General features: G+C 70.8%; 35 protein-coding genes and 1 pseudogene. 14 read left to right on the forward strand and 22 right to left on the reverse strand.

Annotation, left to right across the window (positions count from 1 at the left end; translation table 11 throughout):
- Positions 1–313: 313 nt before the first annotated feature.
- Positions 314–1,057: pseudogene (locus ABZX90_RS41135) on the forward strand (lysylphosphatidylglycerol synthase transmembrane domain-containing protein); the annotation flags it as partial.
- 137 nt (positions 1,058–1,194) lie between these two features.
- Here the strand turns inward: ABZX90_RS41135 and ABZX90_RS41140 are convergent.
- Positions 1,195–1,956, reverse strand: coding sequence for a creatininase family protein (locus ABZX90_RS41140; RefSeq protein WP_355213410.1), 762 nt, complete (start codon positions 1,954–1,956; stop codon positions 1,195–1,197).
- A 40-nt stretch (positions 1,957–1,996) separates the two neighbouring features.
- On the opposite strand from ABZX90_RS41140, the gene ribA reads away from it, so the two are divergent.
- The 3 genes from ribA to ABZX90_RS41155 all read left to right on the forward strand — a co-directional run bounded on the left by ribA (position 1,997) and on the right by ABZX90_RS41155 (position 4,056).
- Positions 1,997–2,704 (forward strand): GTP cyclohydrolase II, encoded by a 708-nt coding sequence (gene ribA / locus ABZX90_RS41145; RefSeq protein ID WP_351119095.1) that lies wholly within the window; start codon positions 1,997–1,999, stop codon positions 2,702–2,704.
- Positions 2,701–3,687 carry an ornithine cyclodeaminase family protein gene (locus ABZX90_RS41150; protein ID WP_351119096.1) on the forward strand — a complete coding sequence of 329 codons (987 nt, stop codon included), beginning with the start codon at positions 2,701–2,703 and terminating at the stop codon, positions 3,685–3,687. The genes ribA and ABZX90_RS41150 overlap by 4 nt, the downstream gene beginning before the upstream one ends.
- 201 nt (positions 3,688–3,888) lie before the next feature.
- Positions 3,889–4,056 carry a hypothetical protein gene (locus tag ABZX90_RS41155; RefSeq protein WP_355213411.1) on the forward strand — a complete coding sequence of 56 codons (168 nt, stop codon included), beginning with the start codon at positions 3,889–3,891 and terminating at the stop codon, positions 4,054–4,056.
- 12 nt (positions 4,057–4,068) lie between these two features.
- Here the strand turns inward: ABZX90_RS41155 and ABZX90_RS41160 are convergent, their stop codons facing one another.
- The 3 genes from ABZX90_RS41160 to ABZX90_RS41170 are packed head-to-tail and all read right to left on the reverse strand — an operon-like array spanning position 4,069 to position 7,361.
- Positions 4,069–5,295 (reverse strand): serine hydrolase domain-containing protein, encoded by a 1,227-nt coding sequence (locus tag ABZX90_RS41160; protein ID WP_351119099.1) that lies wholly within the window; start codon positions 5,293–5,295, stop codon positions 4,069–4,071.
- A 30-nt stretch (positions 5,296–5,325) separates the two neighbouring features.
- Positions 5,326–6,777, reverse strand: coding sequence for an MFS transporter (locus tag ABZX90_RS41165; RefSeq protein WP_351119101.1), 1,452 nt, complete (start codon positions 6,775–6,777; stop codon positions 5,326–5,328).
- Positions 6,778–6,779: 2 nt separating this feature from the next.
- Complete coding sequence (locus ABZX90_RS41170; RefSeq protein ID WP_351119103.1) at positions 6,780–7,361, reverse strand: TetR/AcrR family transcriptional regulator; 582 nt, start codon at positions 7,359–7,361, stop codon at positions 6,780–6,782.
- A gap of 115 nt (positions 7,362–7,476) precedes the next feature.
- Between ABZX90_RS41170 and ABZX90_RS41175 the strand changes: the two genes are divergently transcribed.
- Positions 7,477–7,914: a PPOX class F420-dependent oxidoreductase gene (locus ABZX90_RS41175; RefSeq protein WP_326784535.1), complete on the forward strand. Its 438-nt coding sequence runs from the start codon at positions 7,477–7,479 to the stop codon at positions 7,912–7,914.
- 64 nt (positions 7,915–7,978) lie between these two features.
- Here the strand turns inward: ABZX90_RS41175 and ABZX90_RS41180 are convergent, their stop codons facing one another.
- The gene (locus ABZX90_RS41180; RefSeq protein WP_355213412.1) at positions 7,979–10,249 is read right to left on the reverse strand and encodes a Dyp-type peroxidase; all 2,271 of its coding nucleotides are present in this window, start codon (positions 10,247–10,249) and stop codon (positions 7,979–7,981) included.
- Between the two features lie 329 nt (positions 10,250–10,578).
- Here ABZX90_RS41180 and ABZX90_RS41185 point away from each other — a divergent pair, with 329 nt between their 5' ends.
- A complete protein-coding gene (locus ABZX90_RS41185) occupies positions 10,579–12,480 on the forward strand; it encodes a galactose oxidase early set domain-containing protein (RefSeq protein ID WP_355213413.1) in 1,902 nt (633 codons plus the stop codon).
- Positions 12,481–12,616: 136 nt separating this feature from the next.
- Here ABZX90_RS41185 and ABZX90_RS41190 read toward each other — a convergent pair whose 3' ends face one another.
- Complete coding sequence (locus ABZX90_RS41190; protein WP_351119380.1) at positions 12,617–13,912, reverse strand: MFS transporter; 1,296 nt, start codon at positions 13,910–13,912, stop codon at positions 12,617–12,619.
- 279 nt (positions 13,913–14,191) lie between these two features.
- Positions 14,192–14,857, reverse strand: a complete 666-nt coding sequence (locus tag ABZX90_RS41195) for a TetR family transcriptional regulator (RefSeq protein ID WP_351119110.1) — start codon at positions 14,855–14,857, stop codon at positions 14,192–14,194.
- A gap of 201 nt (positions 14,858–15,058) precedes the next feature.
- Here ABZX90_RS41195 and ABZX90_RS41200 point away from each other — a divergent pair, with 201 nt between their 5' ends.
- A complete protein-coding gene (locus ABZX90_RS41200; protein WP_351119111.1) occupies positions 15,059–15,934 on the forward strand; it encodes a shikimate dehydrogenase in 876 nt (291 codons plus the stop codon).
- A 183-nt stretch (positions 15,935–16,117) separates the two neighbouring features.
- Entirely contained in the window at positions 16,118–18,046 is a 1,929-nt protein-coding gene (locus ABZX90_RS41205) for a TIM barrel protein (protein ID WP_355213414.1), read from the forward strand.
- 177 nt (positions 18,047–18,223) lie between these two features.
- Here the strand turns inward: ABZX90_RS41205 and ABZX90_RS41210 are convergent, their stop codons facing one another.
- The 8 genes from ABZX90_RS41210 to tkt all read right to left on the reverse strand — a co-directional run bounded on the left by ABZX90_RS41210 (position 18,224) and on the right by tkt (position 27,752).
- Complete coding sequence (locus ABZX90_RS41210; RefSeq protein WP_351119115.1) at positions 18,224–18,679, reverse strand: TerB family tellurite resistance protein; 456 nt, start codon at positions 18,677–18,679, stop codon at positions 18,224–18,226.
- Positions 18,680–18,762: 83 nt separating this feature from the next.
- Entirely contained in the window at positions 18,763–19,374 is a 612-nt protein-coding gene (locus tag ABZX90_RS41215) for a histidine phosphatase family protein (protein ID WP_351119116.1), read from the reverse strand.
- Between the two features lie 7 nt (positions 19,375–19,381).
- Complete coding sequence (gene gnd, locus ABZX90_RS41220; protein ID WP_351119117.1) at positions 19,382–20,260, reverse strand: phosphogluconate dehydrogenase (NAD(+)-dependent, decarboxylating); 879 nt, start codon at positions 20,258–20,260, stop codon at positions 19,382–19,384.
- Positions 20,261–20,267: 7 nt separating this feature from the next.
- The gene (pgi, locus tag ABZX90_RS41225; protein WP_355213415.1) at positions 20,268–21,914 is read right to left on the reverse strand and encodes a glucose-6-phosphate isomerase; all 1,647 of its coding nucleotides are present in this window, start codon (positions 21,912–21,914) and stop codon (positions 20,268–20,270) included.
- The gene (gene opcA / locus ABZX90_RS41230; protein ID WP_355213416.1) at positions 21,907–22,842 is read right to left on the reverse strand and encodes a glucose-6-phosphate dehydrogenase assembly protein OpcA; all 936 of its coding nucleotides are present in this window, start codon (positions 22,840–22,842) and stop codon (positions 21,907–21,909) included. The genes pgi and opcA overlap by 8 nt, the downstream gene beginning before the upstream one ends.
- On the reverse strand, positions 22,839–24,404 hold the full coding sequence (gene zwf / locus ABZX90_RS41235) for a glucose-6-phosphate dehydrogenase (RefSeq protein ID WP_355213427.1): 1,566 nt from the start codon (positions 24,402–24,404) through the stop codon (positions 22,839–22,841). The genes opcA and zwf overlap by 4 nt, the downstream gene beginning before the upstream one ends.
- An 89-nt stretch (positions 24,405–24,493) precedes the next feature.
- Positions 24,494–25,639 carry a transaldolase gene (tal, locus tag ABZX90_RS41240; RefSeq protein ID WP_355213417.1) on the reverse strand — a complete coding sequence of 382 codons (1,146 nt, stop codon included), beginning with the start codon at positions 25,637–25,639 and terminating at the stop codon, positions 24,494–24,496.
- 19 nt (positions 25,640–25,658) lie between these two features.
- Entirely contained in the window at positions 25,659–27,752 is a 2,094-nt protein-coding gene (tkt, locus tag ABZX90_RS41245) for a transketolase (protein WP_355213418.1), read from the reverse strand.
- Between the two features lie 146 nt (positions 27,753–27,898).
- Here tkt and ABZX90_RS41250 point away from each other — a divergent pair, with 146 nt between their 5' ends.
- Positions 27,899–28,807: an AraC family transcriptional regulator gene (locus tag ABZX90_RS41250; RefSeq protein ID WP_351119122.1), complete on the forward strand. Its 909-nt coding sequence runs from the start codon at positions 27,899–27,901 to the stop codon at positions 28,805–28,807.
- Positions 28,808–28,858: 51 nt separating this feature from the next.
- Here the strand turns inward: ABZX90_RS41250 and ABZX90_RS41255 are convergent, their stop codons facing one another.
- The 3 genes from ABZX90_RS41255 to ABZX90_RS41265 all read right to left on the reverse strand — a co-directional run bounded on the left by ABZX90_RS41255 (position 28,859) and on the right by ABZX90_RS41265 (position 33,248).
- A complete protein-coding gene (locus ABZX90_RS41255; protein ID WP_355213419.1) occupies positions 28,859–30,388 on the reverse strand; it encodes a glycoside hydrolase family 64 protein in 1,530 nt (509 codons plus the stop codon).
- Between the two features lie 15 nt (positions 30,389–30,403).
- Positions 30,404–31,807 (reverse strand): glycoside hydrolase family 16 protein, encoded by a 1,404-nt coding sequence (locus ABZX90_RS41260; protein WP_351119124.1) that lies wholly within the window; start codon positions 31,805–31,807, stop codon positions 30,404–30,406.
- A 244-nt stretch (positions 31,808–32,051) separates the two neighbouring features.
- On the reverse strand, positions 32,052–33,248 hold the full coding sequence (locus ABZX90_RS41265; protein WP_355213428.1) for an Ig-like domain-containing protein: 1,197 nt from the start codon (positions 33,246–33,248) through the stop codon (positions 32,052–32,054).
- A gap of 401 nt (positions 33,249–33,649) precedes the next feature.
- Here ABZX90_RS41265 and ABZX90_RS41270 point away from each other — a divergent pair, with 401 nt between their 5' ends.
- Complete coding sequence (locus ABZX90_RS41270) at positions 33,650–36,358, forward strand: FAD/NAD(P)-binding protein (RefSeq protein WP_355213420.1); 2,709 nt, start codon at positions 33,650–33,652, stop codon at positions 36,356–36,358.
- Between the two features lie 175 nt (positions 36,359–36,533).
- Here ABZX90_RS41270 and ABZX90_RS41275 read toward each other — a convergent pair whose 3' ends face one another.
- The 3 genes from ABZX90_RS41275 to ABZX90_RS41285 all read right to left on the reverse strand — a co-directional run bounded on the left by ABZX90_RS41275 (position 36,534) and on the right by ABZX90_RS41285 (position 40,119).
- On the reverse strand, positions 36,534–37,301 hold the full coding sequence (locus tag ABZX90_RS41275) for an IclR family transcriptional regulator (protein ID WP_355213421.1): 768 nt from the start codon (positions 37,299–37,301) through the stop codon (positions 36,534–36,536).
- A gap of 302 nt (positions 37,302–37,603) precedes the next feature.
- Positions 37,604–38,452: a hypothetical protein gene (locus ABZX90_RS41280; RefSeq protein WP_355213422.1), complete on the reverse strand. Its 849-nt coding sequence runs from the start codon at positions 38,450–38,452 to the stop codon at positions 37,604–37,606.
- Positions 38,452–40,119, reverse strand: a complete 1,668-nt coding sequence (locus ABZX90_RS41285; RefSeq protein WP_355213423.1) for a histidinol-phosphatase — start codon at positions 40,117–40,119, stop codon at positions 38,452–38,454. The genes ABZX90_RS41280 and ABZX90_RS41285 overlap by 1 nt, the downstream gene beginning before the upstream one ends.
- A 469-nt stretch (positions 40,120–40,588) precedes the next feature.
- On the opposite strand from ABZX90_RS41285, the gene ABZX90_RS41290 reads away from it, so the two are divergent.
- The 4 genes from ABZX90_RS41290 (at position 40,589) to ABZX90_RS41305 (ending at position 47,221) form a co-directional block, all read left to right on the forward strand.
- The gene (locus ABZX90_RS41290) at positions 40,589–41,926 is read left to right on the forward strand and encodes a 6-phospho-beta-glucosidase (RefSeq protein WP_351119129.1); all 1,338 of its coding nucleotides are present in this window, start codon (positions 40,589–40,591) and stop codon (positions 41,924–41,926) included.
- 207 nt (positions 41,927–42,133) lie between these two features.
- A complete protein-coding gene (locus tag ABZX90_RS41295; protein ID WP_355213424.1) occupies positions 42,134–43,075 on the forward strand; it encodes an ABC transporter ATP-binding protein in 942 nt (313 codons plus the stop codon).
- Complete coding sequence (locus tag ABZX90_RS41300) at positions 43,072–44,457, forward strand: ABC transporter permease (RefSeq protein WP_351119131.1); 1,386 nt, start codon at positions 43,072–43,074, stop codon at positions 44,455–44,457. The genes ABZX90_RS41295 and ABZX90_RS41300 overlap by 4 nt, the downstream gene beginning before the upstream one ends.
- Positions 44,458–44,461: 4 nt before the next feature.
- Positions 44,462–47,221, forward strand: a complete 2,760-nt coding sequence (locus ABZX90_RS41305; RefSeq protein WP_355213425.1) for a bifunctional YncE family protein/alkaline phosphatase family protein — start codon at positions 44,462–44,464, stop codon at positions 47,219–47,221.
- 113 nt (positions 47,222–47,334) lie between these two features.
- On the opposite strand, the gene ABZX90_RS41310 is transcribed toward ABZX90_RS41305, so the two are convergent.
- Complete coding sequence (locus tag ABZX90_RS41310) at positions 47,335–49,026, reverse strand: carbohydrate binding domain-containing protein (protein ID WP_355213426.1); 1,692 nt, start codon at positions 49,024–49,026, stop codon at positions 47,335–47,337.
- Between the last annotated feature and the right edge of the window lie 229 nt (positions 49,027–49,255).

The following is a 49,255-nucleotide window of genomic DNA, read 5'->3' on the forward strand; positions in this document are numbered from 1 at the left end:
CTCCCGGACCCGCGCCTTGCTGATCACGTCGAGCCCGATCGTCGGCTCGTCGAGGTAGAGCACCGCCCCGGCGGCCACGACCCCGGACCTCGACGGCCCGCCCCTGAACACTCCCGCCGAGCCCGGTGCGGACACCTCGCGGGCGTCGGGCCCCGTGGACGCCGAGCCGGGGTCCGGCCCGGCCGCGGACTCCGGGAGCCCCGCGCCCGACGGAACCGCGAAGGGCCCCCGGGCCCGGCTCGCGTTCCGTCGTGTCCGCACCCACCTCGGCACCGTCGCCGGTGTCCTCATTCTCGGCGTGCTGCTCTGGCGGATGGGCACGGGGGTGTTCCTGGACGGCCTGCGGCGGATCGACGGCACGACACTGTGGGCGGCGATCGGGATCGGCCTGCTCACCACGGTGTTCAGCGCCTGGCGGTGGTGCATCGTCGCGCGCGAGCTGCGCATCCGGCTGCCGCTGGGCGCGGCCGTCGCGGACTACTACCGCGCGCTGTTCCTGAACGCCGCCCTGCCCGGCGGAGTCCTCGGCGATGTGCACCGGGCCGTGCGGCACGGGCAGAGCGCCGGTGACATCGGCAGGGGCGTACGCGCGGTGGTGCTCGAACGCACCGCGGGACAAGCCGTGTTGGTGGCCGTCGGCGCGGTGGTGCTGCTCACCCAGCCGTCACCGGTGCTCGCGCAGTCCCGCGAGTTCGCACTGATCCTCGCGATCGTCTCGGTGTGCGGCGTCGTCACCGTGGGCGCCGTGCGCAGAGGCCGGGCCCCCGCGGTCACCGGCCGGTACGGCGCCGTCCGCGGCACGCTCGTCGAGGCGCGCGGCGCCCTGCTGGCCCGGGGCAGCTGGCCCGGCGTGACGCTCTCGTCGGTGCTGGTGCTCGCCGGCCACCTGGCGATGTTCGTGCTCGCCGCGCGGAGCGCCGGATCCACCGCGTCCGTCGCCCAGTTGATGCCACTGGCGCTGCTCGCCCTGCTGGCCATGGGGCTTCCGCTGAACATCGGCGGCTGGGGGCCCCGCGAGGGCGTCACCGCCTGGGCGTTCGGCGCCGCCGGGCTCGGCGCCGGCATGGGCCTCACCGTCGCGGTGATCTACGGAGTGCTCAGCTTCGCGGCGAGCCTGCCCGGCGCCGTGGTCCTGGTCGTCCGGTGGGGTGGCGCGCTGCGGCGCCCCCGCGAGGAGAGCGCGGGAGGGCCTGATCAGTGCAGCGTCTCGGACGTCACCAGGGCGAAATACGCCCCGAACGCCTCGGTCAGCCCGGCGAGGAGCTCCTTCCCCTTCTCCGCGCCGGCCATCGAGGGACGGCCGATGACCCCGGACTCGGTATAGGCCGACATGCCGAGGGTGAGCAGATGCCGACGGTCGTCGGCGACGAAATCGGAGGCCTCATAACCGTCTTTGACGCATTCCGGATGGGCATGCAGGAGAATGGACGTCTCGATTTCTCCCGCGTGCATATCGGTGAGCAACGACGTCTGCACACCGGCCCGTTCACACGCGCCTTCCCAGTCCTCCATGGCCGGGAAAAGCGCCATACGAGTACCGGTGCCCGCGGATTCCTGGACTACATTGCCCAATACGTAATTCCCGCCGTGTCCGTTGACCACCACCAGGGTGTCGATGCCCGAGCGGCGCAACGACGCGGCGATGTCACGGACGACCGCGTACAGGGTGACGGAGGAGATGCTGACGGTACCCGGCCAGGCGGCGTGCTCGTGCGAGCAGGAGATCGTCACCGGAGGAAGGAGATGCACCGGATAGGCGGCCGCGATCTCCCCCGCGATGGCGCACGCCACGAGTGTGTCGGTCGTCAGGGGCAGGTGGGCGCCGTGCTGTTCGAGGCTGCCGACGGGAAGCACGGCGACCTGACGGGTGACACCGGCCCCCCGCTCGCGGACGTCCTCCGTGGTGTCCAGCGGCAGCACACCGGACACCGTCGCGCGCGTTCCCGAACTACTCATGTTTTTCACGGCCCTTTCGACTCTGCTTAGGAACCAGATCATGACAGATAACTTTGGCGTACTCGGCGGGAATGCCCACCTCACAGGTGTCGAACGAGTCGTGATTGCCCCACTGCCCACCGAGTACGGCGATTTCCATGCCGTCGGCTACCTCGACCACGACCGCGGCGAGGAACAAGTCGTCCTCGTCCACGGGGACTTGGACACTCTCCGCGAAGGGGACGTGCTCACCCGGCTGCATTCCGAATGCCTCACCGGCGACGCCTTCGGATCGCAGCACTGCGAGTGCGGCCCCCAGCTCGTCGCCTCGCTGCGCGCCATCGCGGCCGAGGGCCGCGGCATCCTCGTCTACCTCCGGGGTCATGAGGGCCGGGGCATCGGACTGCTCGCCAAGCTGAAGGCGATGAAGCTCCAGGCGGAGGGTCTCGACACCGTCGAGGCGAACGTCGCCCTCGGGCTGCCGGTGGACGCCCGGGACTACCGGGTGGCGGCGGAGATGCTGCACGACCTCGGCGTACGGTCCGTACGGCTGCTGTCGAACAACCCGCGCAAGCGTGAGTCGCTGCTGCGCCACGGCATCAAGGTCGCCGAGCAGGTGCCGCTGCTGATACCGCCGTGCGAGGACAACCTCAGCTATCTGCTGACCAAGCGGGAGCGCCTCGACCACTACCTGCCCCACCTGGACAGCGAGGAATGGACCAAGGCGATCTTTTGCGAATCGGCGAAGACGGTTATCACTGAGGAATGACGCACGACGACCTCGGTCCGCTGTTCCTCTCGCGCGAGCAGGTGACACGGCTGCTGGACACCGACGCGGCGATCGCCTCGCAGCGCGCGGCCTTCACCGCGCTCGGTGACGGCACCGCGGAACTGCCCGGCAAGATCATGCACCCCAGCCGCTTCGACGACAGCGTCGTCTTCGCGTACCTGGCCCGCCTGTCCGCGGACACCGGGGCGGTCGCCAAGATCGGCAGCGTCAATCCCGGCAACGCGGCGGCCGGGCTGCCGACCGTCCACGCGGTGATCAACGCGCTCGACCCGGTCACCGGGCGGCTCGTCGCCGTCATGGACGGCACCGCGGTGACGACCCTGCGCACCGCCGCGGCCAGCGCCGTCGCCTTCGACGTGCTGGCCGGCGCCGACAGCGCGGAGCTGGGCCTGCTCGGCTCCGGCACCCAGGCACTCGCCCACGCGCGGGCCGTCGCCCGGGTGCGCGAGCTGCGGTCCGTACGACTGTGGAGCCCGCATCCCGGCCGGCGCGCCCGAGCGGCGCAGCGCCTGGCCGCCGAACTCGGTGTCGCCGTCACGGCCGTCGACTCGGCCGAGGAGGCCGTGGCAGGGCTGCCGATGGTCGCCGCCTGCACCCTCAGCAGCACGCCGGTCGTCCGGGGCGCCTGGCTGGCCCCGGGCTGCACGGTCGTCAGCGTCGGATCCTTCGAGCCGACCCGCAGCGAGGTCGACGCGGAGGTGCTCCGGCGGGCCGCCGCGGTGGTCGTCGACGATCCCGGGACTGCGGCCGAACACGCCGGGCCGGTGGTGGACGCGCTGCGGGAGGGCCGGCTCGCCCCGGGAGATCCGATCGCGCTCGGCGACGTGCTCACCGGCCGGCGTCAGGCCCGCACGCGGCCCGAGGACATCGTCTTCTACAACAGCGTCGGACTCGGCATCCAGGACGCCGCCGCGGCGTGGGCCGTCATCCACGCGGCAGGGGCGGCGGAGCCCGGCGCCTGACCTCGGCGCGCACGGTCGTCGGCCGAGCCCGGTGTACGACCTCGGCGCTCACGGCCGTCGGCGGCGGCGTCCTGGGCACGGGCATCGCCCGGCACCCGGCAGGGCGGGTGGTCGCGGATTCATCGCGCCCCGGGATCAACCTCGTATGATCGCCGGGCACTTGGAGTCGTCCGACGGGGCCGGACAGGTCCCCTCCGAGTGGTGAGAGAGGACCATGAAGACGGCGGCGCACGTGCCTTCGCCGCAGGCGTCCGGTCCGACCGCGAGGTGCTCCTGGTGTGCGCGGGCGTGATCGTGGCCGCCACGGTGCTCAACCTGTGCGTACGGGATGTGTACCGGATCAACCGGACGACGTCGAAGCCGAGTTGAACGGCGAGGCGATCAGGCCGGTACCGCCTCGTGCAGCAGCCGTTTGAGCTCGGGGAAGACCGAGTGGGAAGCCGTCGGGCGGAACTGGCTGAGGAACTGCACGGTCAGATCGCGCCGTGGGTCGACCCAGAAGGTCGTGGTGGCCACTCCGCTCCAGCCGAACGCGCCCTCGCTCGACGGGGCACGGGTGATCGCCGGGTCCACCACGACGGAGACGCCGAGGCCGAAACCGAGGCCCGCGTTGCCCGGTTCCTGGTGGACGGGGCTGCCGAAGGAGCGCCGGTCGGCGTTGCCGGGCAGTTGGTTGGTCGCCATCATGTCCACGGTCCCGGGGCGGAGCAGACGGGCTCCGTCGAGTTCGCCGCGGCGGCGGAGCATCTCCATGAAGCGGTGGTAGTCGTGGGCGGTGGCCACCATCCCGCCGCTGCCGGACAGGAAGCGGGGCCGGCCGCGCAGCGGGAGTCCGGCGATCGGGGTGATCCCTCCCTCGCCGTCCTCGCCGTACAACTCGGCGAGTCTGCCCGCCTGTTCGTCCGCGACGTGGAAACCGGCGTCCGTCATGCCGAGGGGCCGGAAGATCCGCTCGTGGAGGAAGGCGTCGAGATCCTGGCCGGACACCACCTCGATGACCCGACCGAGGACATTGGTGGCGACCGAGTAGTTCCACCGGGTGCCCGGCTCGAACTGGAGCGGCAGCCGGGCGTACACCTCGCAGGTCTCCGCCAGGTCCGCGCCCGGCGCGACGGACGACTCCAGACCGGCGTCGCGGTAGAGCTCGTCGACGGGGTGCGCGTGGTAGAAGCCGAAGGTCAGGCCGGCGGTGTGGGTCAGCAGGTGGCGGATCAGGATGGGCCGGTCGGCCGGCCGGGTCGTCGTGTCGGGTCCCGTTCCGCCGACGTAGACCCGTGGCTCGGCGAAGGCCGGAAGGAAGTCGGCCACGCGGTCGTCGAGCCCGAGGCGTCCCTCTTCGAGGAGCATCAGCGCGGCGACAGAGGTGACGGGCTTGGTCATGGAGTAGATCCGCCACAACGTGTCGCTCTCCACCGGGAGCCCGGCCTCGCGGTCGCGTCTGCCGTACGTGGTGAGGTGGGCGACCTGTCCGTGCCGGGAGACGGCGACCAGATAGCCGGGCAGCCGGCCGTCGTCGACCAGACGGGCGAAGTGCCGGTCGAGTCGGTCCAGCGCCTCGGCGTCGAGGCCGACCGATCCCGGCTCGACTTCCTGTCGCAGATGTCCCATGGCTCTCCTCCGGGCGGCGGCTCGTGTCCTTCATCGTTCCGTACGGGCTGGTGAGGCTTCCTCCGGGCTCCCGTGAGCGGCGCTCACGGTGTCCCTATGCCCCGGAAGCCGCAGGGCGATCAGCGTTCCTGCCGCGGAGAACGCCGCGAGCGTCGTCAGGGTGGGTCCGACGGCGGCGCCGGGTGTCACCGTCATCAGCGTGGCCGCCGCCGCGATCCCCAGGGTGGGCCCGACGTTCATCGCCGTCTGCTGCAACCCGCCCGCCACACCGGCCGACGCCGCGGACGCGTGCCGCACGACGACCGCCGTCGCCGTCACCATCACCGTGGCGAAACCGGCGCCCAGCAGCAGGAAACCCAGTCCGATGGACACGGCCGTCGACGCCTCGTCGAGCTGGGCCAGCAGCAGGACACCGAGCGTGAGGACGAGCGTTCCGGCCATGGTGGTCCGCCGCGGGCCGAACCTGCGCAGCAGCACGGCGGCGACGGGAGCGCCGAGCACCATCATCACGCCGCCCGGCAGGGCCCGCAGGCTGGTCTGCAGCGGGTCAAGACCCAGGGTCCCCTGAAGGAAGTAGCTGGCGACGAACAGGGTGCCGAGCATGGCGGCGGACGCGGCCACCAGAATGCCGAGCGCCGCGCCGATGGTCGCCGAGCCGAGGACGTCGGACGGCACCAGAGGGCTGGCGGCGCGGCGTTCCCGACGTACGAACGCGGCGCCGGAGACGGCCACCACGGCGAGTCCGGCCACGGTCGCAGCCGTCCACCCGGCGTCGGGTACGGCGACCAGTGTGTGCACCAGGGCGACCAGGGCCACCGTGAGCAGACAGGCGCCCGGCACATCGAGGCCGTCCGCCGCGGCCGGGCGCGCGGTCCTGGTCCCCGCGTCGTCCGGCGCCCGGACGGTGAGCGCCGCCGTGCCCATCACCAGCGCGGGCAGCACGTTGAGGAAGAAGACGGCCCGCCACCCGAAGTTGCTGACCAGCGCGCCGCCGAGCAGCGGACCGGCGGCCGCGGCGAGACCGATGGCACTCGTCCGCAGCGCGATGGGCATCCCGAGCCGGTCGGGCGGGTACGCGGCGCGCAGCATCCCGAGCGTGGCCGGTTGCAGCAGCGCGCCGAAGACGCCCTGTACGACCCGCAGCGCGATCACCCAGCCGATCCCGGGCGCGACGGCGATCCCCGCCGACGCCGCCCCGAACCCCAGGATGCCGAGGGCGAAGACCCGTTGATGCCCGTGGCGGTCTCCGAGGCGTCCCGCGAACACCAACAGGCCCGCCACCGCGATGAGATACCCGGTGCTGGTCCACTGGACCCGCGCGAACGAGGCGTCCAGGTCGCGTTGCAGCGTGGGCTGCGCGACCGTGAGGACCGTGCCGTCGAGGGCCACGATCACGGCACCGACGACGCTGCTCGCCAGGGTGATCCGGCGGTGCGCGGTCGCCGGGGCGGTGCGGCGGGCGGCGGACTGCGAACCGGGCACGTTCACCGCTCCTCCGGTCCGAGGTGCGCGTCGAGTGCCGCGTGCAGGAGGGGTACGAAGTCGTCGGCGCCCGTGGCGAGTTTCAGGCTTCCCCAGCCCCACAACTGGGCGATGCCGTGCAGGTTCGCCCACAGGGCACCCGCGAGGATGCGGGCGTCGGCCTCCGGACGCACCCGGCCGACGAGGTCGACCAGCGCCCCGAACAGCGGCAGGCTAGTCTCGCGGAGCCCCAACTCGTTGCTCTCCAGAAGGTCGTGACGGAACATCAGCTCGTACATGCCGCGCTGGGACAGCGCGAAGTCCAGGTAGACCTTCGCCAGGGTGGTGAGCCGGGCACGGGGGTCGCCCCCGCCGTCACCGTCCGCCTCCGTCGCCCGGGCCTGGAGGTCGGTGAAGCCGCGGCGCGCGATGGCGGACAGCAGCTCCAGGTGGGTCGGGAAGTAGCGGCGCGGGGCGCCGTGCGAGACCCCCGCCCGGCGGGCGATCTCCCGCAGCGTCAGCGCCTGCGCGCCCTCCCTCGTCACGAGATCGACTCCGACGTCGATCAGGCGCGTCCTCAGCCCGATGGTCTCCCGTTCACTCATAGACACTGTCTACCAGGAGTGAGTAGACACTGTCTACTCATGTGCGCGATGAGGGACGGGCCCGGAAGGACGTCGGCGCGGAATGACGTGCCGGATCCCGAGCGTTGAACCACACATGACTGAGGAAGCGACCCAGGACGCACTGCTCAAGCTGCTCTCCGAGTACAAGGGCGGGGTGCTCGTCACCCTCAAGAAGGACGGCCGGCCCCAGTTGTCGAACGTCAGCCACTTCTATTACCCCGACGAGGGGGTCATCCGCGTCTCGCTCACCGACGACCGCGCCAAGACCCGCAATCTGCGCCGGGACCCGCGGGCCTCGTACCACGTGACCAGCGCGGACCGGTGGGCGTACACGGTCGTCGAGGGCACGGCCGAGCTGACGCCCGTCGCCGGGGACCCCCACGACGAGACGGTCGAGGAGCTCATCCGGGTCTACCGGGACGTCCTCGGCGAACACCCCGACTGGGACGAATACCGTGCCGCCATGGTCCGCGACGGCCGGCTCGTGCTGCGGCTGCGCGTGGAGCGGGCCTACGGGATTCCCGGACGCTGACACGTTCCCCGGCGCCCAGGGGGCGGCGGGGAACGTCCCTCCCGCTTCTGTGAATGCGCGGGCCTCAGCCGGTCAGGGACTTCCACAGCGTGATCGAGCGGTCCTCGACCGCGACCTGGTCGTTGTGCCCGTGGCCGTCGGCGATGCAGATGATCCGGTATTTCTGCTGGTGGAACACCCAGAACAGGCTCAGCCCGTTGATGCGCTGCATGTCCGGCACAGCGAGGAACTCGTCCACGCGGGAGACGCCGGCCAGCGACTGCCACAGACTGAGCGAACGGTCGCCGCGCTCGATGACGTCGTTGTGCGCGGAGCCGTCGGCGATCGAGATCAGCCGGTAGACCTGCTGCCCCAGGGAGGAGTGGAAGAGCCAGTAGTGGCTCTTCCCGTTCTGGCGCTGCATGTCGGGCACCGGCAGGAAAGCGTCCACCTGCTCGATTCCGTTGAACGAGGCCCAGGCCGAGATCGGCCGGTCGGGCCGGTCGACGGCGCCTGCCGCCTCGGGGTCGAGTCCGGACTCCGCTCCGTCCGCGATCGAGATCAGCCGGTAGACCTGGCGGCCTTCGACGGTGTGGAACAGCCAGTACCGGCTCCGGCCGTTGACACGCTGCTCGTCCGGCACCGGCAGGATCGCGTCCACCTTTGACACGCCGATGTAGCACGGCCAGGTGGCCAGGGGCCGGTCGGGGCGCTCGACGACGTCCTTGTGCTCGTCGCCGTCGGCGATGGAGATGGTGCGGCAGACCGGTCCGTCGCCACCGGTCCCGTAGGCCCAGTACCAGCTCTTGCCGTTGTCCCGCTGGCGGTCGGGAATCGGGAGGAAGGCGTCGGTCGGACGGACGGTCTCCGGGAGTTTGTCGGTGAGGTGGCCGTCGCCCAGCAGCCGCAGTGTGGTGAGCGAGGGGACGAAGGCGTAGACCGAGCCCTCGGTGGTGACGAACTGATGGAAGCTCAGCTCGGTCGTCGCGTCGGGGCTCTCGAAGTTGACCTTGCCGGTGAGGCCGACCATCGGGTCGGGGCCGGGCTTCGCGGGGCGGTTCGGCGGGAAATCGACGTTGTCGATCCACATCTTCTGGATGAACTCGAACTGCTCGACGAGGTCGGACTGGTAGCAGACGAAGAGCAGCCCGCGCGGGTGGTCGGGGCCGCCCGGGCCGTCCGAGGCCGGGTCGAAGGGCGCACCGTAGGGGGCGCCGCGGCGGATGATCCGGCGTCGGTCCATGACCGGCTTCTCGGGGAGCGGGCCCGCGCCGGGCCTCTCCTGCAGGCCGTCCCGGGGGTTGGTCTTGCGCAGGTGGGAGAAGAGCGGGGTGGTGAACCCCTCCGGGTCGTTGCGGTAGCCGAAGTCGTTGTCCTGGCCCGCGAGGGCGTTGTCGGGCATGTCGGCGTGCGGGCACTTGGCGACGGGAGTGCCCGAGCGCCAACGGCCCACCATCCGGGCGGCCAGCCATTCGGCGGTCGCCTCGTCCGGCACCACTTTGGCCTTCCTCAGGACCTTCAGCTGCGCGGCGACCTGGGCCCACCAGCCCGGGACGTCCTGAGCGAGCCGGCGCACCACCTGGAAGCTGCCGTTGTCGGCCCACTCCGGCATCTCGTCGTACGGAATCCCGCCGACCCGGTCGTGCCCGATGACGAACTCGCCGGGCGGGACCAGCCGGGTGCCCGGGTGGTCCTTGACGTACTCCGGCCGCTCCGGGTCGGGCTCGTCGAAGCCGATCACCCCCGGCTCGCTGACCCCGTCCTTGAAACCGAAGTGTTCCTTTCCGCGGCGGGTGCCCGGCAGCGTGGCGCCGTTCTGCTGGAAGACGATCACGATCTTGGCCTGCGCGGCTGCCTCGCGCTGGGCGGTCAACGCGTCCTGGAGCCCCTCGGCGGTGTCGGAGGCGACGGTGATCACGGCGTGCACGGTCTGGCCCTTGCCGTCCCCGAACAGCCAGTTCTCGGGTGAGCTGTCGCCGGTGTCGCCCAGCGAGCGCTTGTGGGACCCCTCCTTGAACGCCTCCAGAGTGCCGCCCTTCCGTACCGAGGGCAGGGGGTCCTTGCCGCCGATGAGGACCTTCAGGCCCTCGTAGGTGAAGCTGACGTTCGTCCAGGTGGCCTTCAGCGCCTTCGGGTCGTCGCCGCCGGTGGCCTGCCTCGCCATGCGGAACGCCGCGTTGAAGGTGGCCACCTGCCTGGTGGTGGAGATCTGGGATGCGAGCCGCTTCACCCAGGTACGAGCCCGAGCGGGGTCCTCGAACTTGAGGAAGAGCAGCGTCATGCGGTCCTTCTTGAAGCCCGCGATCACATCGCCCTGGATGTCGTCGCTCTCACGAAGTTTGGGCTCTTCTCTCACGTTTTCTCCTTGACAGACGCATATGCCACGGAATGATCACAGTAATCGAGACGCTACGTCATGTGATCGACGAAGGCGTGGGGGTGCCGCCGGACGGGCCCGTCAGCAGGCATGCGCCGTGACGCAAAATCCCAGCCCTGTACGGGTTCTGACTCGTTCGGCCGCCGGAAGATCACCCGCCCGCCCGGCATCGCGCGACAGCGGACGATCAAGAGGCGAACACTGTGCGTAGTCACGTGCTCGCGTCATGTGCCCGCCATCGGGTCGGTGACACGGCGCGGCCGCGACGCCACCGCTGCGCGCCCTTCCCCTCTCTCGCAAGGAGTCCCATGTCCCGTAGGAAGCTGACCGGGCCGTCGTCCAGAAGGACGTTGGCCGCGGCGATCTCCGCGTGTGCCGTCTCCGCACTGACACTCGCCGTGCTGTCCTCCGGCCCGGCCGCCGCCCATGAGCACGGTGGTGACGGCACCTCGGCCGACCGGTCGCAGGCCGACCAGGACGAGGCGAAAGTCATCGGCAAGGAGCACGCCGATGAGCACGCCATGACCAGGAGGGCCATCAAGGCCGTCGGCGAATACCCACAGTCCACCCGCACCGAGCGACTCAAGGCACTCGGGGCCTCCCAGGCCAAGGTCAACGCGGACTTCGACGCGATGGACTCCGGCCGGTTCCGGGAGTACTTCCAGTCGCCGGACTTCGCCGCGCACATCGCCATGCTGCCCACCGGCAAGGTGCTGCTGTTCTCCTTCGAGCGCATCGAGAGCAACCCTCAGAAGGAACCCGCCCCGACCGACACCATCGGCAAGGAGAACGCGGGCCGCGCGTACCTGTGGGATCCGGCCAAGGGCACCGGCCCGGGCTCGTTCGCCAAAGTCACGCCGCCCGTGATCAACATGCCGGACGGGCTCAACCAGCCCCGCCCCGCGCCGTTCTTCTGTGCCGGTCATTCCTTCCTGCCCAACGGGATGCTCGGCGTCTTCGGCGGCAACCTCGGCGGCAACGGCGGTTCCGGCGCCAAGCTCTCCCTCGTCTTCGACCCGTGGGAGGAGAAGTGGTACCAGAACCAGGACATGGTGGTCGGCCGGTGGTACCCGTCGGTGGTGACCGGCGCGGACGGGCGGCAGCTGATCATGTCCGGCCAGTCGGAGCTCGGCTGGGGCACCCCCACCTCGATCGTCGAGCGCTTCCCCGCCCTGAACAAGCCCGTGCCCACGGCCAAGATGGACAAGCCGGAGGGCTGGGCGCCGGAACTGTTCAAGGCCGACGCCCCGTTCAAGCGTGACTACCCGCACCTCTTCTCGCTGCGTGACGGCAAGATCTACGGCCTGGGCCGGAACCCCGACCAGCAGTGGAAGTTCGACCCCGCCGCCGAGACCCGGACGGACCTGGCACCTCGCCCGGACAACATGCCGCGCAACTACGGGTCCGCCGTGCCGCTACCCGCCGGCTTCAAGGGCCCGGACTCGGTGCTGGTGCTCGGCGGGGACCGGAACGACCCGAACACCTATCAGCTGGTCGGCGGCCAGTGGAGCAAGGAGAAGGCGAGAGCCTTCGGCCGCACCCAGGACGACACCCTGCTCATGCCGGACGCGACCCTGATGACCGTCAACGGCGCCTTCGACATCCGCGACTACGGCAACGGCCCGTACAACCCCAACGCGGATCTGAAGTACCGCCAGATCGAACTGCGCGACGAGAAGGGCAACTGGAAGCTCGGCCCGGCCCAGCGGCTGCCGCGCGGCTACCACTCCAACGCCGTGGTGCTTCCGGACGGCCGGGTGATGGTCACCGGTGACGAGCTCCAGCAGCTCGCCAACGACCCCGACGTCAGCGACGACATGAACGGCAGTATCGAGATCTACGAGCCGGCCTACCTCCAGCAGGGCAGCCGCCCCCACCTCGGCACCGTGTTCAACCCGTCCGTCGGATACAACGAGAAGATCACGGTGAGCAGCAACACCGCCGCCGACGTCACCCGCGCAGTCCTGCTGGCACCGACCACCGCGACCCACTCGGTCAACACCAGCCAGCGCCACCTCGACCTGCGGATCAAGAGCCGCAGCGGCAGCTTCCTCGAACTGCAGGCGCCCCCGTCGGCCAATGCCGCCCCGCCCGGCTACTACATGCTCTTCCTCCTCAATGAGGAGGGCGTACCCAGCACCGCCGGCTGGGTCCAGCTCAAGCCGGCCTCCGGCGGCCAGACCCGGGGGTCGAGCCTCCGTCCGCAGTAACCGCGCGGCTCTGAGGACCTCCGCTGTTCGGAGGTCCTCAGAGGGCTTCGGCTCCGTCACCGCTCAGGACCCCGGCGACGTGGGGAAGGGGATCCGATCAGCGATGGGTGCGGCTCGTTTCGAGTGAGGCCGCTGGTCAGGCGGTCACGGCCGCACGCCTGACCGCGTCGCCCGCCGCGTCCTCGCCGAGCAGCTCGGTCGGCACCTTGTGCGTCTCCCGGGCGGTGAGCGCGGCGAGGACCGGCGGCACGCACAGGGCCGCGGTGAACAGGGCCACCGAGGACCAGTCGTCACCGCCCGGTCCGGCGATCTGCGCGGCGAAGGTGACGGCGAACCCGGCCACGGCGAAGCCGATCTGGGTGCCGATCGCCATGCCGGAGAGCCGGACGCGGGTGGAGAACATCTCGCCGTAGAAGGAGGGCCAGACACCGTTCGCGGCGCTGTAGACGAGACCGAAGGCCAGGATGCCGAAGAGCAGCACCAGAGGGTACGAGCCGGTGGAGATGGCCCACAGGTAGGCGAACATCAGGACCGCGCTGCCCGTGGCGCCGATCAGATAGACCGGGCGGCGGCCGATGCGGTCGGAGAGCGTGGCCCAGGCGGGAATCGCGCCGAGGGCGACCAGGTTGGCCAGCGCGCCCACCCACAGCATCTGCGTCCGGGACAGACCGACGGCGTCACTGGTGCCGTAGGCCAGCGCCCACACCGTGAAGATCGTGCTGACCGAGGCGATGAGCGCCCCCGCGACGACGCGCAGCACGTCCGCCCAGTGCTCGCGGAAGAGCACGGCGAGAGGCAGTTCGACGACCCCCTCGGTCGCCGCCTGCCGGGTGAAGGCCGGAGTCTCCTGGAGCGTACGGCGGATGACGTAGCCGACGACGGCGACCCCGACGCTCGCCCAGAAGGGCACGCGCCAGCCCCAGGAGAGCAATTGGTCCTCGGGCAGCGCGGCCACCGGCAGGAAGACCAGGGTCGCGAGGAGTTGGCCGCCCTGGGTGCCGCTGAGGGTGAAGCTGGTGAAGAAGCCGCGCCGGTCCGGCGGCGCGTGTTCCAGCGTCATCGAGCCGGCGCTGGCCTGTTCGCCGGCCGCGGAGATGCCCTGCAGGACCCGGCACAGGACCAGCAGGACCGGGGCGAGGCCGCCGACCTGCGCGCGCGTCGGCAGACAGCCGATCAGGAACGTCGAAAGACCCATCAGGATCAGCGTGAAGACCATGATCTTCTTGCGGCCCACCCGGTCGCCGAAATGGCCGAGGAAGAGCGCGCCGACGGGGCGGGCCGCGTAGGCGACGCCGAACGTGGCGAGTGACAGGAGGGTCGCGGTGGCCGGGTCGGACTCGTCGAAGAAGACCTTCGGGAAGATCAGGGCCGCGGCGCTGCCGTAGATGAAGAAGTCGTAGTACTCCAGGGCGCTGCCGATCCAGGCGGCCATGGCGGCCTTCCTGGGCTGACCTGGAGGCGCGTCGAGCGGGACGGCGGTGTCGGACACGGCGTGCTCCTTCGGGAACTCCGGGGACGGGAGTGCGGCGGGGCCGGGGGACGGATGCCGGGACCCCGAGGGGTGCGGGTCGGCCGTGCCGGGAGTGAGTCCGGGCGACGACCGCAGTCTCACGGCTAATTAACCCACTGGATAGTTAGTAGCGGATGGCTACGGATGTTGCGCCCACGTTTCCCGGGTGTCAAGGGGTCGCGCCGAAGGATCTCTCCGTGCTCAGTCCGTGGCGCGGTCCGCGGTCAGATAGGCGATGACCATGTCGCCGAGCATCGTGCGGTAGTGCTCCCGCTGGTCGGACGCGACCAGATCGCGGCCGAACAGGGCTCCGAACGTATGGCGGTTGGAGACCCGGAAGAAGCAGAAGGCGCTGATCATCGCGTGCAGGTCCACGGCGTCGACGTCGGCGGTGAACAGGCCCGACTCCCGGCCGGTCGCCAGGATCCGGCCGATCACGTCGAGCGCGGGCGAGCCGATTCTCCCCAGTTCCTCGGAGGCCGCGATGTGTTCCGCCTCGTGGATGTTCTCGATGCTCACCAGGCGGATGAAGTCGGGATGCGCCTCGTGGTGGTCGAAGGTCAGCTCGGCGAGCCGGCGGATGGCCGCGACCGGGTCCAGATGCTCGACGTCCAGCTCCTGTTCGGCCTGCCGGATCACCGAGTAGGCACGCTCCAGGACCGCCGTGAAGAGCTGCTCCTTGCCGCCGAAGTAGTAGTAGATCATCCGCTTCGTGGTGCTGGTGCGGGCGGCGATCTCGTCGACCCGGGCGCCCGCGAAGCCGGCGCGGGAGAACTCCTGGGTCGCCACGTCGAGAATCTCGGCCCTGGTGCGGGCGGCGTCGCGGATGCGCCCGCCCGGTCGTGCGGGTTCTTCGACGCTGGTCATCGGGTTCCTTCGGGCGAGTCGGTCGGTGTCCGCGATTCTAGAAGCAGGGCGCCCCGACGTGAGGTCGCCCAGGTTCCCTCTCTTCCCTTCGGGCGGGCGGCCTGATAGGACTAACGGACTAGTTCGTACATTACTCGTTCGTCGGTCGGTCGCCGGCCGCTCACCGACCTGCCGCCGACCCCACGCCTCCGGAGGCCCGCCGTGTCCCAGACCTCGTATCTCGTCGGCCTCATCGGCTCCGGAATCGGTCCCTCCCTCAGCCCGGCGCTGCACGAACGCGAGGCCGACCGGCACGGACTGCGCTGTCTGTACCGGCTGATCGACATCGACACCCTCGGCGCTCCACCGGAGGCGGTCGGCGATCTCGTACGCGCCGCACGCGACGTCGGCTTCGACGGGCTGAACATCACCCACCCCTGCAAGCAACTGGTCATCGCGCACCTCGACGAGCTCGCCCCGCAGGCCGCGGCGCTCGGCGCGGTCAACACCGTCGTCTTCGAGGACGGCCGCGCGATCGGGCACAACACGGATGTCACCGGCTTCGCCGCCTCCTTCGCGCGCGGACTGCCCGACGTCTCCCTGGAACGGGTCGTCCAGCTGGGCGCGGGCGGCGCGGGGGCGGCCGTCGCCCACGCGGTGCTCACCCTGGGCGCGGGGCACATCACCCTTGTCGACGCGATGCCCGACCGCGCCGCGTCCCTCGCGGCAGCGCTGAACCGCCACTTCGGCGACGGCCGGGCCGCCGCCGCGACGCCGGACACCCTCTCGTCCCTGCTCGCCGACGCCGACGGCATCGTGCACGCCACGCCCACCGGCATGGCCGCGCACCCCGGACTCCCGTTCCCGGCCGGACTGCTGCACCCCGGGCTGTGGGTGGCCGAGGTGGTCTACCGGCCGCTGGAGACCGAGCTGCTGCGCACCGCCCGCGCGGTCGGCTGCGCCACTCTCGACGGGGGCGGCATGGCCGCCTTCCAGGCCGCGGACGCCTTCCGGCTCTTCACCGGGCGGGAGCCCGACCCGGCGCGGATGCTCGCGGACATCGCCGAACTGGCCGGCGCCGCGGGCGCCCGGAGCTGAGGACCGTGCGAGCCGGGAGGGCGCGACGACCGGCCGCGATGACCGGGAGGCCGCGATGACCGGACGGGCGCCGGACCGGTGGAGGCCGGACCGGTGGAGGCCACTCGACCCGTTCCCCGCACTCCTGTCCGTGTCCCGCCCCGGCCGGGCCCCGAACCGAAGTGACACCGAAGGAGCATCGCCATGCGTACGTCCATCGCCACCGTGTCCCTCAGCGGCTCCCTGACCGAGAAGCTCACCGCAGCGGCCCGGGCGGGGTTCGACGGTGTCGAGATCTTCGAGAACGACCTGCTCGCGAGCCCCCTCACCCCCGAGGAGATCCGGGCCCGTACCGCCGACCTCGGACTGAGCATCGACCTCTACCAGCCGATGCGCGACATCGAGGCCGTCCCGGAGGAGGAGTTCGCGCGCAATCTGTGGCGGGCCCGCCACAAGTTCGAGCTCATGCGCCGCCTCGGGGCCGACACCGTGCTCGTGTGCTCCAGCGTCTCGCCGCGCGCCGTGGACGACGACGCGCTCGCCGCGGAGCAACTGGGCCGACTGGCCGGACTCGCCGAGGACTTCGGCGTCCGGGTGGCGTACGAGGCGCTCGCCTGGGGCCGGCACGTGAATACGTACGACCACGCCTGGAGCATCGTCGAGGCAGCCGGTCACCCCGCCCTCGGGACCTGCCTGGACAGCTTCCACATCCTCGCGCGCGGCTCGGACCCCAAGGGGATCGAGGGCATCCCCGGGGACAAGATCTTCTTCCTGCAACTGGCCGACGCCCCGCTGATGGCGATGGACGTGCTCCAGTGGAGCCGTCACTACCGCTGCTTCCCCGGCCAGGGCGGCTTCGACCTCTCCGGACTGCTCGCACATGTCCTGCGCGCCGGCTACCGCGGCCCCCTCTCCCTCGAAGTCTTCAACGACGTCTTCCGCCAGGCCGAGGCCGGGCCGACCGCCGTCGACGCCCGCCGTTCCCTCCTCGTCCTCCAGGAAGCGACCCGGCCCCTGCTGCGGGAGGCTGCCGGGCTCGCGGCACCGGCCGCCCCCGTCGTGCCGACCGGCGTCGCCTTCGCCGAACTCGTCACCCCCGACGTCGTCCCCGTCGCCGAGGTCCTCGGCGCCCTCGGCTTCACCCGTACGGCCCGGCACCGCAGCAAGCCCGTGGACCTGTGGGAGCAGGGCCGGGCCCGGGTCCTCGTCAACACCGGACCGGCCGCCCGGCGCGACGGCACCGCGCTGGCCGCCATCGGCCTGGAGTCGCCCGACCCCGCCGCCGCGGCCCGGCGCGCCGAATCCCTCCTCGCCCCCGTCCTGCCGCGCCGCCGTGCCCTCGAGGACGTGCCCCTCGACGCGGTCGCCGCGCCCGACGGCACCGAACTCTTCTTCTGCGCGTCCCCCGCGCTCCCGGTCCTGCCCGGGCAGGTGGGTTCACCCGTCCGTCCGGAACTCCGCGACTGGACGGACGACTTCGAGCACGCCGAGCACGCCGAGCACGCCGAGCACGCCGAGCGCACCGAGCGCACCGAGCTCGTCGGGCGCGTCGGGCGCGTGGGGCAGGGGTCGGGCGCCGGCTCCGTCACCCGGATCGACCATCTGGCGCTCACCCAGCCCTGGCACCAGTTCGACGAGGCCGTCCTCTTCCATCACAGCCTGCTCGGGCTGAGCGGCCAGGAGAGCGTCGACGTCGCCGACCCGTACGGACTGCATCGCAGCCGCGCCGTCACGAACGCCGACGGAAGCGTCCGCATCGCCCTGGGCGTCGGCCCCGCGCCCACGGACGACGGCGCCCGCGCCCAGCACATCGCGCTCGCCACCGACGACGTCACCGACGCCGCCCGGCGCTTTTGCGCCGCGGGCGGCCGTCTGCTGGCGGTGCCCGCCAACTACTACGACGACCTGGCCGCACGGTACGAACTCGGCGACGAGGAGCTGGCGACGTACCGCGAACTCGGCATTCTCTACGACCGTGACCGGAAAGGGGAGTTCCGGCACTGCTACACGGAGACCGTCGGCCGAGTCTTCTTCGAACTCGTCCAGCGCGACGGCGGATACCAGGGGTACGGAGCGCGAAACGCCCCGGTGCGCCTCGCGGCGCAGCGTGCGGCGGGACGAGCGGGACGCTGACGCGCCGGGCCACCCGGGCCGGTCGCCGTGTCGCTGACGATGCCGGACAGGGCGCCGCGGTGCCTCCGGACGCGCCGCGGCCCCGGCCGCCACGCCAACGCACCCACCCCACCTGGGGTGTTGAGCGCGTCGGAGACGTGGCGCGGCCGTGGCCGGGTCAGCCGGTGTACCGGGTTCCTACAGGTCGAACTCGTGCGGCGGCAGGTCGAGCGTGAAGCACGCCTCCCGCACGACGGCCTGCTCGGTCTTGTCGAAGTCGCCGTCGGCGCCGCCGATGACGATGCCGATCTGGATGACGGCGCGCGCCTCGGCGGGCTTCTTCTTCGCCTTGGCGATCTCCTGGAGGACGCTGACCTTGCCGAAGGCGAAGTCGGCGGTCAGCTTGTTCAGGTTGTCGTCGAAGCGGCGCTGGAGGTCGATGGCGTCGAAGTTCTGCAACACCTCGTTCGTGGCGATGAGCTGGGCCACACGCTGCCGCTCGGACGGGTCGATAGAGCCGTCCGCCGCGGCGACGAGCGCGCACATCGCCATGCTCGCGTCGCGGAAGGAGCCGCTCTTCAGATCGTTCTTCTTCGCCACGAGCTGGGTCTGCATCGTCGACGCGGACTCCTTGATGCGGTCCCACAGGGCCATGAGAACTCCATACGTAGGCAAGGGTCCGGTCCGCCCGAGCGGGCGGACCGGAAACCTCTTCGGTTTCTACAGCACCGTAGAAACTAGCGGACCACGACGGAAGTTCCCGGCTCGTTCCATGTGGCGATCACCGGATCGCCGTGCTCGGTGGAGAGCCGGCTGACTGTCCCGGTCGAGAGCTGGAACAGCCGCCCCGACTCGGGCGGCAGCCCCAGTCGGCGGGCCGTCAGGACACGCAGGAAGTGCGCGTGCGCCACCAGCACGACATCACCGGGGTGGTTGCAGAGCGCGGCGTCCACCCGGGAGAGCACCCGGTCGGCGCGCACCCCCACCTCGCGAGGCGATTCGCCGGGGTGGCCGTCCGGGCCGGGCGGCACCCCGTCGTTCCAGAGCACCCAGTCGGGCCGGTCCCGGTGGATGGCGCGGGTGGTGATCCCCTCGTAGCCGCCGTAGTCCCACTCGTGCAGATCGGGGTCGATCCGCCCGTCGGACAGGCCCGCGAGCTCGGCGGTCCGTACCGCGCGGTCGAGGGGGCTGGTGAGGACCTGGGCGAAGGTGTGCCCCGCGAAGAACGGGGCCAGGGACTTGGCCTGTTCCTCACCGTGCGAGGTGAGCGGAAGGTCGGTCCAGCTGGTGTGCTGTCCCGTCAGGGTCCACTCGGTCTCTCCGTGGCGGACCAGGATGAGATCGCCCATGGTCCGCCTACTTCGCCGACTCGACGGCGTGGCCGCCGAACTGGTTGCGCAGCGCCGCGATCATCTTCATCTGCGGCGAGTCGTCCTGACGGGACGCGAAGCGCGCGAAGAGGGACGCCGTGATGGCGGGCAGCGGTACGGCGTTGTCGATGGCCGCCTCCACGGTCCAGCGGCCCTCGCCGGAGTCCTCCGCGTAACCGCGCAGCTTGTCCAGGTGCTCGTCGCCGTCCAGCGCGTTGACGGCGAGGTCGAGCAGCCAGGAGCGGATCACGGTGCCCTCCTGCCAGGAGCGGAACACCTCACGTACATCGGTGACCGAGTCGACCTTCTGCAGGAGCTCCCAGCCCTCGGCGTACGCCTGCATCATGGCGTACTCGATGCCGTTGTGGACCATCTTGGAGAAGTGGCCCGCGCCCACCTTGCCTGCGTGCACGAAGCCGAAGTCGCCCTCCGGCTTGAGCGCGTCGAAGACCGGCCGCACCTTCGCGATGTTCTCGGCGTCGCCGCCGACCATCAGCGCGTAGCCGTTCTCCAGGCCCCACACTCCGCCCGAGACACCGGCGTCGACGAAGCCGATGCCCTTGGCCGCCAGCTCCTCGGCGTGCTTCTCGTCGTCGGTCCAGCGGGAGTTGCCGCCGTCCACGACCGTGTCGCCGGCCTCCAGCAGGTCGCCGAGTTCGTCTATGACGGACTGGGTGGGGGCGCCGGCCGGCACCATCACCCAGACCACGCGCGGGCCTTCGAGGCTGCCCACGAGTTCGGTGAGGCTGTGCACGTCGGCGAGGTCCGGATTGCGGTCGTAGCCGATGACGGTGTGTCCCGCGCGGCGTATCCGCTCGCGCATGTTGCCGCCCATCTTGCCGAGGCCGATGAGTCCGAGCTGCATTGTCAGTTCACTTCTTCCGGAGAGTGCGGTAAGCGGCCACGAGAGCGGCCGTGGAGGGATCGAGTCCGGGGACGTCGGCGCCCTCGGTCAGGGCGGGCTCGACCCGCTTGGCGAGCACCTTGCCGAGCTCGACGCCCCACTGGTCGAAGGAGTCGATGTTCCAGATCGCGCCCTGCACGAACACCTTGTGCTCGTAGAGCGCGATCAGCTGGCCGAGGACCGAGGGGGTCAGCTCGGCGGCGAGGATCGTGGTCGTGGGGTGGTTGCCCTGGAACGTCTTGTGCGGCACCAGTTCCTCGGGCACTCCCTCGCCGCGCACCTCGTCCGGTGTCTTGCCGAAGGCGAGCGCCTGCGTCTGCGCGAAGAAGTTCGCCATCAACAGGTCGTGCTGCGCCTGGAGTTCGTCGCTGAGTTCGCCGACGGGGTTGACGAAGCCGATGAAGTCGGCGGGGATCAGCTTGGTGCCCTGGTGGATCAACTGGTAGTAGGCGTGCTGGCCGTTGGTGCCGGGCGTGCCCCACACCACCGGTCCGGTCTGCCACTCGACCGGATGCCCGTCACGGTCCACCGACTTGCCGTTCGACTCCATGTCCAGCTGCTGGAGATAGGCGGTGAACTTGGACAGGTAGTGCGAGTACGGCAGCACGGCGTGCGACTGCGCGTCGTGGAAGTTGCCGTACCAGATGCCCAGCAGACCCATCAGCAGCGGTGCGTTGGCCTCCGCGGGAGCCGTGCGGAAGTGCTCGTCGACCAGGTGGAAGCCGTTGAGCATCTCGCGGAAACGGTCCGGGCCGATCGCGATCATCAGCGACAGACCGATCGCCGAGTCGTAGGAGTAACGGCCGCCGACCCAGTCCCAGAACTCGAACATGTTGGCCGTGTCGATCCCGAAGTCCGAGACCTTCTCGGCGTTCGTCGACAGCGCCACGAAGTGCCGCGCCACCGCCTTCTCCTCGCCGAGCCCGGCCAGCAGCCAGGAGCGCGCGGAGGTGGCGTTGGTGATCGTCTCGATCGTGGTGAACGTCTTCGAGGCGATGACGAACAGCGTCTCCGCCGGGTCGAGGTCCCGCACGGCCTCGTGCAGGTCGGCGCCGTCCACGTTCGACACGAACCGCACGGTCAGCGAGCGGTCGGTGAACGAGCGCAGCACCTCGTACGCCATCGCCGGACCGAGGTCCGAGCCGCCGATGCCGATGTTGACGACGTTCTTGATCCGCTTGCCGGTGTGCCCGGTCCACTCGCCCGAGCGCACCCGCTCGGCGAAACCGGCCATCTTGTCCAGGACGGCGTGCACGGCCGGCACGACGTTCTCCCCGTCGACCTCCACCACCGCGTCCCGCGGCGCGCGCAGCGCGGTGTGCAGCACCGCGCGGTCCTCGGTCACGTTGATCTTCTCGCCCCGGAACATCGCGTCCCGCAGCCCGAAGACGTCGGTGGCGGTGGCGAGTTCCTGGAGCAGGGCCAGGGTCTCGTCGGTGATCAGGTGCTTGGAGTAGTCGATCCGCAGGTCACCGACCTGTACGACATAGCGCTCGGCGCGGGCGGGATCGGCGGTGAACAGCTCGCGCAGCCGCGGGTGGAGCAGCGCGGTCGCGCGGTGGTCCTCCAGGGCCACCCACTCCGGGCGCCGTGTGGGCTTGGGGGAGTCAGACATGACGGGGGGTCTCCTTGGTGGCCTCGCCCCGCAGGGCGACGGCGTACATCTCGTCCGCGTCGAGGCGGCGCAGCTCCTCGGCGATCAGCTCGGAGGTGGAGCGCACTTTCAGCGCGAGGGTGCGGGAGGGCTGACCGGGCAGGGACAGAGTCGCCAGCGGGCCTTCTGGGCGGTCGATCACGATCTCGCCGTTCGCGGTGCCGAGCCGGACGGCGGTCACCACGGGGCCGGCGGTGACGACGCGCTCGGTCCTGACCTGGAGGCGAGCCTCCAGCCAGCGGGCCAGCAGTTCGGCGCTCGGGTTCTGCGCCTCGCTCTCGACGGTCGCCGAGATCACCTTCGTACGGGCCTGGTCGAGGGCGGCCGCCAGCATCGAGCGCCACGGCGTCAGCCGGGTCCACGCCAGGTCGGTGTCGCCCGGCGCGTACGAGGCGGCGCGGGCGTCCAGCGCCTGGAGCGGGGCCTCGACGGCGTACATGTCGGTGATCCGGCGCTGCGCGAGGGCGCCCAGCGGGTCCTTGACCGGGTTGTCGGGCGCGTCCACCGGCCACCAGACGACGACCGGGGCGTCCGGCAGCAGCAGCGGCAGGACCACCGAGTCGGCGTGGTCGGAGACCTCGCCGTACGTCCGCAGGACGACCGTCTCGCCGGTGCCCGCGTCGGAACCGACGCGCACCTCCGCGTCCAGACGGGAGTTGGTGCGGTCGCGCGGGCTGCGGGCGACGCGCTTGATGACGACCAGGGTGCGCGAGGGGTGCTCGCGGGAGGCCTCCTCGGCCGCCTTGATCGCGTCGTACGCGTTCTCCTCGTCGGTGACGATGACCATCGTCAGGACCATGCCCACGGCGGGGGTGCCGATGGCCCGGCGCCCCCGTACGAGCGCCTTGTTGATCTTGCTTGCCGTGGTGTCGGTCAGGTCGATCTTCATGGCCTGCGCCAGCTCCGTCCGTCTCGTGCGAGCATTTCGTCGGCTTCCTTCGGGCCCCAACTGCCCGAGGGGTACTGCGCGGGCGTGCCGTGCGCGTCCCAGTACCCCTCGATCGGGTCGAGGATCTTCCAGGACTCTTCCACCTCCTGGTGGCGGGGGAAGAGATTGGCGTCGCCGAGCAGGACATCCAGGATCAGTCGTTCGTACGCTTCGGGACTGGACTCGGTGAACGACTCGCCGTACGCGAAGTCCATGGTGACGTCCCGGATCTCCATCGAGGTACCCGGCACCTTGGATCCGAAGCGCACCGTCATGCCCTCGTCGGGCTGGACGCGGATGACGATGGCGTTCGCGCCGAGCTCCTCGGTGGCCGTGGAGTCGAAGGGGGAGTGCGGGGCGCGCTGGAAGACCACCGCGATCTCCGTCACCCGTCGGCCGAGGCGCTTGCCGGTCCGGAGATAGAAGGGGACGCCCGCCCAACGGCGGTTGTCGACCTGGAGCTTGACGGCCGCGTAGGTGTCGGTCGTCGACGCGGGGTCGATGCCTTCCTCCTGGAGGTAGCCGCGCACCTTCTCGCCGCCCTGCCAGCTCGTCGCGTACTGGCCGCGCACGGTGTGCTCGCCCAGGTTCTCCGGCAGCTTGACCGCCCTGAGTACCTTGAGCTTCTCGGCGAGCAGCGACTCGGCGTCGAAGGCGGCCGGCTCCTCCATGGCGGTCAGCGCCATGAGCTGGAGCAGGTGGTTCTGGATCACGTCCCGGGCGGAGCCGATGCCGTCGTAGTAACCGGCCCGGCCGCCGATACCGATGTCCTCGGCCATCGTGATCTGGACGTGGTCGACGTACGACCGGTTCCAGACGGGCTCGTACATCTGGTTGGCGAAGCGGAGCGCCAGGATGTTCTGGACGGTCTCCTTGCCGAGGTAGTGGTCGATACGGAACACCTGGTCCGGGTCGAACACGCCGTGCACGATCCGGTTCAGCTCGCGCGCGCTCGCCAGGTCGTGGCCGAACGGCTTCTCGATGACCGCGCGCCGCCACGAACCCTCCGGAGCGTCCGCGAGACCGTGCCGCTTGAGCTGCTGGACCACCTTCGGGAAGAACTTCGGCGGTACGGAGAGGTAGAAGGCGTAGTTGCCGCTCGTGCCCCGGGAGGAGTCCAACTCCTCGACGGCCGCTCGCAGTTGCTTGAACGCCGCGTCGTCGTCGAAGTCCCCCGGGATGAACCGCATGCCCTCGGCGAGCTGCTGCCAGACCTCCTCGCGGAACTCCGTCCGCGCGTGCTCGCGCACCGAGTCGTGCACCACCTGCGCGAAGTCCTGGTCCTCCCAGTCACGCCGGGCGAACCCGAGGAGGGAGAAGCCCGGCGGCAGCAGACCCCGGTTGGCGAGGTCGTACACGGCCGGCATCAGCTTCTTGCGGGACAGGTCACCGGTGACACCGAAGATGACGAGACCGGAGGGGCCCGCGATCCGGGGGAGCCGGCGGTCGCGCGGGTCGCGCAGCGGGTTGTCCCAGTCGGCCGCCGGGACGCCGAGCGCCTCGGCGAGGGCCTCGGGGCTCATCCCACCCGGTTCCACGGCCGCGTCACCGGATCCCTGCGGCGCGGCGGGCGCACCCTGCGGGGTGCCGTCGGAAAGCGCCTCACCCTTGGTCATTCCCCCTCAACTCCCTTGCCGCGAAGCGAGGTCGCCACCGCGTCGAGAAGATCCTCCCAGGCCGCCTCGAACTTCGAGACGCCCTCGTCCTCCAGTTGCCCGACGACCTCGTCGTAGGAGATCCCGAGCGCCTCGACCGCGGCCAGATCGGCACGGGCCTGGGGGTAGCCGCCGGTCACCGCGTCGCCGTGGATGTCTCCGTGGTCGGCGGTGGCGTTCAGCGTCCCCTCCGGCATGGTGTTGACCGTGCCCGGCGCGACCAGCTCGTCGACGTACAGGGTGTCCTTGTACGCCGGGTCCTTGACGCCCGTGGAGGCCCACAGCGGACGCTGCTTGTGGGCGCCGGACGGGGCGAGCGCCGTCCAGCGGGCGCCGCCGAACACCTCCTCGTACGCCTCGTAGGCGAGCCGCGCGTTGGCGAGCGCCGCCCTGCCCTTGAGCGCGAGGGCCTCGTCCGTGCCGACCTTCGCGAGCCGCTTGTCGATCTCGCTGTCGACCCGGGAGACGAAGAAGGAGGCCACGGAGTGGATGCCGGTGAGGCCGATGCCCGCGGCCTGCGCCCGCTCCAGGCCCGCCAGGTAGGCGTCCATGACCGCGTGGTAGCGCTCCAGGGAGAAGATCAGCGTCACGTTGACGCTGATGCCGAGGCCGATGACCTCGGTGATCGCCGGGAGGCCGGCCTTCGTCGCCGGGATCTTGATCATCACGTTGGGGCGGTCGACCAGCCAGGCGAGCTGCTTGGCCTCGGCGATCGTGGCGGCCGTGTCGTGGGCGAGGCGGGGGTCGACCTCGATGGAGACCCGGCCGTCCCGGCCGCCGGTCGCCTCGTACACCGGGCGCAGGATGTCGGCGGCGGCGCGCACGTCCGCGGTCGTCATCATGCGGACGGCCTCGTCGACCGTCACCCCGCGCACGGCGAGATCGGCCAGCTGCTCCTCGTATCCCTCGCCGGAGCCGATGGCGGCCTGGAAGATGGACGGGTTGGTGGTCACGCCCACCACGTGGCGGGTCGCGACGAGTTCGGCCAGGTTGCCGGACTCGATCCGCTTGCGGGACAGGTCGTCCAGCCAGATGGAGACGCCTTCGTCGGAGAGGCGCTTCAGGGTTACCGCGGTCGCGGTTGCTTCGGTCACAGTGATCATCTTCCTTCGTGCGAACGGATCAACCGCGCAGGGCGGCAAGGCCAGTCGTCGAATCGAGCACAGCCCGCGCGGCGGCGGCTACGTTCTCGACGGTGAAGCCGAACTCGGCGAACAGGGTTCCGGCGTCGGCGGAGGCGCCGAAGTGCTCCAGCGAGACAATGCGTCCTGCGTCACCGACGTACCGGTACCAGGTCAGACCGATCCCGGCCTCGACCGCCACGCGGGCCTTCACGGACGGCGGAAGGACGCTCGCCCGGTACTCCGGGGACTGCTCCTCGAACCACTCCACGGACGGCATCGACACCACCCGGGTGCCCACGCCCTCCGCCTCCAGCCCCTCGCGCGCCGCGACGGCGAGCTGAACCTCGGAGCCGGTCGCGACGATGACGACGTCCGGGGTCTCCGTGGAGGAGTCCCGCAGCACGTAACCGCCACGCGCCGCGTCGGGGTTGGCCGGGTAGGTCGGCACGCCCTGACGGGTGAGGGCCAGACCGTGCGGGGCCGGGTTCGTGGCGTGCCGCCTGAGGATCTCGCCCCAGGCGATCGCCGTCTCGTTGGCGTCGGCCGGGCGGACGATGTTCAGGCCGGGGATGGCGCGCAGCGAGGCGAGGTGCTCGACCGGCTGGTGTGTGGGACCGTCCTCGCCGAGGCCGATCGAGTCGTGCGTCCAGACGTACGTCACCGGGAGCTGCATCAGCGCGGACAGGCGGACGGCGTTGCGCATGTAGTCGGAGAACACCAGGAAGGTGCCGCCGTAGACACGCGTGTTGCCGTGCAGCGCGATGCCGTTCATCTCCGCGGCCATGGAGTGCTCGCGGATGCCGAAGTGGATCGTGCGGCCGTACGGGTCCGCCTCCGGCAGCGGGTTGCCCTTCGGGAGGAAGGAGGACGTCTTGTCGATCGTGGTGTTGTTCGAACCGGCCAGGTCGGCGGAGCCGCCCCACAGCTCGGGGAGCACGGCGCCGAGCGACTGGAGGACCTGGCCGGACGCGGCACGGGTGGCGACGGACGTGCCCTCCTCGAACACCGGCAGCGCGGTCTCCCAGCCCTCGGGGAGCCGGCCCGCGACGATCCGGTCGAAGAGCTGGGCGCGCTCGGGCTGCGCGGTGCGCCAGGCGCCGATGCGCTTGTCCCAGGCGGCGTGTGCCTCGGCGCCCCGGTCGAGGGCCTGGTGCGCGTGTGCCAGCACCTCGGCGTCGACCTGGAAGGTCCGCTCCGGGTCGAAGCCCAGGATCCGCTTGGTCGCGGCGATCTCCTCGGTGCCCAGGGCAGAGCCGTGCGAGGCCTCGGTGTTCTGCGCGTTCGGGGCGGGCCAGGCGATGATCGTGCGCATCGCGATGATGGAGGGGCGCCCGGTCTCGGCCTGCGCCGCCTTGAGCGCCGCGTACAGGGCGTGGACGTCGATGTCGCCGCCGAGCGCGGGCTCGATCCGCTGCACGTGCCAGCCGTACGCCTCGTAGCGCTTCAGCACGTCCTCGGAGAAGGCGGTCGCCGTGTCGCCCTCGATGGAGATGTGGTTGTCGTCGTAGACGAAGACGAGGTTGCCGAGCTTCTGGTGGCCGGCGAGCGAGGAGGCCTCGGCGGAGATGCCCTCCTCCAGGTCGCCGTCGGAGACGATCGCCCAGATGGTGTGGTCGAAGGGGGACTCGCCCTCGGGGGTCTCGGGGTCGAAGAGGCCGCGCTCGTAGCGGGCGGCCATGGCCATGCCGACCGCGTTGGCGGCACCCTGGCCGAGCGGACCGGTCGTGGTCTCCACACCCGCGGTGTGTCCGTACTCGGGGTGACCGGGCGTCTTGGACCCGTGGGTGCGGAACGCCTTCAGATCGTCGAGGCCGAGTTCATAACCCGACAGGAAGAGCTGTGTGTAGAGAGTCAGTGAGGTGTGTCCGGGGGAGAGGACGAAGCGGTCGCGGCCGGTCCACTCCGGGTCGGCCGGATCGTGACGCATCACCTTCTGAAAGAGGGTGTACGCCGCCGGGGCCAGGCTCATCGCGGTCCCGGGGTGACCGTTGCCGACCTTCTGCACGGCGTCAGCGGCCAGAATGCGGGCGGTGTCGACGGCGCGGCGGTCGAGCTCGGTCCAGGTGAAGCCGTCGGAGCTCTGCGTACTCATCTTCAAGAAGTCCTCACTGAACGGGCGAACGCTGGGGCAACGCCTTCAAACCTAAAAGTCAGACTTTTGCCGGGGAAGGTGCCCGTGTGTCAGCCTTCGGTGAAAGTGGGACACGCAGAGTCGTGGCGAGCCGACGCGAGAAGGACATGGCAGACAGAACCACCCAAGGCGGCAGCGGGAACGACGACGGCCAGGACGGGATCAGGACCTTTCCCTTCCCGGCCGATCTGAGCCTGTCCGGCGTGGGCATGCAGGTCGGCGCGATGGGGACCGGGCGCACCTGGCACGCGGACGCCCCGCTGGAACGCGTGCACCGCATCGACTTCCACGTCGTGATGCTCTTCCACGAGGGACCCGTCCGGCACATGATCGACTTCGCCGAGTACGAGGCTGGTGCCGGCGACATCCTGTGGATCCGGCCCGGCCAGGTGCACCGCTTCTCCAGCACCGACCGCTACCGCGGCACCGTCCTGACCATGCAGCCCGGCTTCCTTCCCCGCGCGACCGTCGAGGCGACCGGCCTCTACCGCTACGACCTGCCCCCGCTGCTGCGCCCCGACGCCGACCGGCTCGCCGCGCTGGAGCACTCGCTCGCCCAGCTGGAGCGCGAGTACCTGGACACGACCACACTGCCGCTCAGCCTGCACACCTCGGTGCTGCGGCACTCGCTGACCGCGTTCCTGCTGCGTCTCGCCCACCTCGCGGCGAGCTCCGCCGAGGCGGCCCGCGAGCACACCGACACCACGTTCACCCGGTTCCGGGACGCGGTCGAGAAGGGCTTCGCCACCAACCACAGCGTCAGTGCCTACGCCGACGCCCTCGGGTACTCGCGTCGCACCCTGGTCCGCGCGGCGCGCGCCGCCACCGGCGAGACGCCCAAGGGGTTCATCGACAAGCGGGTCGTCCTGGAGGCCAAGAGGCTTCTCGCCCATACGGACATGCCGATCGGGCGCATCGGAGTCGCCGTCGGCTTCCCGGACGCGGCCAACTTCTCCAAGTTCTTCCACCAGCACACGGGGACGACCCCGGTGGCCTTCCGGGCCGAACTGCGCTGAGAGGGGCGGACCGTGCGGTCCGCCCCTCTCAGCCGGCCGTGCGGCGGTGGGTCACCAGCCGATGCCGAGCGTCAGCCCGGTCGGCGGGTTCGCGTTGCCGAGGATCTGCACCGACGACTGGTCGTTGATGTCGTCGTAGGGGAAGGCGTAGGCCCGCCGGTCGAGACCCACGGTGTGCAGGAAGGCCGCGTAGTCGTTCTTGACGCCTCCGGTGTAGTAGGCGGACGGGGTGTACCAGGCCGAGGTGTCGAGGGCGACGCCCCGGTTGAACACGGCGCAGAACTCCGCGCCGAGCTGCTTCTCCGGGTCGCTGCCCGAGGCCAGCGCGCCCGCGCAGGCCACGACGTCCGGGGAGGACGGCTTCTGGAGCGTGTAGGGACCGGCGCCGTTCTTGGTGAAGGTGAGAGTGTTCCCGGAGACCTGTCCCGAGAAGGTCTCTCCCAGCCGGGTCAGCTTGAAGGGATGGGCGGCGTACGAGGACCAGGTCTGATCGATGTACGCCTGGAGGTGGTTCGCCTGGGAGCCTCCCGCGAGGAAGAGGGCGGAGGAGCGCGGGGCGACGATCCGGTACGTGTTCTGCAGCGGCTTGAAGGCCGCGCCCACCGAGGCGGCGTACTGCGACATGACCTGGGCGCGGGTCAGCGTGATGCCCCGCGTGGTGTCGTAGCCGCTCGACGCCTGTGTGAGCCGCGAGGTCATCGGGAAGCCGAACTGGTCGACCTGGGTGGTGTTCCCGCCGAAGGCCACCTGTCCGAAGACGTACGTGTACTCGTACCAGTCGTAATAGACGTCGGTGTTGGGATCGTTCGGGTTGCGCAGGTCGGGGCCGCCCCAGCCCTGGTCGTCCGGGGAGACCGGGATGTACAGCGGTGAGCCCAGGGAGACGTAGATCCGGCCGCCGCGGAGGGACGTGGGGGAGGGGACCGAACCGCCCGACTGGGCCATCGTGAACGACATGTTCGGGTAGGCCACGCCGTTCTTGGTCAGATGTCCGGGCGCGCTCGCGTCCAGGTGGCTGATGTGCGCCATGGTCCCGTCGGCCTTCATGTATGACCACTGACCGGGCGTCACCTGGCCGAGCACCGTGACGTAGATCTGTGAATCGGCGTACGTCCCACGGGTGTTGTTCTGGAAGGTGATCGGGAAGCTGCCGGTTCCGCCGCCCCCTCCACCGCCTCCCCCTCCGCCTCCCACGGTGTGGGTGAAGTGCGGGGTGTCGTGGAGCGGGCCGCTCTTCTCGTACGTGAACCAGTACTCCAGGGTGAAGCCGCTCGGCAGGCCGCTGACGTTCTGCCGCCAGGTGCCCGAGACGTTCGCCATCCGGAAGTTCTGCTGGCCCGCGCCGGGTGACAGGTAGTGCACATCGACCAGCGCCGCGGGTGCGGCGGGCGTGAACCAGATCTGGACGGAGCCGGAGCCCGTCGAGGTGACGCCCTGGGTGTAGTCGGCGGCGGCCTTGGCGGGTACCGCCCCGGCCAGGCCGAGCACCAGCACCGTGAGGAGGGCGGCCAGGACGGCGCCGACTTTCCGTCCGACCTCGGAGCGTGATGTGGCCGGCCCGGCCGGGGATCGGGTGAGCATGCGTCAACTCCTGTGTCAGTGGCCGAAGTCGAACCAGTTGACGTTCACGAAGTCCGCGGGCTGGCCGCTGGTGAAGGTCAGATAGACGTCGTGGGTTCCGGTGACGGAGCTGATGTTCGCGGGCACGGTCTTCCATGCCTGCCAGCCACCGGTGTTGCCCACCGCGAAGCTGCCGACCGGCGTGCTCGTACGGCTGTCGAGGCGCACCTCGACCAGGCCGCTGACACCGCCCGCCGCGCCGCTCGCCACCCGGCCGTAGAACTGCTTGGCCGCCGTGGAGCCGAAGTTGACGCCCTTGTAGAGCGCGTAGTCGCCGTTCGCGAGGGCGCTGATGTTCTGGCCGCCGCCGGAGTCGGTGGTGGTCTCGGTGCCGACGCCCGCCTGTCCGTCGTAGGACTCGGCCTGGATGGCGCTGTACGCGTCACGGTTGCCGGTGGGCGGCGGAGTGGTGCCACCGCCGCCACTGCCCGACTGGAGCACCTGGACGTAGTCGACCACGAGCGGGTGGCCGGGTTCCGTGCCGCTGTCCGGGCCGCCGCCGAAGGCGTCCGGGAAGCCGCCGCCCATTGCGACGTTCAGGATCAGGAAGTAGCCGTGGTTGGTGGCGTTCGTCCAGGTGGTCGCGTCGACCTGGTTCGCCCGCACCGTGTGGAAGTTGACGCCGTCGAGGTAGAAGCGCATCTCCTCGGGGCTCGTCGACTTGTCCCACTCGACGGCGTACGTGTGGAACCCGGCCTGGCATGTGGTCCCCGCGCAGGGGGTGTTGCCGCCGATGCCGGAGGTCTCGTTGCAGGGGCCGCCCGGTGAGGTGCCGCAATGCATGGTGGCCCACTCGGTGTTGAGCCCCTGGACGTTCTCCATGATGTCCAGTTCACCGATGCCCGGCCAGTTCCAGTAGTTGCCGCGGAAGGGCGCGCCCAGCATCCAGAAGGCGGGCCAGTAGCCCTTGGCCGCGGCACCGGTCACGTTCGGCATCTGGAGCCGGGCCTCGACGCGGAGCTTGCCGCCCGCGGGCGGCTGGAAGTCGGTGCGGACCGTCTCGACGCGGCCCGAGGTCCAGTTGCCCGCGGCGTCGCGGCGGGGGGTGATCCGGAGATTGCCGGTGCCGTCGAGCGCGACGTTGTTGGTGCTGGAGGTCATCGTCTCGATCTCGCCGGTACCGAAGCCCCCGGGACCGCCGGGGTAGCTGGTGCCCGTCGTGTACTGCCAGTTGGCGGTGTTGACGCCGGTTCCCGCGGCTCCGTTGAAGTCGTCGAGGAAGACCTGGGACCAGCCGGAGGGGGGTGTGGGGGCGGAGGCGTTCGCGGGGAGGGTGGCCGCCGTGGCGGCGACCGCCGCCAGGCTCAGCGTGCTGAACACGGCGACGAGTACGCGCCGCAGAGAGCCGCGTCTGACGGGTGTGCCGGAAGTTTCACTCATGGGGTGTGCCTCTTCTGGTACGGAGTGTGGGGTGCGCGGGTGGGGTGTGAGAGCGCTCCCATGGCCATTTGAGAGCGCTCTCACAGCAGCTGCGCGGCCAATGTGCTCTCTGTCACTCCGGCCGTCAAGAGGTGAAGCCGAGAAAGTCCTTTGCCCGCACGGGAGTTCACGCCGTGAAAGAAGGGGGCATGCGGAATGGGCGGGCCGGCGCGGTGCGCCGGGACCCGCCCCTCGGGTCAAGCCGTCACAGAGCGCTCCCGGCCTGCCAGTCCGCCCACGACATGTTCCAGCCGTTGAGGCCGTTCGACGCCTCGACGGTCCGCTCGCCCGAGTTCTCGACGACCACCACGTCACCGAGCATCGAGCTCTCGTAGAACCTGTAGCCCGGCACGGAGCTGTCGTTCCCGCCCTTCGCGTCGTGCAGGCCGATGCAACCGTGGCTGGTGTTGCTGCCGCCGAAGACCGAGGCCGAGGCCCAGTAGTTGCCGTGGATGAAGGTGCCGGAGGTGGTCAGGCGCTGGGCATGCGGCACGTCCGCGATGTCGTACTCGTCGCCCAGCCCGACCGTCGAGGATTCCATCCGGGTCTCCTCGAACCGCTCGCTGATCACCATGATCCCGGACCAGGTCGTGTGGTCCGCGGCGCCGCCGCTGACCGGGTAGCCGGCGAGGGTCGTGCCGTCCCGCTCGACCGTCATGGTCTTGCGCGCGAGGTCGACGGTGCTCACCTGGCGGCGGCCGATGTGGAAGGTGATGTCCTTGGACTGCACGCCGTAGACGCCGTCGGTGCCCTCGACGTCCTTGAGGCGCAGGCTCAGCGTGATCTTCGTGCCCGCGGCCCAGTACCGCGCGGGACGGAAGTCGAGCCGCCTGTCCCCGAACCAGTGGCCGACCACCTCCACCGCGGGCTCCGCCGTCACGGTGATGGCCTTCTCGACGGCCGCCCGGTCGGTCACGGCCTTCGTGAAATTGATCGACACGGGCATGCCGACGCCGGAGGTCGAATTCGCCTCGGGCGTGAAATAGCCCACGAAGGTCTCGCCCGGGGACTTCGTGACGAAGGTCGTGGTGTGTTCCGCGGCGCCCTCCGCTTTCGCCGTGACCGTGTATTTGGTCCCCGAGTAAGGATTTCCGGTGGAGGTCCATCGCGTGCGGTCGTCGTTGAAGGATCCGGCCAGAGTGGAACCGTCATTGCCGGACACCTTGACCGTCGACAAGGTCCCGTCCGCCACGGAGACCTCGACCGGGTTGGTGAAGTCGGCCTTCCGTGTGCCGTCGGCGGGGGAGACCGTGACGGTCGGCGTCCTGACCTGGGCCTTGGCCCTGGTCCCGGCCCCGGTGCCGTCGGTCGCCGTCGCGCCCGCCCCCTCGGCGGCGTCCGTCGCCTCGCCGCACCCGGTCAGGGCGAGGGCCGGTACCGCGGCGCCGAGGGCGACCAGGATTCCGCGCCGTGACCAGGCCGGACGCCCGGCCCGGTGCCGCGCCCGTCCCGAGGCATCCGGCGCGGACTCGGGACGGTTCGATATCTCAGGGACGCCCACGGAACGCCTTTCCTCGGTTCATCGCTCACCACCACTGCGGGTGCATCCTGCGCGACTTCCATGGGTTGATTCTTTGAATCCGACGGCTCCAACCTGAGATTCCAGTGAGGAAGCCCGGAGAGACGGCCTGAATCCACGGTTGCCGGGGTGCCCTGGATTATGAACAGAGTATGAAGGGCCGACCGGGACCCTGAGGTTTCCGTGAGATCCCGTTCCGGGAGTCCTTTCCGACCTCTCCGGTCGCACGAGTGACGTAGGAGTTCCGCTTGCCGGTTCCGCAGCAGACCCCGCCGGAGGTATCCGTGAGTCCAGCCCGTGAGCGGCACACCGTGGCCATCGTCGGAGCGGGTGCGGCCGGCACGCTGACCGCCGTGCAGCTGTGCGAGACGGCGACCCGCCGCCGCACCCCCCTCGAACTCGTCCTCGTCGACCCGGCCCCCGAAGCCGGACGTGGCACCGCGTACGCCACCCCCGATCCCCGGCACCGGCTGAACGTGCCCGCCGGCGGCATGAGTTGCTACCCCGACGATCCCGGCCATTTCACCCGCTGGCTGTGCCGGCACGGCGAACCCACCGTCAGCGGAACCGACTTCGCCACCCGCTACCGCTACGGCGCCTACCTCGCGGACACCCTGGCGCAGGCGATCGTCCACGCCCACGGCACCGTCGCCGTACACCGCCTGCGGACCAGGGCGGAGGGCTGCACCCGCACCCCGGACGGCAGGGTGTCGCTCCAACTCGCCGACGGAGAAAGCCTGTCGGCCGACAGCGCGGTCCTCGCCACCGGACCGGCGGCCACGACCGGCGACTGGGTCCCGCCCGGACTCCGTACCTCCGGACGGTTCATCGGATCCCCCTGGGCTCCGGGCGCCCTCGACGGACCGCTCGCCGAGCCGGCCGCCCGCACGAGCGGCGGCCCGAGTACCGACGTCCTGCTGGTGGGCACCGGGCTCACCGCGGTCGACCTGGCGCTCAGCCTCGACCGGCCCGGACGCACCGTGCACGCCCTCTCCCGCACCGGCCTGCTGCCCCAGCCGCACGCGCTGAGCCCCGCCCCGGCGATGGCCGCGCCCGAGGGGCTCGACGCGCCGACGCTGTCCACGCTGCGCCGGACCGTCTACCGCCACATCGGCCGCGCCGTGCGCGCCCACGGCGACTGGCGCCCCGCGCTCGACAGCCTGCGTCCGCACACCGCGCGGCTGTGGCACAGCCTCACTCCCGAGGAGCGTGCCGCGTTCCTGGAGCGCGAGGGCGCGCTGTGGAACACCCACCGCCACCGGATGGCGCCGACGACGGCCGAGTCGGTGGCCCGGGCCCGTACCGCCAGACGTCTGCGCGTGCACACCGGCAGGATCACCGACGCCGTCGCACAGGCCGACGGCTCCGTGCAGGTCACCCTCTCCGACGGCCGCCGCATCACAGCCGGTTGGGTGATCGACTGCACGGGGCCGGGCCCGCGCCCCGAAGACCCCCTGTGGCGTTCGCTGTTCGACGCGGGTGCCGCCGTGCCCGGCCCGCTCGGCATGGGCGTCGCGACCCGCGACGGCAGACTCCTCGACACCGAGGGCCGGACCGACCGCCCGCTGTTCACCCTCGGCGCCCCGCGCCGCGGCGAACTGTGGGAGACGACCGCCATTCCCGAGATCCGTGCCCAAGCCGCCGACCTGGCAGGCGAGTTGCTCGCGCCACTGGCTCCGGAGCGACGCTCCGCGCGTCGCCGGCCGGTCGACGCGCACGGGCTCCCGCTGTCCACCCACGCCGAGGCGGCGGCCGCCCACCGCACCGGCCTCGAACGGGTCCTCAAGGTCAGGGCCGGTGCCGAGGACGCCTTCGCGCGCGCCGTCGCCCTCGACCCCGGCTTCGCGCTCGGGCACGCCGCGCTCGCCCTGCTCGGCCACGAGTGCGGCGCCGACGTCGACGTACCGAGGGCCCTGGCCGACGCGCAACGGTGCGCGCGGGAGCGGGCCGACGAACGCGAGCGCTCCTTCGTCGACGTGGTGACCCGCCGTGTGCACGGTGAGTCACCGGACGGGGGTGCCAGGGCGCTGCTCGGACACCTCGCCGCGCACCCCGCCGACGCGCTGGCGCTCGCCGCCGCCGTACCCACCATCGCCTTCTCCGGCCTCAACGACCTCGACACGGGCTACGCGCTGGGCCTGGTCGAACGCGCCTCGCCCGCCTACGACGGCCACTGGTTCCCGGCCTCGCTCCTGGCCTTCCTGCGCCAGGATCAGGGCCGCTACGACGAGGCAGCCGAACTGGCCCTGTGCGCGCTGGCCGCCGAGCCGGCCTCCGGACACGCCGTGCACGCACTCGCCCACGTCCACTACGAGTCAGGAGCCCACGAGACGGGCCGCGACTGGCTGGACGCCTGGGTGTCGGGGCACGGACGCGGAGCCGTCCACCGGGCGCACTTCTCCTGGCACATAGCCCTGCACGAACTGGCCCTGGACGACCCCGCCGCCGTCCGCAGACGCTGGTTCGCCCAGCTCGCGCCGGGGCGGGTGACCGGCGTACGCGCCCTGGTCGACTCGGGGTCCCTGCTGTGGCGGGCCCGGCTCAGCGACAGCTGGCGCGGGCGGGTACCGGCGGCGGACGTCCTCGACAGCGTCGCCCGCGAGATCGTGGAACGGCCCGCGACCGCCTTCACCGCGCTGCACGCGGCGGTCGCCCTCACCGCCGCCGGCGACCTCGCGGCGCTGCGCCGGCTGCGCGACCACGCCGCCGGCGCCGACCCCGTTCAGCGCGAGGTCGTCGTCCCCCTCTGCGAGGCCTTCGCCGCCCTCGTCGAGGAACGCTTCCACGAAGCCGCCCGGGGACTGGCCGCGCTCCTTCCGGTCCTCGGCCGGGTCGGCGGCAGCGCCGCCCAGCGCGAGGTCGTCGAGGAGACCCTGCTGTACGCCCTCGTCGCGGCGGGCCGCTGCGATGCGGCCCGGCGCCTCCTGGACACCCGCCTCGACCGCGGCCACGCACCCCGCGACCGCCGCCTGCTGGCCGAGCTGCCCAGTTGACGGGGTGACGCGGGGCAGGCCGCCCAGCCCGGCCGCATGACGGCAACGCCGACCGCGCACGCGAGGAAGCGGCCCGGCACCCGCGTCGGAGGGTCCGTACGCGTGCTGGTGCCTGGGGCTGTGCCCGCTCCATGGCCGTGCCGGTAGCTGCCCCGCGTGCATGCCGGTGCCGGCGTCAAGCGGGCGGCACTGTCCGGGCCGTCGGCCGCCAGCCGAGAGCCCGGGAGATTCCGCGGGCCGCCAGCCGTACGGCAGGGATCAACGCCGGGATCTGCGCGTCGGCGTGAGGTACGACGACCGACACGGCCGCGGCGACCGTTCCGTCCCTGCCGCGCACGGCCGCGGCCACCGACAGGGCGTCGTCGGTCACCTGACGGCTGCTCACCGCCGAACCCGTGCGACGTACTTCGGCCAGGGCGCGGCGCAGCCGGGCCGGATCGGTGATGGTGTACGGGGTGTAGGCGGCCAACGGCCCGGCGCAGTACGCGTCCTGGAACGCGGGCTGCGTGTGCGCGAGCAGCGCCAGCCCGACGCCCGTCGCGTGCAGTGGCCAGCGGGCACCCACCTGAATGCGTACGCCGACCGACGAACGCCCCGAGATCCACTCGGTGTAGACGACCTCGGCGCCGTCGCGGACCGCCAACTGCACGTTCTCGTGCGTCGCTTCGTACAGGTCCTCCAGGTACGGCAGGGCGATCTGCCGCAGGGCCAGACCGCGCGGGGCGAGCGCCGCGATCTCCCACAGGCGCAGGCCCACGTGGTACGCGCCCTCCGCGTCCCGCTCCAGCGCGCCCCATTCCGTCAGCGCGGCCACCAGCCGGTGCGCGGTCGTGAGACTGAGGCCCGCCCGGCGGCTGATGTCCGTCAATGACAGCGCCGTGTGCTCGTGGTCGAAGGCGGCGAGCACGGCGAGGAGGCGGTTGGGAGCGGACAGGGGGGTCATGAGTTCAGCTCGGCGTCCGCGATCCGTTGCAGCAGCGTGCGGGCGGGGCGGTTCGGGTGTACGGGCCCAGCATGCCGTAGGGGTCGGACGGCAACAACTGGTGACGTCGACACTTGTTGCTCCTGGCTCCGAACTCGTAGCCGCACCACGTGAAGGGACCCCTCGCGCCCGCCGTCGATCTCACCGGCAGGGCTGTCGTCGTCCAGGACGGCGGCGGGCAGCCCGCCGCCGTCCCGCAGAGCCTGTCGCGGTTCTCCGTCCGATGCTCGGGGACCCCGACCCGGACGGACTCCTCGGCGCGGCTAGCGCAGCCGGTAGGCGTACACCGAGGTCGCGACGGCGCACGTGCCGGGCTGGACCACCTCGGCGCGCAGCGTCCCCCTCGACGTGTCGTAGTCGACGCCCTCCGCCTCGTACGTCCCGTCCGTGCACAGGCTGCGCTGCGGCAGGGCGAAGAGGCTGCTGACGTGTCCCGTGACCGGCCCGCCGTCGACCTTCCGTTCCAGGTCGACCTGAAGCAGCGGCCGGTCCTCGGGGAACAGCGTGCGCGAGCTGTCGTCCGAGGCGCAGAGCAGCCGGGTGGCGTCGACGAAGTCGCAGCCCTGGATGTCGCGGACGGGCTTGTCGAGGGTGATCTGCCCGGCCTGCGGCAGAGCGCCGCCGGTGGGCGGGGTCGACGGGTTGAGCAGCGGGGCGGGGAAGACCTGGAGCCGGTTCTGGTCACCCCACTCGCCCGACACCAGCCACTGCCCGTCGGGCGACACGGTCGCGAAGGAGTTGTTCAGCTTCTCGCCCGGGTCGAGCTGGTGGACGTACTCGGAGCGCTTCCCGGCAGGCGTGGTGACGGCGAACATCTTCGAGGTCGTCGTGTCCGGCCCCTGGTAGGCGTCGAACACATAGCCCTGGGCGATGTCCGGGTCACCCACATGGTTCCAGCCCTTGATGCGCAGGCCGAGGGGGATGGAGGCGAGCCCGCGGTGCAGCAGTGAGCCGTCCGCGCGGCTCGCCAGTCCCTGGCCCCCGCTCAGCGAGTCGACGTAGGACGTGCCGGTCTCGGTCCACGCGGGCTCGGCGGCCACTGCGGCCGACGTACTCATGCCGAGCGGTAACGCGCCCAACAGGCAGGCGAGGGACACGAAGTGACGCTTCATCAGCAGCCTTCCACATCGACGAACACCGGGTTGGAATAGAACCATGTGTCGACCCACGGGTCACCGTCTCCGGGCACGTGCGGAATCGGGCCGTGCGGGTCGATCGCCGCACCGAGGAATCCGGCGCCGTTCCTGTTGCCGTCGCTGCCGCGCAGCCGGACGTAGAAGGACTCGTCCCCGGCGGTCAGCGGTATGCGCAGGGTGTACGTCCCCTTGCGGCCGCTCACGTCCTCGGTACGGACGACCCTGGTGTCCGGGGCCCGCCAGGTGTCGCGGTCGGTCGCCGGACCGCGCACCGCGCCGCGGATCACGTCGACATGCGCCAACTCCGGGAGAATGCCCTGGGCGTTGGGGCGCGCGGCTGTCGTCACCGTGACCGACAGGGTGAGTCTGTCGCCCTTGCGGACGCGGATCCGGCCGCCCAGGGTGACACCCGCCCCGTGGTCCCGGTCCCGCTTCAGGCGGACGTCGAGTCCGTCCAGCAGATGGCCGTGGTCCAGCCAGACCCGGCCCGCGCGCAGACCCGCCATCACCGAGCGATAGCCGTAGCGGGTGACGCCGACATGGGTGCGGCTGAACTGTCCGGGCCAGAAGTCGCCGCCCGGCTGCTGGGTGTCGGTGTTGACCGGGTCGGGGACGTGCCCGGTGTTGTCGAAGTTCTGTCCGGGCGCCCAGTCGCCGTTCTTCCAGGTGTCGAAGACGACGCGGTGCACATCGGAGTTGGTGGTGATGGTGAACAGCCGGCCCTCGGCGAGCATCGCGTCCCACATGCCGCCGACCGTCGCCGTCATCCAGTCGAAGCCGCCGTACAGGACGTACGCGTTCTCCGGATAGCCGGCGAAGGAGTTCTCCGACGGCTTGTTGACGTACTCGCCGCGCTGTTGGCCCGAGCCGACCCAGCCGGGGATGCCGCCGCCCTGGGCACCGGGAGCGCCCTCCATGCCGATCATGATCTCGGGGGCCGCGTCGCGCCAGTTGCGCATCTCGTGCGGGGAGTCGATACCCAGGCGCAACGGGTGGTTGGCGAGGACCAGCACGTCGTCGACGTATCCCGTGCGGCGCTGCTCGGCCAGCCACTGGATCGCCTTGACGGCGTGAGCCTCGTTGCGGGCCGTGTCGGGACTGGCCGGCGAACCCGCCGTGTAGCCCAGCAGCTTCCCGTCGTAGGCGAGTTCGAACCGGGTGAGGAGGTCCACCTCGTGCGGGCCCGGGGCGGCGAAGACGGTGGCGTGCTCGGCGGCCGGGATGTACCACTCCAGACCCTGGAAGAGCAGCTGTCGGGGGTTCGCGGCGCGCGCCTTGAGGATCTCCTGGTGCTCCAGCCGGGCGCCGTAGGAGGCGTGCCCGAAGTTGGAGTGCTCGTTGAAGACCATCCAGTCGAGCCCGTACGAGGCCCCGGCCCGGGCGAGTTGGGAGAACGTGTACTTCGCGTCGTGGCTGTAGACGGAGTGGATGTGATGGTCGCCCACAAGATACGCGAGGCGCGGATCGCTGCCGCCGTACCCTCTTCCGGACGCCGCCGCGGGCGTGGCGAGCGAGCCGACCGCGAAGGCCGCCCCGAACAGGCCCGCGCCGCGCAGCAGCCCGCGCCGCGACACACCCTGCGGATCCAGTGCGGCGGGGGAGACGGACGGATCGGCCCAGGCGGGCAGTTGCTGCTCGGTCATGGTCGTGTGGTCCCTAGGTCAGTGGTTCATGAACGACGTGACGGGGAAGGCGCGTTCGGTGCGTCGTGGGTGGCGGCGGCCATGTCCGCAGCGCGGTCGCCGGCGTGAGCCCGGCGGTTGCGTGGCGCCTTGCCATCGTTGTCGCGGGGCCCGACGACACCGCGCCCAGCCGATCTTCCGCCGTTCACGCGTTGGAGAATGCCTCGGTCCCAGAACCCCCGCGTGAAACCGCCCTGAAGCTCCGGGGTCCACTCGATGGCGGCCCAGTGGTCGGCGAGCTCGCTGTCGCCCCGGGCGTGGGAGACGGGACCGCGAGAGCCGTGGGACCGGGACGCGACGGGGTGGTGACGTACGAGTCCGTGGACGCGGTGACACGCTGGTCCCCGGAAGACGAGGGCGTCCAGGTGGTCGTGGCGAGATCACACGCCGCGCGACCCGCGCCCGCACGAACTGCAAAGGTGGTACTTGCGTGAGGCTGACCATTCTGGGCGGCGGTGGATTCCGCGTCCCGCTCGTGTACGGGGCGCTCCTCGGGGACCGCGCCGAGGGCCGCGTCACCCGGGTCGTGCTGCACGACCTGGACGCGGGACGGCTCTCCGCCGTGGCCCGCGTCCTCGCCGAGCAGGCGGCGGGCGACCCCGACGCGCCGGAGGTGACCGTCACCACCGACCTCGACGAGGCCTTGCGCGGCGCCGACTTCGTCTTCTCCGCGATCCGCGTCGGGGGCCTGGAGGGGCGCGCGGCGGACGAGCGGGTCGCCCTCGACCGGGGCGTCCTCGGCCAGGAGACGGTCGGCGCCGGCGGCATCGCGTACGGCCTGCGCACGGTGCCCGTCGCCGTGGACATCGCGCGGCGGGTGGCCCGGCTCGCACCCGACGCCTGGGTCATCAACTTCACCAACCCCGCCGGGCTCGTCACCGAGGCCATGTCCCGCCACCTCGGCGACCGCGTGATCGGCATCTGCGACTCGCCGGTCGGCCTCGGGCGCCGGATCGCCAAGGTCCTCGGCGTGAACCCGCGCGAGGCGTGGATCGACTACGTCGGGCTGAACCACCTCGGCTGGGTACGGGGCCTGCGCGTCGCGGGCCGCGACGAACTCCCGCGACTGCTCGCCGACCCCGCCCTGCTCGGCTCCTTCGAGGAGGGAAAACTCTTCGGCCCGGAGTGGCTCCGGTCGCTGGGCGCCGTCCCCAACGAGTACCTGCACTACTACTACTTCAACCGCGAGACGGTCCGCGCCTACCAGGAGGCCGACCAGACACGCGGCGCGTTCCTGCGCGACCAACAGGCCCGGTTCTACGACGAGATGAAGAGCCCGGACGCCGCAGCCCTGAGCGCCTGGGACCGCACACGCGCCGAGCGCGAGGCCACGTACATGGCCGAGAACCGGGACGCGGCCGGTGCCGGAGAACGCGACGCCGACGACCTCTCCGGCGGCTACGAGAAGGTGGCGCTCGCCCTCATGCGGGCCATCGCCCGCGACGAACGCGCCACCCTGATCCTCAACGTCCGCAACCGCGGCACACTGGGCGCCCTCGACACCGAGGCCGTCATCGAGGTGCCCTGCCTCGTCGACGCCAACGGCGCGCACCCCGTCACCGTCGACCCGCTGCCCGACCACGCCACCGGACTGGTGTGCGCCGTCAAGGCGGTGGAGCGGGAGGTGCTCTCCGCCGCCGAGTCGGGGTCCCGCGCCACCGCGGTCAAGGCCTTCGCCCTCCACCCGCTCGTCGACTCCGTCAACGTGGCACGCGCATTGGTGGACGGCTACACGGCCGTCCACCCCGGCCTGGGTTACCTGAAGTAGAGACCGATCAGACTCCGCCGGGAACCCGGTGCCCGCAGCTGTTGCCCAAGTCCGTGTCGATGACAGCCGCTTTGCGCACCCGGACTTGCCGACGCCTTGACGATCCGTTCCCTGCGCGTTCAACCGGGCGCCTGTGCCCGCGTTGTGTACCGTCCCTAAGGTCCCTGAGTGCTTCGAGTGCTTCCAGTGCTTCGAAGAAAGGGACTCATGGACACACCCCTCGCGGTCCGGGCTCGTGGGATCAGCAAGTGTTTCGGCGATGTCGTCGCACTCGACGGCGTCGATCTGGATGTGGCGCAGGGCCAGATCCACGGTCTGGTCGGACCGAACGGCGCCGGCAAGACGACCTTGCTCGGTCTCCTGCTGGGCCTGGCCGTCGCCGACGAAGGCAGCCTGGAGATCCTGGGCACGCCCGTCAGGCGCGCGCTCGCCGCCCCCGCCGGTGTCGCCGGTTTCGTGGACGGGCCCGGTCTCTACCCCTCGCTGACCGCCCGACAGAACCTCGCCGCCCTGGCCGCTCTCCGCGGCCAGGGGGCGCGGGCGGCGGGGGTCGACGACGTGCTCGACCAGGTCGGGCTCACCGATGTCGCCGACGACCAGACCCGCGGCTTCTCCCTCGGCATGCGTCAGCGGCTGGGACTCGCCGCCGCCCTGCTCACCAGGCCGCGGCTGCTCGTGCTCGACGAACCGTCCAACGGCCTCGACCCGGCCGGCAAGAAGCATGTGCACGGTGTCCTCACCGGGCTGGCTGCGAACGGAACCGGCGTCGTTCTGTCCAGCCACCGCATGGACGACCTCCAGGCACTGTGCTCCGAGGCCACCATCGTCGCGACCGGACGGGTCGTCTTCTCCGGCCCGCTGAGCAAACTGGCCGCCGAGAACCGCGAACTCGACTACCGGCTGCTCACCTCCGACCCGGAGGCCGCCCGGCGGCTGGCCCTGGACACCGCCGGGATCCGGGTCGTCGACGACGCCGGGGCACGGCGCGACGCCGACCTGCTCGTCGTGCGCGCGCTGGTGCCCTCCCTCGACGAACTGGTGGTACGGGTCGTACGGGCGGGCATCGCGCTGCGTGAACTCGCCCCCGTCGTGTCGCCGCTCGAAGCCGCTTTCCTCGCCCTCACCGAGCAGAAGGAGACCGGCGGATGACCGCGACCATCACCGAGGACGGTGACCTCGGAGCACAGGGCCAGGCGGAAGACGTTGCCGCCGCCCCGCGTGTCTCGGTCGCTCGTGCCTACCGCTTCGAGCTGGTCAAACTCGTCTCGCAATGGCGGATCCGCCTGCTGGTCCTCGCCTGCTGGATCGTGCCGGCGCTGTTCGTCGCCGCGGTGAGCCGGCAGAGCACGCTCCCCGTCGACACCCTCTTCGGCCGCTGGATGCACGCCACGGGGTGGGCCGGGGCGCTGGTCATGCTCGGTTTCGCGGGCACCTGGGCGCTCCCGCTGCTGACCTCGGTGGTCGCCGGCGACGTGTTCGCCTCCGAGGACCGGCTCGGCACCTGGCGCCACCTGCTCGTGGCGGTCCGCTCGCCTCGACGGATCTTCGGGGCGAAGGCACTGGCCGGCCTCACCGTCATCCTGCTGCTCGTGGCCGGGCTGGTCTGTTCCAGCGCCGTGGGCGGGGTCGTGGCGGTCGGCGACCAGCCGCTGGTGGGCCTCGACGGCCATCTGCTGGCGCCGGCGGACGCCGCCGGCCGGGTCCTGCTCGCCTGGCTCTGTGTGCTCGCCCCGACCCTGGCCCTCGCCGCGATCGGACTGCTCGGGTCCGTCACGCTGGGGCGCTCCCCGATGGGACTGCTGCTGCCCGCGCTCGTCGCGCTCGCGATGCAGCTCGCCCAGATGATGCCGCTCCCCGTCGCCGTACGCCTCGCCCTGCCCAGCTACGCCTTCATCGCCTGGAACGGTCTGTTCACCAGCCCCGCACAGCTCGGCCCGCTCCTGATCGGCATCGTGGTCAGCCTGCTGTGGGCGGTGACAGCGACCGTGTCCGCCCATGTGCTCTTCATGCGGCGCGACTTCACCGCCTCGGCCTACGACGGCTCGGGGCGCAGCGCGGTCACCGCCGGAGTCCTGCCGCTCGTCGGGCTGGTCGCCGTGACGGTCGCGGTCGTCGGCGTCACGACGGGGGCCACGGGCTCCGGGATCGAGCAGGACAAGGTGCAGCGCTCGGCCGCCACGGCGTTCGCCCACCTGTACCGGCTGCAGACCGGCCAGCTCAACCGCCCCGCCGTCACGGAGGCGCAGCTGAGGGTCACGGCGTCGTGCGACAAGGGCAGCGTCAAGGTCGCGGCCGAGGGGCCGGGCAACGACTGGCGCTGTGTCATCTCCTGGCACCTGCCCGGCGTCGAGGCCGTGGGGACGGCCGTCTACCAGCTCGATGTCACCCCGGACGGCCGATTCATGGCCGACGGGGACGGACCGAAGGAGGTGAACGGCTACTTCCTGGTCCGTACGCCGACCGGGGACGCACCGAACCCGCTGTGGCAGTTCGACGGCAACGTCGACCTGCTCGCCACCTCGAAGGGATGACTCCATGCAGGTAACGCGCCGCCGTCGGCGTGTCGAGAAGAAGCGTTCGGGCGCCCTCGGCAGCAGACGCACCGGCAGACGGATACCTCTGGTGACGGCGGGTACCACCGCCCTCGCCCTCGTCGCCGCCGGTGCCGCATTCGCCCAGACCCATCAGTTCGGCACCGACCAGGTCGGCCAGATCACCGACCGGGGTCAGGTCGTCTCCAGCGACCAGTACATCGCCCCGTACGGTGACCGGCTCGTCGTCAACAACGGCAAGATCATGTCGTCCTCGGTCAGTCCGGACGGCACCCACCTCGCGGCCTCGGTCACCGACGGCGGGAGCGCGCTGTCGATCGTCGACCTGAAGAACTGGAAGGTGCAGCAGCTCGTCGGCAGCTCCGCGTCGTCGGTCCCGCGCATCAGCGGCAACAGCGTGGGCCAGGAAGGCCCGACGTACTCGCCCGACGGTTCGCAGCTCTGGCTGGGCCAGACCGACGGCTACACGAGGTTCACCGTGAACCCGGACGGCTCCGTCGCCAGCCCGACGTTCGTCCCGATCCCGGCGGACGGGCCCAAGCACGCGCTGGTCGGTGAGGCGGTGTTCTCGCCCGACGGCTCCACGGTGTACTCCGCGGTCAACGGCCAGAACCGGGTGGTCGCCATCGACGCGGCGACCGGGACCGTCCGCCAGAGCTGGGCCGTGGGCAACGCCCCGCGCGACATGGCCCTGGCCGGGACCAAGCTCTACGTCAGCAACGAGGGCGGGCGTCCGGCGCAGCCCGGCGACACCACGATCAACTCCTACAACACCCAGGTGCCGGCGGATCCGGTCACGGCCGCCACGACCACCGGCACGGTCAGCGTCATCGACCTGGCGAACCCGGCCACCGCCGTCGCGAGCATCCACGTCGGTCTGCACCCGACCGCCCTGTACGCCAAGAACAAGGCGCTGTTCGTCACCAACACCGCGACCAACGACGTGTCGGTCATCGACACCGTCAAGGACAAGGTCGTCCAGACCGTCGCCACCCAGCCGTGGCCGGAGGCGTCGGTGGGCTACGAGCCCGACGGGGTGACACTCACCGACGACGGCCACCTGCTCGTGACGCTCGGCCGGGCCAACGCTGTGGCCGTCTACCGCTACCGGACCCCGCAGGAGCCGGTCCGCTACATCGGCCTGCTCCCGACGGACTACTTCCCCGCGGAGATCGCCACCGTCGGCAAGGAGGTGGTGGTCTCCAACACCCGTGGCATCGACGCCCGTCGGCCCACCACCAGCACCGGGCACGGCACGCACGACACGACGTCGAGCGTGCAGCGGTTCACCCTCCCGGACGACAGCGTCATCAGGTCCCGGACGGCCAAGGTCTTCCAGCAGAACGGCTGGAACCGGGGCGCGGTCGCCCTGTCCAAGGGCAGGGGCCAGGTGAAGCCGGTGCCCGTGCCGGTGCGGCTCGGCGATCCCTCGACGATCAAGCATGTCTTCCTGCTCGTCAAGGAGAACCGGACCTACGACCAGGTCTTCGGGGATGTCCCGGAGGGCAACGGCGACCCGTCGCTGGCGCAGTTCGGTGAGAACGTGACGCCCAACCAGCACGCGATGGCCGAGCAGTTCGGGCTGTACGACAACACGTACGACATCGGCACGAACTCGGCCGAGGGGCACAACTGGCTGATGCAGGCGGACGATCCGGAGTACACCGAGTCCTCCGCCGGTGAGTACGCGCGCAGTTACGACACCGAGGACGACGCTCTCGGCCACCAGCGGACCGGCTTCATCTGGACCGGTGCACAGGCCGCGGGGAAGTCGGCGCGCGACTTCGGTGAGTTCCAGCAGTTCCTGACCAAGCCCGCGGACGCGAGCTGGCAGAACCTGTACTGCGACTCCAAGAACATGGCGTCGACCGGGCAGGACACCGCGTACACCCTGAACTCGTCCTCGCCGATTCCGTCGCTCAACGACGTGTCGGTGCACGGCTTCCCGAAGTTCGACACCAGCGTCCCGGACATCTACCGGGAGGAGATCTGGAAGCGTGACTTCGAGAAGAACGGGCCGGCGGACCTGAACATGTTCTGGCTCTCCAGCGACCACACCGGTGGCCCGGCGAACGCGGCGGCCCAGGTCGCGGACAACGACCTCGCGACCGGCAGGATCGTCGACGAGATCTCGCACAGCAAGTACTGGAAGGACTCGGCGATCTTCGTGGTCGAGGACGACTCCCAGGCCGGCCTCGACCACGTCGACGGCCACCGTGCCCCGGTCCAGATCATCAGCCCCTGGGCCCGGCACGGCATCGTCGACAGCCACTACTACTCGCAGATCACGATGATCCGGACCATCGAGCAGATCCTCGGGATCCACCCGATGAACCAGAAGGACAGCGCGGCCAGCCCGATGCGTGCGGCGTTCACCCGGCGCGCGGACTTCACGCCGTTCGAGGCGCTGCCCAACCGGACCTCGCTGACCGACGGCCTCAAGACCCCGCCCGCCTGCGGTCTGGACACCCCGGCACCGCAGAACCCCGCCGCGGCGGCGGTGCCGTCGGCGAAGGTGCCGGCGGACAAGCGGGCGTTGGCGGGGAAGTGGGAGGACTGGAAGTCGCACCAGCGGCTGACCGGGCCCAACGCCATTCCCGACTTCGCGAACCCCGCGCAGATGAACCACTTCACGTGGTACGAGACGCACGGGTGGACCAAGCCGTACCCCGGTGAGCACGAGATCTTCGCGCCCCAGGACGTGCCGGGTGCCTACATCCCGTCGTCGGAGTCCGACGGCTGAACGGCTGAACAGCTGACGGCTGACCGCTGATGGCCAGTGGCTGACGGCTGAGCGTGACGCGATGGGCCGTCCGGATTCCCCGGACGGCCCACCGTACTGTCCCGCGGCCGTTCTCAGCCGGTGAAGCCGGCCGTGATCGACGTGAACTGCCAGGTGCTCTGGCTGATGCCGGAGCAGTTGCTCACCACGCCGCCGCCGGGGCAGGACCGGTCGCGGTTGACCGCCCAGTAGGCGAGCCGGGCGATGTGGTGACCGTTCGCCCAGTCACGGATGGATGTCCAGATCGCCGGGGTGGTGTTCTCCTGCTGGTCGGACAGGCCGTTCATGCCCGAGATGCCGATGTGAGAGTAGGCCGTGGCGTCGTCCCAGCCGAAGGTCGACTTCAGCTTGGTCTTCAGCCCCTCGGCGGCGTTGACCGTGTTGCCGTACATGTCGGAGCCGCCGCCGAAGTCGAACGGCATGATGGTGAAGACGTCGATGTTGGCGTTCAGGGACTGCGCCTGCTCGATGAGCCGGTTGCCGTAGTAGGTCGGGCCGGTCGTCGAGGTGCCGAAGGTGACGATCGTCTTCAGGCCGGGGTTGTTGGCCTTGACGGTCTTCAGCGCGGTCAGGATCCGTGCCTGCACGGCCTCGTTCTCGAACTCGTCGGTGTTCTCGATGTCCATGTCGATCGCCTTGAGGCTGTAGGCGTCGATCACCTTCTGCAGAGCACCGGCGAGCGCGCTCGCCGAGGAGCAGTTGGCGCCGAGCTTGCTGCCCTGCCAGCCACCGAACGACGGGACGATGTCACCGCCCGCGGAACGGATCTGGTTGATGGCCGTCTGGTCGACGCCGCCGGTCAGCGCCCGGCTGCCGTCCCAGGCCGGGTTGCAGCCGCCGGAGTCGAGGACGAACGCCATCGTGAACCACTTGATCCCGGTCGCGTTCATCACCGTGGTCGGGTTCGGGGGATCGCCCCAGCCCTCGTACAGATAGGGAGCGGCCTGCTTGAAACCGGTGCCGCCCCCGCCGCCCGCGCTCGTCGTGACGCTCACGGAGTTGGAGGCCGCGGAGGTGTTCCCGGCCGCGTCCCGCGCCTTCACGGTGAACGAGTAGGCGGTGCTCGGGGACAGCCCGCTGACCGTGGCGCTGGTGCCCGACACGCTGAGCAGCTGGTTGGAACCGCTGTAGATGTCGTACGCGCTGACGCCGACGTTGTCGCTCGACGCGCCCCACGACAGCGACACGCTGGAGGAGGTCTTGCCGGTGGAGGTCAGGTTGGTGGGCGCGGTCGGCGCCTGGGTGTCGGAGCCACCACCGCCCCCGCCGGGACCGTCCAGGCTGATGTCGTCGGCGTAGTAGGTGCCCTGCGCGTACCAGCCGTGGACGTAGATCTTGGCGCTGGTCTGCGAGGCACCGGTGGTGAAGGACACGCTGAGCTGGCTGTACGCCGACGGGGACGTCGTCCAGGTCGAGGCACCGCCGTCCACGCCGAGGTAGACGTAGCTGCCGCGGACCCAGCCCGAGAGGCTGTACGTCGTGTTCGGCTGGACCGAGACGGTCTGGGTGCACTGCGCGTTGTCGCTCGAACTCGCCGCCCCCGCAAGGGCTTTGGAGCCGCCGTGCACGGGGCTGGAGACGATCGAGCCCAGGTTGCCGGAGCAGGACCAGGGGGCGAGGCTGCCCGTCTCGAAGCCGGGGTTGGACAGGATGTTGGCCGCCTGAGCCGTACCCGGCAGGGCGACCGCCCCTGCGAGGGCCAGCGCGGCCGTGCCCAGCAGGGCGAGGAAGCGATGTCTGGAACGTCTGAGCTGTGTGATGCGCACGCGATCTCCCTGGGAAATGGGGGTGTTCGGGAGTACAGAGAGGTGCGCAACCAAGTTGGTATGGACCAATCCCGGTGTCAAGACACTGAGCGGAATTGGTCCAGACCGGTAGGGAGTTTCCGGGCGGGCTAGGCGGGCTAGAGCGTGTCTCTTTGATCGGTTGGCCGGTTGATCGGATGTGTCCGTCCGTTTAGTGATCACTGATGCGATGTGGGACCGGATCGAGCCG

The organism is Streptomyces sp. NPDC002935 (assembly GCF_040611295.1).
In the GTDB taxonomy this organism is placed as follows: Bacteria; Actinomycetota; Actinomycetes; order Streptomycetales; family Streptomycetaceae; genus Streptomyces.

Coding starts and splice junctions, on each gene's coding strand:
- ABZX90_RS41140 (WP_355213410.1), bottom strand. CDS start 1,956: ATGAGTAGTTCGGGAACGCGCGCGACGGTGTCCGGTGTGCTGCCGCTG.
- ribA (WP_351119095.1), top strand. CDS start 1,997: ATGACAGATAACTTTGGCGTACTCGGCGGGAATGCCCACCTCACAGGT.
- ABZX90_RS41150 (WP_351119096.1), top strand. CDS start 2,701: ATGACGCACGACGACCTCGGTCCGCTGTTCCTCTCGCGCGAGCAGGTG.
- ABZX90_RS41160 (WP_351119099.1), bottom strand. CDS start 5,295: ATGGGACATCTGCGACAGGAAGTCGAGCCGGGATCGGTCGGCCTCGAC.
- ABZX90_RS41170 (WP_351119103.1), bottom strand. CDS start 7,361: ATGAGTGAACGGGAGACCATCGGGCTGAGGACGCGCCTGATCGACGTC.
- ABZX90_RS41175 (WP_326784535.1), top strand. CDS start 7,477: ATGACTGAGGAAGCGACCCAGGACGCACTGCTCAAGCTGCTCTCCGAG.
- ABZX90_RS41185 (WP_355213413.1), top strand. CDS start 10,579: ATGTCCCGTAGGAAGCTGACCGGGCCGTCGTCCAGAAGGACGTTGGCC.
- ABZX90_RS41190 (WP_351119380.1), bottom strand. CDS start 13,912: ATGGCCGCCTGGATCGGCAGCGCCCTGGAGTACTACGACTTCTTCATC.
- ABZX90_RS41195 (WP_351119110.1), bottom strand. CDS start 14,857: ATGACCAGCGTCGAAGAACCCGCACGACCGGGCGGGCGCATCCGCGAC.
- ABZX90_RS41205 (WP_355213414.1), top strand. CDS start 16,118: ATGCGTACGTCCATCGCCACCGTGTCCCTCAGCGGCTCCCTGACCGAG.
- ABZX90_RS41210 (WP_351119115.1), bottom strand. CDS start 18,679: ATGGCCCTGTGGGACCGCATCAAGGAGTCCGCGTCGACGATGCAGACC.
- ABZX90_RS41215 (WP_351119116.1), bottom strand. CDS start 19,374: ATGGGCGATCTCATCCTGGTCCGCCACGGAGAGACCGAGTGGACCCTG.
- gnd (WP_351119117.1), bottom strand. CDS start 20,260: ATGCAGCTCGGACTCATCGGCCTCGGCAAGATGGGCGGCAACATGCGC.
- pgi (WP_355213415.1), bottom strand. CDS start 21,914: ATGTCTGACTCCCCCAAGCCCACACGGCGCCCGGAGTGGGTGGCCCTG.
- opcA (WP_355213416.1), bottom strand. CDS start 22,842: ATGAAGATCGACCTGACCGACACCACGGCAAGCAAGATCAACAAGGCG.
- zwf (WP_355213427.1), bottom strand. CDS start 24,404: ATGAGCCCCGAGGCCCTCGCCGAGGCGCTCGGCGTCCCGGCGGCCGAC.
- tal (WP_355213417.1), bottom strand. CDS start 25,639: ATGATCACTGTGACCGAAGCAACCGCGACCGCGGTAACCCTGAAGCGC.
- tkt (WP_355213418.1), bottom strand. CDS start 27,752: ATGAGTACGCAGAGCTCCGACGGCTTCACCTGGACCGAGCTCGACCGC.
- ABZX90_RS41250 (WP_351119122.1), top strand. CDS start 27,899: ATGGCAGACAGAACCACCCAAGGCGGCAGCGGGAACGACGACGGCCAG.
- ABZX90_RS41255 (WP_355213419.1), bottom strand. CDS start 30,388: ATGCTCACCCGATCCCCGGCCGGGCCGGCCACATCACGCTCCGAGGTC.
- ABZX90_RS41260 (WP_351119124.1), bottom strand. CDS start 31,807: ATGAGTGAAACTTCCGGCACACCCGTCAGACGCGGCTCTCTGCGGCGC.
- ABZX90_RS41275 (WP_355213421.1), bottom strand. CDS start 37,301: ATGACCCCCCTGTCCGCTCCCAACCGCCTCCTCGCCGTGCTCGCCGCC.
- ABZX90_RS41280 (WP_355213422.1), bottom strand. CDS start 38,452: ATGAAGCGTCACTTCGTGTCCCTCGCCTGCCTGTTGGGCGCGTTACCG.
- ABZX90_RS41285 (WP_355213423.1), bottom strand. CDS start 40,119: ATGACCGAGCAGCAACTGCCCGCCTGGGCCGATCCGTCCGTCTCCCCC.
- ABZX90_RS41295 (WP_355213424.1), top strand. CDS start 42,134: ATGGACACACCCCTCGCGGTCCGGGCTCGTGGGATCAGCAAGTGTTTC.
- ABZX90_RS41300 (WP_351119131.1), top strand. CDS start 43,072: ATGACCGCGACCATCACCGAGGACGGTGACCTCGGAGCACAGGGCCAG.
- ABZX90_RS41305 (WP_355213425.1), top strand. CDS start 44,462: ATGCAGGTAACGCGCCGCCGTCGGCGTGTCGAGAAGAAGCGTTCGGGC.